The 57,671-nt window shown below is 33.7% G+C and carries 56 protein-coding genes and 1 riboswitch (2 of these 57 running past the window's edge); of the genes, 17 read left to right on the top strand and 39 right to left on the bottom strand.

Annotation, left to right across the window (positions count from 1 at the left end):
- Together R2Q59_RS06215 and R2Q59_RS06210 are read right to left on the bottom strand one after the other, a co-directional pair.
- Positions 1-397 carry the 5' portion of a glycosyltransferase family 2 protein gene (locus R2Q59_RS06215; RefSeq protein WP_316784459.1) on the bottom strand. The gene continues 620 nt to the left of window position 1, outside the view, so the window shows 397 of its 1,017 coding nt (coding positions 1-397); its start codon is at positions 395-397; its stop codon lies beyond the left edge, outside the window.
- Positions 398-401: 4 nt separating this feature from the next.
- Positions 402-1,271: a lysophospholipid acyltransferase family protein gene (locus R2Q59_RS06210; protein WP_316784457.1), complete on the bottom strand. Its 870-nt coding sequence runs from the start codon at positions 1,269-1,271 to the stop codon at positions 402-404.
- Between the two features lie 37 nt (positions 1,272-1,308).
- On the opposite strand from R2Q59_RS06210, the gene R2Q59_RS06205 reads away from it, so the two are divergent.
- The 5 genes from R2Q59_RS06205 (at position 1,309) to bioB (ending at position 6,783) form a co-directional block, all read left to right on the top strand.
- Positions 1,309-1,914 carry a WbqC family protein gene (locus R2Q59_RS06205; RefSeq protein ID WP_316784455.1) on the top strand — a complete coding sequence of 202 codons (606 nt, stop codon included), beginning with the start codon at positions 1,309-1,311 and terminating at the stop codon, positions 1,912-1,914.
- Positions 1,915-1,917: 3 nt separating this feature from the next.
- On the top strand, positions 1,918-3,033 hold the full coding sequence (corA, locus tag R2Q59_RS06200; protein WP_316784453.1) for a magnesium/cobalt transporter CorA: 1,116 nt from the start codon (positions 1,918-1,920) through the stop codon (positions 3,031-3,033).
- Positions 3,034-3,317: 284 nt separating this feature from the next.
- On the top strand, positions 3,318-3,803 hold the full coding sequence (locus R2Q59_RS06195; protein WP_316784451.1) for a hypothetical protein: 486 nt from the start codon (positions 3,318-3,320) through the stop codon (positions 3,801-3,803).
- A gap of 584 nt (positions 3,804-4,387) precedes the next feature.
- Positions 4,388-5,737, top strand: coding sequence for a magnesium transporter (gene mgtE / locus R2Q59_RS06190; RefSeq protein WP_316784450.1), 1,350 nt, complete (start codon positions 4,388-4,390; stop codon positions 5,735-5,737).
- A 44-nt stretch (positions 5,738-5,781) separates the two neighbouring features.
- Positions 5,782-6,783 (top strand): biotin synthase BioB, encoded by a 1,002-nt coding sequence (gene bioB, locus R2Q59_RS06185; protein WP_316766968.1) that lies wholly within the window; start codon positions 5,782-5,784, stop codon positions 6,781-6,783.
- 86 nt (positions 6,784-6,869) lie between these two features.
- Here bioB and R2Q59_RS06180 read toward each other — a convergent pair whose 3' ends face one another.
- Positions 6,870-7,280: an organic hydroperoxide resistance protein gene (locus R2Q59_RS06180; protein ID WP_316766965.1), complete on the bottom strand. Its 411-nt coding sequence runs from the start codon at positions 7,278-7,280 to the stop codon at positions 6,870-6,872.
- A gap of 64 nt (positions 7,281-7,344) precedes the next feature.
- Positions 7,345-9,501 carry an FUSC family protein gene (locus tag R2Q59_RS06175; protein ID WP_316766962.1) on the bottom strand — a complete coding sequence of 719 codons (2,157 nt, stop codon included), beginning with the start codon at positions 9,499-9,501 and terminating at the stop codon, positions 7,345-7,347.
- A 1,000-nt stretch (positions 9,502-10,501) separates the two neighbouring features.
- Here R2Q59_RS06175 and R2Q59_RS06170 point away from each other — a divergent pair.
- Positions 10,502-11,854 (top strand): PhoH family protein, encoded by a 1,353-nt coding sequence (locus R2Q59_RS06170; protein ID WP_316784448.1) that lies wholly within the window; start codon positions 10,502-10,504, stop codon positions 11,852-11,854.
- Here R2Q59_RS06170 and R2Q59_RS06165 read toward each other — a convergent pair.
- The 12 genes from R2Q59_RS06165 to R2Q59_RS06110 all read right to left on the bottom strand — a co-directional run bounded on the left by R2Q59_RS06165 (position 11,851) and on the right by R2Q59_RS06110 (position 28,633).
- Positions 11,851-13,059 (bottom strand): TCR/Tet family MFS transporter, encoded by a 1,209-nt coding sequence (locus R2Q59_RS06165; RefSeq protein ID WP_316766955.1) that lies wholly within the window; start codon positions 13,057-13,059, stop codon positions 11,851-11,853. The genes R2Q59_RS06170 and R2Q59_RS06165 overlap by 4 nt on opposite strands.
- A 113-nt stretch (positions 13,060-13,172) precedes the next feature.
- Positions 13,173-14,375: a DUF763 domain-containing protein gene (locus R2Q59_RS06160; RefSeq protein WP_316784446.1), complete on the bottom strand. Its 1,203-nt coding sequence runs from the start codon at positions 14,373-14,375 to the stop codon at positions 13,173-13,175.
- 37 nt (positions 14,376-14,412) lie between these two features.
- Entirely contained in the window at positions 14,413-14,823 is a 411-nt protein-coding gene (locus R2Q59_RS06155; protein ID WP_316784444.1) for a hypothetical protein, read from the bottom strand.
- A 109-nt stretch (positions 14,824-14,932) separates the two neighbouring features.
- Positions 14,933-16,066, bottom strand: coding sequence for a hypothetical protein (locus tag R2Q59_RS06150; protein WP_316784442.1), 1,134 nt, complete (start codon positions 16,064-16,066; stop codon positions 14,933-14,935).
- Between the two features lie 78 nt (positions 16,067-16,144).
- Positions 16,145-17,233, bottom strand: coding sequence for a tetratricopeptide repeat protein (locus tag R2Q59_RS06145; RefSeq protein WP_316784440.1), 1,089 nt, complete (start codon positions 17,231-17,233; stop codon positions 16,145-16,147).
- Between the two features lie 102 nt (positions 17,234-17,335).
- Positions 17,336-19,930, bottom strand: a complete 2,595-nt coding sequence (gyrA, locus tag R2Q59_RS06140) for a DNA gyrase subunit A (RefSeq protein ID WP_316766944.1) — start codon at positions 19,928-19,930, stop codon at positions 17,336-17,338.
- 205 nt (positions 19,931-20,135) lie between these two features.
- Positions 20,136-23,165, bottom strand: coding sequence for a DNA polymerase III subunit alpha (gene dnaE, locus R2Q59_RS06135; protein WP_316784438.1), 3,030 nt, complete (start codon positions 23,163-23,165; stop codon positions 20,136-20,138).
- A 100-nt stretch (positions 23,166-23,265) separates the two neighbouring features.
- Positions 23,266-24,453, bottom strand: a complete 1,188-nt coding sequence (gene dinB / locus R2Q59_RS06130; protein ID WP_316766941.1) for a DNA polymerase IV — start codon at positions 24,451-24,453, stop codon at positions 23,266-23,268.
- 485 nt (positions 24,454-24,938) lie between these two features.
- Complete coding sequence (hemF, locus tag R2Q59_RS06125) at positions 24,939-25,832, bottom strand: oxygen-dependent coproporphyrinogen oxidase (RefSeq protein ID WP_316784436.1); 894 nt, start codon at positions 25,830-25,832, stop codon at positions 24,939-24,941.
- A gap of 145 nt (positions 25,833-25,977) precedes the next feature.
- On the bottom strand, positions 25,978-27,198 hold the full coding sequence (locus R2Q59_RS06120; RefSeq protein WP_316784434.1) for an MFS transporter: 1,221 nt from the start codon (positions 27,196-27,198) through the stop codon (positions 25,978-25,980).
- 111 nt (positions 27,199-27,309) lie between these two features.
- On the bottom strand, positions 27,310-27,900 hold the full coding sequence (locus R2Q59_RS06115) for a fasciclin domain-containing protein (RefSeq protein WP_316784431.1): 591 nt from the start codon (positions 27,898-27,900) through the stop codon (positions 27,310-27,312).
- Positions 27,901-28,006: 106 nt separating this feature from the next.
- Positions 28,007-28,633 carry a hypothetical protein gene (locus tag R2Q59_RS06110; protein ID WP_316784429.1) on the bottom strand — a complete coding sequence of 209 codons (627 nt, stop codon included), beginning with the start codon at positions 28,631-28,633 and terminating at the stop codon, positions 28,007-28,009.
- Positions 28,634-28,755: 122 nt separating this feature from the next.
- On the opposite strand from R2Q59_RS06110, the gene R2Q59_RS06105 reads away from it, so the two are divergent.
- Positions 28,756-30,225 (top strand): HAMP domain-containing sensor histidine kinase, encoded by a 1,470-nt coding sequence (locus R2Q59_RS06105; RefSeq protein ID WP_316784427.1) that lies wholly within the window; start codon positions 28,756-28,758, stop codon positions 30,223-30,225.
- Complete coding sequence (locus R2Q59_RS06100) at positions 30,218-30,901, top strand: response regulator transcription factor (protein WP_316784425.1); 684 nt, start codon at positions 30,218-30,220, stop codon at positions 30,899-30,901. Before R2Q59_RS06105 ends, R2Q59_RS06100 begins: the two co-directional genes overlap by 8 nt.
- Before the next feature lie 101 nt (positions 30,902-31,002).
- Here R2Q59_RS06100 and R2Q59_RS06095 read toward each other — a convergent pair whose 3' ends face one another.
- On the bottom strand, positions 31,003-31,314 hold the full coding sequence (locus R2Q59_RS06095) for a phosphoribosylpyrophosphate synthetase (protein WP_131553863.1): 312 nt from the start codon (positions 31,312-31,314) through the stop codon (positions 31,003-31,005).
- 88 nt (positions 31,315-31,402) lie between these two features.
- Between R2Q59_RS06095 and R2Q59_RS06090 the strand changes: the two genes are divergently transcribed.
- From R2Q59_RS06090 to R2Q59_RS06070, 5 genes are all read left to right on the top strand, one after another.
- Positions 31,403-31,888: a DUF4442 domain-containing protein gene (locus tag R2Q59_RS06090; RefSeq protein WP_316766924.1), complete on the top strand. Its 486-nt coding sequence runs from the start codon at positions 31,403-31,405 to the stop codon at positions 31,886-31,888.
- A gap of 11 nt (positions 31,889-31,899) precedes the next feature.
- Complete coding sequence (locus R2Q59_RS06085) at positions 31,900-32,532, top strand: ATP-binding protein (RefSeq protein WP_316784423.1); 633 nt, start codon at positions 31,900-31,902, stop codon at positions 32,530-32,532.
- Between the two features lie 50 nt (positions 32,533-32,582).
- A complete protein-coding gene (locus R2Q59_RS06080) occupies positions 32,583-33,938 on the top strand; it encodes an MATE family efflux transporter (RefSeq protein WP_316784421.1) in 1,356 nt (451 codons plus the stop codon).
- Positions 33,939-33,998: 60 nt separating this feature from the next.
- Positions 33,999-34,364 (top strand): response regulator, encoded by a 366-nt coding sequence (locus R2Q59_RS06075; RefSeq protein WP_316766916.1) that lies wholly within the window; start codon positions 33,999-34,001, stop codon positions 34,362-34,364.
- Between the two features lie 80 nt (positions 34,365-34,444).
- Positions 34,445-35,062 (top strand): RNA polymerase sigma factor, encoded by a 618-nt coding sequence (locus R2Q59_RS06070; RefSeq protein WP_316784419.1) that lies wholly within the window; start codon positions 34,445-34,447, stop codon positions 35,060-35,062.
- Between the two features lie 8 nt (positions 35,063-35,070).
- Here the strand turns inward: R2Q59_RS06070 and R2Q59_RS06065 are convergent, their stop codons facing one another.
- The 15 genes from R2Q59_RS06065 to R2Q59_RS05995 all read right to left on the bottom strand — a co-directional run bounded on the left by R2Q59_RS06065 (position 35,071) and on the right by R2Q59_RS05995 (position 46,074).
- On the bottom strand, positions 35,071-35,229 hold the full coding sequence (locus tag R2Q59_RS06065; protein WP_316766912.1) for a hypothetical protein: 159 nt from the start codon (positions 35,227-35,229) through the stop codon (positions 35,071-35,073).
- Positions 35,230-35,303: 74 nt separating this feature from the next.
- Positions 35,304-36,413 (bottom strand): DNA polymerase IV, encoded by a 1,110-nt coding sequence (gene dinB / locus R2Q59_RS06060; RefSeq protein WP_316766910.1) that lies wholly within the window; start codon positions 36,411-36,413, stop codon positions 35,304-35,306.
- The gene (locus tag R2Q59_RS06055) at positions 36,414-37,370 is read right to left on the bottom strand and encodes a hypothetical protein (protein ID WP_316784417.1); all 957 of its coding nucleotides are present in this window, start codon (positions 37,368-37,370) and stop codon (positions 36,414-36,416) included.
- A 21-nt stretch (positions 37,371-37,391) separates the two neighbouring features.
- On the bottom strand, positions 37,392-38,141 hold the full coding sequence (locus R2Q59_RS06050; RefSeq protein ID WP_316784415.1) for a hypothetical protein: 750 nt from the start codon (positions 38,139-38,141) through the stop codon (positions 37,392-37,394).
- A 37-nt stretch (positions 38,142-38,178) separates the two neighbouring features.
- A complete protein-coding gene (locus R2Q59_RS06045) occupies positions 38,179-38,862 on the bottom strand; it encodes a pseudouridine synthase (RefSeq protein WP_316785468.1) in 684 nt (227 codons plus the stop codon).
- A 461-nt stretch (positions 38,863-39,323) separates the two neighbouring features.
- A complete protein-coding gene (locus R2Q59_RS06040) occupies positions 39,324-39,734 on the bottom strand; it encodes a hypothetical protein (RefSeq protein WP_316784413.1) in 411 nt (136 codons plus the stop codon).
- A gap of 87 nt (positions 39,735-39,821) precedes the next feature.
- On the bottom strand, positions 39,822-40,358 hold the full coding sequence (locus tag R2Q59_RS06035; protein WP_316784411.1) for a hypothetical protein: 537 nt from the start codon (positions 40,356-40,358) through the stop codon (positions 39,822-39,824).
- Between the two features lie 2 nt (positions 40,359-40,360).
- The gene (locus R2Q59_RS06030) at positions 40,361-41,263 is read right to left on the bottom strand and encodes a histone deacetylase (protein ID WP_316784409.1); all 903 of its coding nucleotides are present in this window, start codon (positions 41,261-41,263) and stop codon (positions 40,361-40,363) included.
- A gap of 162 nt (positions 41,264-41,425) precedes the next feature.
- On the bottom strand, positions 41,426-42,286 hold the full coding sequence (locus R2Q59_RS06025; protein ID WP_316766895.1) for a bestrophin family protein: 861 nt from the start codon (positions 42,284-42,286) through the stop codon (positions 41,426-41,428).
- 17 nt (positions 42,287-42,303) lie between these two features.
- The gene (locus tag R2Q59_RS06020; RefSeq protein ID WP_316784407.1) at positions 42,304-42,528 is read right to left on the bottom strand and encodes a hypothetical protein; all 225 of its coding nucleotides are present in this window, start codon (positions 42,526-42,528) and stop codon (positions 42,304-42,306) included.
- 265 nt (positions 42,529-42,793) lie between these two features.
- The gene (gene kynU, locus R2Q59_RS06015) at positions 42,794-44,080 is read right to left on the bottom strand and encodes a kynureninase (protein ID WP_316784405.1); all 1,287 of its coding nucleotides are present in this window, start codon (positions 44,078-44,080) and stop codon (positions 42,794-42,796) included.
- Positions 44,081-44,143: 63 nt separating this feature from the next.
- The gene (locus R2Q59_RS06010; protein WP_316784403.1) at positions 44,144-44,632 is read right to left on the bottom strand and encodes a pyridoxamine 5'-phosphate oxidase family protein; all 489 of its coding nucleotides are present in this window, start codon (positions 44,630-44,632) and stop codon (positions 44,144-44,146) included.
- Positions 44,633-44,715: 83 nt separating this feature from the next.
- Positions 44,716-45,321: a DNA-3-methyladenine glycosylase gene (locus R2Q59_RS06005; protein ID WP_316784401.1), complete on the bottom strand. Its 606-nt coding sequence runs from the start codon at positions 45,319-45,321 to the stop codon at positions 44,716-44,718.
- The gene (locus tag R2Q59_RS06000) at positions 45,314-45,790 is read right to left on the bottom strand and encodes a GAF domain-containing protein (protein WP_316784399.1); all 477 of its coding nucleotides are present in this window, start codon (positions 45,788-45,790) and stop codon (positions 45,314-45,316) included. The genes R2Q59_RS06005 and R2Q59_RS06000 overlap by 8 nt, the downstream gene beginning before the upstream one ends.
- Before the next feature lie 83 nt (positions 45,791-45,873).
- Entirely contained in the window at positions 45,874-46,074 is a 201-nt protein-coding gene (locus R2Q59_RS05995; protein ID WP_316784397.1) for a PLDc N-terminal domain-containing protein, read from the bottom strand.
- 107 nt (positions 46,075-46,181) lie between these two features.
- Between R2Q59_RS05995 and R2Q59_RS05990 the strand changes: the two genes are divergently transcribed.
- Positions 46,182-46,430 (top strand): hypothetical protein, encoded by a 249-nt coding sequence (locus R2Q59_RS05990; protein WP_316766883.1) that lies wholly within the window; start codon positions 46,182-46,184, stop codon positions 46,428-46,430.
- A gap of 275 nt (positions 46,431-46,705) precedes the next feature.
- Here R2Q59_RS05990 and R2Q59_RS05985 read toward each other — a convergent pair whose 3' ends face one another.
- The 3 genes from R2Q59_RS05985 to R2Q59_RS05975 form a co-directional block, all read right to left on the bottom strand.
- Complete coding sequence (locus R2Q59_RS05985; protein WP_316784395.1) at positions 46,706-47,401, bottom strand: diphthine--ammonia ligase; 696 nt, start codon at positions 47,399-47,401, stop codon at positions 46,706-46,708.
- Positions 47,394-48,086 (bottom strand): SIR2 family NAD-dependent protein deacylase, encoded by a 693-nt coding sequence (locus R2Q59_RS05980; protein WP_316784394.1) that lies wholly within the window; start codon positions 48,084-48,086, stop codon positions 47,394-47,396. Before R2Q59_RS05980 ends, R2Q59_RS05985 begins: the two co-directional genes overlap by 8 nt.
- Positions 48,087-48,154: 68 nt before the next feature.
- Positions 48,155-48,742: a DUF6580 family putative transport protein gene (locus tag R2Q59_RS05975; RefSeq protein WP_316784392.1), complete on the bottom strand. Its 588-nt coding sequence runs from the start codon at positions 48,740-48,742 to the stop codon at positions 48,155-48,157.
- Positions 48,743-48,829: 87 nt separating this feature from the next.
- Here R2Q59_RS05975 and R2Q59_RS05970 point away from each other — a divergent pair, with 87 nt between their 5' ends.
- The gene (locus R2Q59_RS05970) at positions 48,830-50,080 is read left to right on the top strand and encodes a serine hydrolase (protein ID WP_316784390.1); all 1,251 of its coding nucleotides are present in this window, start codon (positions 48,830-48,832) and stop codon (positions 50,078-50,080) included.
- Here R2Q59_RS05970 and R2Q59_RS05965 read toward each other — a convergent pair.
- The 4 genes from R2Q59_RS05965 to R2Q59_RS05950 form a co-directional block, all read right to left on the bottom strand.
- A complete protein-coding gene (locus tag R2Q59_RS05965; protein ID WP_316784388.1) occupies positions 50,058-50,567 on the bottom strand; it encodes a hypothetical protein in 510 nt (169 codons plus the stop codon). The two genes, R2Q59_RS05970 and R2Q59_RS05965, sit on opposite strands and share 23 nt — an antisense overlap.
- Positions 50,568-50,748: 181 nt before the next feature.
- On the bottom strand, positions 50,749-52,623 hold the full coding sequence (locus tag R2Q59_RS05960; RefSeq protein WP_316784386.1) for a TonB-dependent receptor plug domain-containing protein: 1,875 nt from the start codon (positions 52,621-52,623) through the stop codon (positions 50,749-50,751).
- 89 nt (positions 52,624-52,712) lie between these two features.
- A riboswitch (cobalamin riboswitch) is annotated at positions 52,713-52,905 on the bottom strand.
- A 33-nt stretch (positions 52,906-52,938) separates the two neighbouring features.
- The gene (locus R2Q59_RS05955; protein WP_316784384.1) at positions 52,939-53,361 is read right to left on the bottom strand and encodes a hypothetical protein; all 423 of its coding nucleotides are present in this window, start codon (positions 53,359-53,361) and stop codon (positions 52,939-52,941) included.
- Between the two features lie 260 nt (positions 53,362-53,621).
- The gene (locus tag R2Q59_RS05950; RefSeq protein ID WP_316784382.1) at positions 53,622-54,503 is read right to left on the bottom strand and encodes a polyphosphate kinase 2 family protein; all 882 of its coding nucleotides are present in this window, start codon (positions 54,501-54,503) and stop codon (positions 53,622-53,624) included.
- Between the two features lie 123 nt (positions 54,504-54,626).
- On the opposite strand from R2Q59_RS05950, the gene R2Q59_RS05945 reads away from it, so the two are divergent.
- Both R2Q59_RS05945 and R2Q59_RS05940 read left to right on the top strand, forming a co-directional pair.
- Entirely contained in the window at positions 54,627-57,080 is a 2,454-nt protein-coding gene (locus R2Q59_RS05945) for a transglycosylase domain-containing protein (RefSeq protein ID WP_316784379.1), read from the top strand.
- A 67-nt stretch (positions 57,081-57,147) separates the two neighbouring features.
- Positions 57,148-57,671: the beginning of a DPP IV N-terminal domain-containing protein gene (locus tag R2Q59_RS05940; protein WP_316784377.1), read on the top strand. 2,650 nt of this gene lie beyond the right edge of the window; the window shows 524 of its 3,174 coding nt (coding positions 1-524); the start codon lies at positions 57,148-57,150; the stop codon falls past the right edge of the window.

Here is a 57,671-nt window from a genome sequence, read left to right as displayed (position 1 = left end):
CCGCACCAGCATATTCAAATTGGTCTTTTTCAACTTGATATTTTATTTTTGGTTGAGCAACAGCAATCTTTTCATCGCTCTGCATTAAGTCTATAACTGGTTTAATCCAATTTTCTGGAACTTCAACATCAGAGTTTAGTAGCACAAAATAATCAGCATTTACTCTTTCTAAAATGTGATTATATCCACCAGCAAAACCGTAGTTTTTATCGTTAGTTAGAACAGTTATTTGAGGATAATTTGTTTTGATAAATTCAACGGAATCATCAGTAGAAGCATTATCACCTACTATTATTTGTAAGTTCTGATACTTAGATTGCATAACACTTGGTAAAAATTTTTCTAACAAATTTTTACCATTCCAATTTAAAATTACAACTGCTACACTTGGTGCCATATCTCTAAACTACAAATTTCCATCGCCTATGGCTCCAAAGCCAAAAAGGGGGCTCACGCTGAATGGTTTTATTTAAAAACTCATATAATAAATCGGTTATTTCGTGGCCTTCAGTCGCTTTTGGTTCTTCGCATAATAACAAACAATCAACCTCATAATAACCTCGTTTAACTTTAATTACATCAAAATAAAATATTGGCCTATTAGTCTGTAGTGCTATTTTCTCTAAACCTAACAAAACTGCAGTAGGCTGATTTAACCATTGTAAAGTATACTGTGTTTCTTCCTTAACAGGTGTTTGGTCGGCAGCAAAACAAAACATAGTTGGCTGGTCTTTTGTGGCGATTACCTTTCTTAAAGTTTGGCGCATTGGCACAAATTCATTTCCAAAACGAGTTCTTAGCTTTTGAAACCATTTTTCAAAAACTTCACTGGCCAAAGGCTTATAAATCACATATTCAGTGGCACTAAGGTTTAATCCTAAAGCTAACATACATAATTCCCAATTTCCATAATGACCAGTGCAGGCCAACACACTTTCTCCTTTGCTAAAATAGGCCTCAATTTGGCTTAGACCATTAAATTTAACTCGTTTACGTAGTTCGCTTTCTGAAATTGTATTTAACTTTATGATTTCGAAAATCAAATCTGCCAAATATTTATAAAAGCTTTTTTCTATGCGAATGATTTCTTCAAAACTCTTTTCTGGAAAAGATTTTTGCACATTTTCTCTCACTACTTTTCTTCTATAGCCTATAATATGATAGAGTGGGTAATAAAGTAATCTTGCAAAAAAATGTAGCACAGCTAATGGCAAAAGAGATAACAGATACAAAAAAAATAACCCGATATGCAAAAAGCCTTTTTTAATCATTAATTTCGATGCCTAGATTGCAAACATAAAATAACAGATGCAAAGTTCAGCTATATTTCCACTTTTTTATCTTCCGCCAGTTAGTTACTTCACTGCATTAAAAGAGAATGATTTAAATTTTTTAATAGAAAAACATGAGCATTTCCCAAAGCAAACATTTCGTAATCGAGTAAGTATTGCTTCGCCGGATGGTATATTAGATTTATTTATTCCAGTAATAAAAGGTTCAAAAGTCCGTACACCATTTAAAGATGTTAAAATTAGTTACGATTCAAAATGGCAGCGTTTACATTGGTTAAGCTTACAAACTTGTTATAGAAGTTCTGCTTATTTTGAATATTACGAAGATGGATTAGCTCCATTCTATGAAAAAAAATATGATTTCCTTTTTGATTATAACTTAGAACTATTGAGTTGGCTTTTAAAGCAAATGAAATTTAATTCAACCCTTAATTTTACAGAAGAATATTTTAAGGAAATTGATGGCTTAGATTTGAGAGATAGCTTTAACAAAAAAACAATTCATTCGGTTGAAACGAAAAGCTATTTCCAAGTGTTTAGCGATAGAAATGAATTTATCTCAAACTTAAGTATTGTAGATTTATTGTTTAATCAAGGTCCACAGACAAAATCATATCTTTAATAGATGGCTAGAAGCAAACACAAACATCATAAACATCGCTATGCTCTACCAAGTCCTGGTTCTAGTCCAGGTATGGTTTATATTGATGAAAATTCTTTAGCTCCTCATATCAATTTATATAGTTATAATGAGAGTTATTATAATGTAGAGAAGCTTGAAAACATTGAAGGTTTAAAACAACGATTAACTGATACAATCCATAATTATTGGGTTGAAATAAAGGGCTTTAACTCTATTCAACTATTCGAAACCTTAACCAAGGATTGGAATATCAACAAGCTTATTTTAGAAGATATTACGAGGACTTACCAACGCCCTAAATATGAGGAATATGGTGCCTACGATTTTGCCATAAGTAGGATGTTATTTCTAGATGAAGAAAATAGTTTAGAGAACGAACAATTATCTTTCATTTTAACCAGCAACGTATTATTCACTTTTCAAGATAAGTATGAAGACTGTTTAGACCCAATTCGTAATCGTTTAGAAATAGGAAAAGGTAATATTCGCATTGGCGGAAGCAGTTACTTGATGTACGCCTTAATGGATATGATTGTTGATGAATATTTTGCCGTTTTAGGTTCTTGGAGCGAGCAACTAGACTTGATAGAAGATAGATTATTTGAAAAACCAGATAAAACTATCATGTACGACACTCAATTAATTAAGCGTAACCTAATTACCTTGAGAAGAGTTGCTTGGCCAGAACGTGATAAGATGAATGACATTTTAAGAACTGATAGTCCGCTGATTGGTGAAGCCACTAAAGTTTACCTTCGTGACGCTTACGACCATTGCATACAGATCATTGATATGGTTGAATCTTTAAAGGAGATTTCGGCAAGTAATATAGATATGTATTTATCTATCATTAGCAATAGGATGAATGAAATTATGAAGGTGTTAACTATCATTTCATCTATCTTTATTCCGCTAACATTTATTGCAGGTATTTACGGTATGAACTTTAGTAGGGAAGACCCAGTTACTGGAAAAATATTACCTCAAAATATGCCAGAACTCTATCAAGAACATGGTTATTTATACACTATGATAGTGATGGGAATAATTGCGGTTGTACAAGTAATTTACTTTTGGAGGAAGGGCTGGTTTAAGTAGTTCATTGGTTCATTGGGCGAAGTTTATTAGAATAAGAATAAGTCGTCATTGCGAGAGCCTGCTCCGACTTTTCGGAGGTCGATTCTTCATCGCCCGAAACAATCTCCTCTTGATAAATATTAATTTGAAAAGCAAAACCTGTATTCCAATTAAGGGTTCTGTCCCGCTATTGTTACTGCCATAAAGAATGGCATCCACGACTATCGGGTTTAGTTAACAAAAGTTTGATTTTTATAGGTAATAGAGCCAACAAAAAGATTAGTAATTTGAGACAAATATTATCAATGAAGTTTATTAGAATTATAAAAGATAATTTAATCGTTGCAATAATAATCATTATTGCTATTCCATTAATTATACTTATTTCACCAATAATATTTATTTCCAACATTAATAATCATTTTACAAATAAGGCACGTTTTAAAGCTTATCAGGAATATTTATTAATGATTAATGGATGTAATTTCTTTTGTTACAATAATAAACAGTCAGTACAAAATTTAATTGAGCAACAAGTCTTACCCTTTCTTGACACCAATATAAATGTCATTTTTTTGGATGGTAGAATTCCTGTTTCAGATTTTAATAAATCTTACATTTCAACTGCATTATATGGCATTAAGGATAAGAAAGGCTTCCCTTATTTATTAAAAATTAGAGATGGGGTTGTGGTAGATAAATCAATTAATGCAGAGTTACATTATGCAATTAATCATAATGAAACTATGAAATCTTTAGTCGATAAAATAGATTTGTTTTTTAAGGTTTAAAATGCTTCAAGTGGGTTGCCCGATATCACTAATCACATGCGGAGCCTACGTTTCAATTATCCCAGAGGGATAATATATGTATAGTAATTACAATGCATACATTCGACCCCAGCTGGGGTCGCACATAATAATTATGTTTTAGCTATAAACATTAGACCCCGTTGAGGTCTAAAAACAAGTTTTATAAATTTTTATTAGCATTTATAATCCGTACTGCCATCAATCCTCTAAAAATTTAATTGTTTATATTAGAGCCTCTAATAATCCTCTGGTTAAGCCCTAGAGTTTCATAAGCATGAACGATTACTATCTCGATATTCAGGATTGCTTAGTCTTTCCTCCTTGTAATGACGGAACTGCTCAAAAGAACCACTACCTCAGTTCTATAAACCTTTCCCGATAGCTATCGGGAGAAGTGTATGCCGTTTTTCTCGGCAGCAACGAAAAGAAGGAATGCTCCCGATAGTTATCGGGATGCCAAGAAATTCTGCCACTGTTTTTCTAATGTTAAAAAACCTTTTATATCTATTCTAAATGGCTTTTTGTGGCATTTTGAAAATAAATTATTTCTATCTTAGTAGCTTATGCAATCATTTGATTTAGATAAAACAGACGTTTCTAAACTGAAGCAAGCAATAAGTGGTGATAATGAACTACTTAAAGCTACGCTAGCGGAATATCACGCCTCTGAAATTGCTATTTTATTTGAAAGCATAAGTAGTGAAGACCAGCAAAGAATCATCAATTTGTTGGATGTTGAAATTGCTTCTGAGGTAATTTCTGAGATGCATGAAGAAGCGCATCCTGAAGAATTGCTTTTGCAGTTACATCCAGACAAACGTACCGAAATTGTTGAAGAGCTTGATTATGATGATGCGACGGATATTATTTCGCAATTAGAGGAGCACGAACAAAAGGAAATTCTTGAAGACCTGAGTGAGGACGATGCATCGAGCATCAGGAACTTGATGAGTTACGATGAGGAAACTGCTGGTGGTTTAATGAATACCGAAGTTATCCGAATTAACCTAAACCTCACTAAAAAAGATGCAATCGACGAAATCATTCGACAGAGTGAAGAGATTGAAGAATTTTATACCGTAAACGTTGTTGATGACGACAATATATTTAAAGGAATTGTTTCTTTAAAAGACATCATTAAAGCTAAAGGCAATGCCAAAATAACCGATATGGTTAATGCAGATGTGGTTTATGTTAAAGCAGAAACTGACCAAGAAGAGGTAGCAAAGCTAATTTCCCAATATAATTTAACCAGTATTCCTGTTGTTGATGATGAAATGCATTTACTAGGACGTGTTACATTTGATGATGTGATTGACGTTTTAGAAGATGAGAATACAGAAGATTTCCTGAAAATATCTGGGGTATCTGAAGACGAAGAATTAAGTGGTAACTGGATTGAAGCGGTAAAATCTCGCCTACCTTGGTTAATTATCAATTTAGGTACAGCTTTTCTGGCATCGGCGGTTGTTCGTCATTATGAAAGTACTTTAAGTCAGTTAGCTGTACTTTCTGCTTATATGGTAATCATTGCAGGAATGGGAGGGAACGCAGCCACGCAAGCCTTGGCCGTAACGGTTAGGCGTATTTCATTATATGATTTAACAGACAATCAAGCTTATAGAACTGTTTTAAAAGAGTTTACAGTAGGTTTAATTAATGGTGCTGTAACAGGCTTAATCGTATTTATTTTTGCTTACTTTTTTGATGGACAACCAATGTTAGGCTTAGTTATTTTTATGGCTATGACTGGTAACTTAGTTATTGCAGGGATTACTGGTTCGAGTATTCCTTTGGTGCTAAAACGAGTTGGCATTGACCCAGCTATTGCATCATCTATAATTATTACGACATTTACAGACGTTTTCGGATTTTTACTTTTACTAGGATTAGCTAGTAAACTACTTTTATAAAACGAGATTAAATAGAACATATTAATAAAACGAATAAATAAAATATGCAAACATTAAGACACGATTGGACAAAGGAAGAAATTTCAGCAATTTATCATAAGCCATTTTTAGATTTGGTTTACGAAGCTGCAAGTATTCATCGTGAGCAAAAAGATTACAATGAGGTTCAAATTAGTTCATTGATATCTATAAAAACAGGTGGCTGTGCAGAAGATTGTTCTTACTGTCCGCAAGCTGCCCGTTACCATACTGACTTAGAGGTACAGCCCTTAATGCAAATTGGTCAGGTTGTTAGTGCTGCCGTAAAAGCAAAAGAGGGTGGAGCATCTCGTTTATGTATGGGTGCTGCTTGGCGTGAAGTGAGAGATAATCGTGATTTTGATCGTGTTATTGAAATGGTTAAGGCAGTTAACGATATGGACATGGAGGTTTGCTGTACCTTGGGGATGTTAACTGAAAATCAGGCACAACGTTTAGCTGATGCAGGTTTATATGCCTATAACCATAACATAGATACTTCTGAAGATGATTATAAAAGAATTATCTCTACCCGTACTTATGACGACCGTTTAAATACAATTAAGAATGTACGTAAAGCAAAATTAACAGTTTGTAGTGGTGGTATTATTGGTTTAGGCGAAACGCCAGAAGATAGAATTGCAATGATACAAACATTAGCCAATATGGAAAAACACCCAGAATCGGTTCCTGTTAATGCATTGGTGCCTGTAAAAGGAACACCTCTGGAAGACCAACCACGTGTACCAATTTGGGATATGGTAAGAATGATTGCAACGGCAAGAATTGTAATGCCTAATTCTGTTGTCCGTTTAAGTGCTGGAAGAATGGAAATGAGCACTTTAGAACAAGCTTTCTGTTTCATGGCTGGTGCGAGCTCTATTTTTGCAGGAGATAAATTATTAACTACTCCGAACCCATCTTTTGTAGATGATATGGCGATGTTTGAATTGTTAGGCTTAAAAACCAGGGAAGCCTTTAAAAATGGCAGACCAGAAAATACAATTAAAGAAGCGGTTACAGTATAATATTTTTAATTATTAGGCTAAAGTTTAAGCCGCAGATTCGCAGATTAATAATCTGCGAATCTGCGGCTTTCTCCATTGTTTTTATTTTAAACTGCGGTAACCCTAACTTCTATATTACCTTTGGTAGCTTTAGAATACGGACAAACTTTATGTGCCATATCTGCTAATCTTTGAGTTTCGTCGTGTGAAATGTTTGGAATATGCACATCCAAGTCTGCAGAAAGTGCAAATTCCTTACCATCTTCATTAAAAGATACTTGAACATTAACTGTTGCTTCGCTTGTATCAACGCCTTCACGTTCTGCAACACTACCTAAGGCACCTAAATAACAACCACCCCAAGCTGCAGCAAACAACTGCTCTGGGTTTGTAGCACCACCTTGTCCACCTAATTCTTTTGGTTTTTTTAGTTCGAAATCTATAATTCCATCACTAGATTTAACGTGCCCATCTCTACCACCTTTTGCTTCAACAGCACCTGTATATAACTTATTCATAATAACATCCTTTATTCTCTAAACAAATTATTAGCTAATAAGGTTTTGTTTTAAGCTGACAACTTTAAATTTTAAGTTTCTCTGCTAATTTAAAAATATCATAAGCTACTTTTTGAATTGAATCAAACTGTTCTGCAATAATCATATTTTCATCCTCAATATTTGGTTCTGCAATATTTTTTCTACGAATTAAAGGAACGTTACTAATATTTTCTTGATGAATTAATAAATTTTCAGAAGATAGATTTAACAAATACAACGTATTTTCAGAAACTGGTTTTAATTCTTCAAAATTACTATGAACAAATTGATGCTCTTTTTTATACAATGACAATGTTGCTATATAAGATGATAGCAGATGATTTAACACTGTAAACTGATGTAATTCTTTAATGTGCATTTGTTTACTCTTAGGTTCAGAGAACATCCGTTGAAATAAAGAAGCAAGATTTGATGTGCTCACATAAACAGATTTTCTAGCTAATTTGTAATTAGTTAAGTTATGTGTTTGCTCAAAATAAAGTAAAGTTACTTCCTTAAAATAATTGGAATTTGCTTTAATGATATCCATCATTGCTTGTTTTAGCTTTTCGTGTTCCCAATTAGGGAATAAAGAATAACTTGCCAGCAATGCAATTCCTGAACCAATCAACGTGTCATAAATCCTTTCTCTAGCAATAGACATGCTTCCCATTCCCAAGAAATCAAAAAGCACCAAAATGTAAGGTGTCATGAACAGCACGCTGACAACATAATTTTTACGCTGAAAACTATAACTGCCAATCATGCAGATTAACAGGATTACAAATAGTGTATTTTTATCATTAATGTACATTAAAATGCCCATTCCAATAAATGCACCAACAATAGTCCCTATTAAACGTTGGATATTTCGTTCTTTTGTTAAACTAAATCCAGGCTTAGAAATAACCAGAATAGTTAAGAGTATCCAATAGCTATGTTCAAAATTTAAACTTTTGGCAACTACAAAACCAATCAACATTACTATTGCTACACGAAGTGAGTGTCTAAATGTAGAAGAGCTAAAGGTTAAGTTATCAAGCAGTAATTTAACATCTGTGCTTTGCCTGGTTACAAATTTATCTACATCAATGTCTCTGCTCTTTAAATTCTTCTTTTCCTTTTTGTTGAAATAACCATTAATAGTTTTTACTCTCGAAACGATATTCTCAATATTTACCTCAATGTTCTTTAAAGCTATTAAGCCAAGTGTAGTATATTTTTCATCACTATTAACTTCTAGCTTAGTAATTTCTTCCTTTAGCTTTGCTACATCATCTACCAAGTTATGAGCTAATGTTGGTGTTCCACCACTTTTCAATGCAAATGAAATTTCATCCAGCGACGTTGCAATTTTATTAATTACATCTTCATACTGGGGTAAAATACCAATGGAATCGAACTGCTCGTGTAGTTGTTTGTAATTGTAATAGGTAGACATTACTTGTTCAAATAAATCGACCATGTCTACAAATACAAGCAACAAAAATCTTCCTTCTGGTGTAGATTCTCTTACTATTTCCCTTGTCCTAAATAAAACCTCTCTAACTTCATCCTGCTTTTCATGAACATGTACCTGCAATTGTAATAGCTCTGCGTAATTCTTTTCATAATCAGCATTTTCATGATAGAACTTTGCTTTTGCTCTCAAAAACTCACTAACTTGTAAAATAGAATCACTTAATATTTGCTGTACTAACCTGTATGGACGAAGCCTGTAAACGAAATAACTTAGTAGCGTATACCAAATACTGCCAACAAAAATCAATAAGGCATAAAATAAAACTTCTCTCCATGGCCTAATGTCATCAATGCTCAAAACCATGATGAGTAAAACAGAAATACCTATGGAAGCAGCTCTATCTCCATAAATAGAGAGCATTGAAAATATGAAACTGCAAATAACCAATAGCGTTCCAGTTACAATGATGCTCTTGTTTGTTAAACCTACAATAATTGAGATGACAGAAATTAACACAGTTGTAATTAACATTGCATTTCTGCGATGCACAATAGGGCCTGGAGAATCTACCACACTAATACATAACGCACCTAAGGAAAGTGTCATTCCGTATTGCAACATACCAAATTGGGCTAAAAGCAAAGAGGGGCAAAGTACACCAATTGTAATACGTAAGCCATCTGCAAAATAGGTACTCAGCAAAAAGTCTTGTATATTTCTAATTGGTTGATTGAACATGACACAAATTTACATTATTTAGGTCTTAAAAAGCTTCGAAAATCATACTTTAAAAACAAACATTCTTGCATAAAAGAGAAAATCAAGCAGAATATCATTTTCTATTTTACTCTTTTTTTAGCTAAAATGTGAACAAGACAATTTGAAGCAATTGTTAATAACATCAAAAAATATAATGGTAAAACAATACATTCTCGCTAATAGTTATGTTTTTTGATTATTTAATATGTTGATAACCTAATTATTAAGGTTCATAACTTGTTAAAAAGAAAAATCGATTTTACTTGACAAGTATTGCTTTAGACACTAATTTAGATGATATCAATAACGAAGTACTTTGACAGTCTGATAGAATAATCCAAAACAAAAATGAAGTCGCAAGGCTAAACTTTTTGGGAGTATTCAAAGCTTTAACATCAAATTCGAGAAACATTGCAAAATGTTAATCGGTTTACATTAAGAAGTCGCAAGACGGATAGCATGTAAAAGATTAAAGTAATTTAAAACTCAATCACCCGAAAGGGAAAGATAAGTTTCTAATAACTACCAGGTTTAAGACCTATAATTAATTTGATACAAATTCGACAAGCGTTGCAAAATGCAAAATCGTTTTACATTAAGAAGTCGCAAGACGGTTAGCATGTAAAAAATTAAGTTATCAAATAATCACTCGCAAGAACGGATAATTGAAAGACTTAACGGTTGTAAAACCAGTAATTAGTTTGAAAAGCAATATCGGGCACTATTATTAATTGCCGCATTTTACGGAGTAAAGCAATATAAATAATAGGTTATAAACGAGTTCAGGAATTCGCAAGATGAACAGAACCACGAATTAGGTTAAGTATATTCAATTGATGCCATATTTTTGACTACGGTTAAGGATAAGGTTAAAACGGAGAACCAAATCGAAAGAAGAGGGTCTCCGTTTTTCTTTTTACAGCTTTTTTATTCTAAATAACTATAATCTTTAAATGGTAAATACTAAATTTAAGGTATTATGTCAAAGGCTGCACTTCAAGATAAAAATTCCTCGAAAAAGATATTTGTTTTAGATACATCAGTTATTCTCTATGACCATGATGCTGTAAATAATTTCCAAGAACATGATGTTGCTGTTCCGATATTAGTACTAGAAGAATTAGATAATTTTAAAAGTGGTAACGATACAAGAAATTTTGAAGCTAGGAATTTCATAAGATTGATAGATAAGGCATCTAAAAATCATTTGATTAACAAGTGGTTTAACCTAAAGAAAAATAGTCTGGGAAAATTTAAGGTTGTTTTAGATGAACATCCAAAAAAAATTAATGCAGAAAAGCTATTTGGTGATGGGAAATTTGATAACCGCATTTTAAATGCTGCGCTAGCTTTAAAAGAAGAAAATCCAAAACGTAAGGTTATATTGGTTTCAAAAGATATTTGTTTGCGTTTAAAAGCTAAAGCTTTAGACTTGTATGCAGAGGATTATGAAACTGGTAAAATTAAAAATGCTGATGAACTTTATACTGGTAAGACGGAAATATCAGATTTTTCTAACGAAATAATTGATGAGCTAAAAAATAGCGGAATTGTTGATGCTTCGTCCTTAATGTTACCCTATACAGATTCGAATCATTTTTATGTCTTAAAAAACAAGAAGAAAAGTGCAATTGCATTTTATGATAAGGTTGCTAAAAACTTAAGATTTATTTTTCAAGAATCTGCCTTTAATATTTATCCTCGCAATGCGGAACAATCTTTTGCCATTGATGCCTTACTAAACCCCGATATTAAATTAGTTAGTATACAAGGAAATGCTGGCACTGGTAAAACTTTATTGGCCTTAGCAACAGCTTTAGAGCAAAGAAAAGATTTCAGGCAAATCTACATAACCAGACCAATTGTTCCGCTAAGTAACAAGGATATCGGTTTTTTACCAGGTGATGTTAAGGCCAAGATAGACCCTTATATGGCACCAATATGGGATAATTTAAAGTTTATAAGAGAACAATTTGCTGGGGATGAGAAAATGCTTTTCAAGATTGATGAATTAATCCGTACAGAAAAAATTCAAATTGCCCCACTTGCTTTTATCCGTGGAAGAACAATTACTAAAATTTTCTTCATTGTTGATGAGGCGCAAAATTTAACACCACATGAGGTTAAAACCATTATCTCAAGAGCTGGTGAACATACAAAAATTGTATTTACTGGAGATATTTATCAAATTGATACACCATATTTAGATTCTGAGAGTAACGGATTATCCTATTTAATAGAAAATGCAAAAAAACATCCGCTATATGCGCACATAACCCTACAAAAAGGGGAGAGGAGTGAGCTAGCAAACTTGGCAATAGAATTACTTTAATGGTGCTTTCTTAAGGCCCTTGCTGCTATTAGTAAGGCAATTAGTGTTATTATCGCACTAAAGATAAATGGTGCTCCTGGAAAATAAATACTATTATTTTTATTGATAAAATAAGCGAATATAAAAGCCATAGTTATGGGCCCAAATATAGCCCCTAAACTTTGCATACTTGTAATAATCCCCTGTATTTCTCCTTGCGCATTATCCGGTACTTGATTTGATATAATGGTTTGCATGGCAGGATTTCCAATACCAGCTAAACAATATGGAAGGATAAAAATCATCATCATTACGCCATTTGGAGCAAATGCAAAGCAAAGAAATCCGATAATGTATAAGCTAAATCCTAGCATTATAGCATTTTTCGCTCCAATTTTTGGAATTACAATCCTTATAAGTCCACCTTGTACTATTGCTACAAATAGACCAACTATACTTAATGAATAACCTATCATTGCAGGATCCCATTTAAATTTTTCCATAACATAGAAACCCCAGTTTGATTGTACGGAATGACTGGCAATATAAAGTAAAAGTAAAGCAGTTATAAGCCCGATAATTGCTGGATATTTTGATGCACTAATTAATGAGCCAATTGGGTTTGCTCTTTTCCATGAAAATTCTCTACGTTTTTCTTTAGCCAATGATTCAGGAAGAATGAAATAACCGTATAACCAATTGATTAAAGATAAAGCAGCCGCCACCATAAATGGTGCTCTAATACCAAAATGGCTTGCGAATGACCCAATTAACGGCCCAATAATAAAACCAATACCAAAGGCAACTCCAACTAATCCAAAATTTTGAGCTTTCTTTTCTGGTGTACTAATATCGGCAATGTAAGCCATCGCCGTGGTAAAACTTGCACCTGTAATTCCAGCAATAATTCTTCCCAGAAATAATAAACCAATCGTTTGTGCGAACGAGAGAAAAATGTAATCAACACCTAAACCAAATAATGAGATTAGTAAAATAATTCGCCTTCCATATTTATCACTTAAACCACCAACGACAGGCGAGAAAAGATATTGAGAAATTGCATAAGCCAATAAGAGCAAACCGCCAATCTCAGATGCTTGAGCTAGAGATTTACCCGAAAGTTCTTTAATTAAATTAGGTAATACCGGAATTATGATTCCAAAACCAATACAATCAATTAATATGGTAATAAATATAAAGCCTAGGGCTGATTTTCTTGTGGTCATTGTAAAGGTTTGATGTAAAAATATAGTTTTTAAACTTAAATAATTCTAATGATGGCTTAACTTCATAATATCCAGTTTGTAATTTACCAATTCTAAATTCATTAACAATATCATCAAAATAAGTTTAATTGCTCATTAACAGGAGGTTTAGCTTTCCCAAAAACAGTTCTTCCTCCAAATTTCCAAGATTCATTTCTTTCTTTCTCAATTAGTTCATCAAAATTTTCATTGGGGATAAAATCTTTTTCAACTCGTTGAGAAATTTGAGATAATGATTTGATGGCCTGTGTCTTATCAGAGTTGCCCAATTTAGATTTATCAATTGCACGTTGTAAAGTTTTTATGGTTTCATCATAAACATTCACAGGAACAGGGAAGGGGTAGCCGTCTTTTCCGCCATTGGCAAAAGAGAAACGAGCTGGATCCTTAAATCTTGATGGATTTCCATAAATTATTTCACTAACTAAAGCTAAAGATTGCAAAGTTCTAGGACCAAGCCCTTCCAACAATAAAAGTTCATCAAAATTCGAAATGTTTTTGTCTTGAGCTAACCATAAAATAGCACCTAATCTTTTTATATCAATATCTTTTGCTTTCACATCGTGATGATTTGGCATAACCAGTTTATTAATTTCAGCTATCATTCTATTTGGAGACTCTGAAGTTATACTAAGCATTGATTGTTTTAGTGGAGTAGCTCTTTTATCGGTTAGATTTAAAATCTCTCCTTGATTTTTCCCATAAATAAAGGTATGAGGCTCTTCAGTAAAAGAATTTATAGCTGATGAATGCCAATGATATCTACGTGCTGTAGAACTTTTATCATTCATTCCTTGCTGAATAACCGTCCAATTTCCTTCATTACTTATAATGAAATTGTGTTGATATAATTGAAAGCCATCTTGAATTGCAGTATTATCAACTTTTGCACTTAGTTTACTGCATCTAACCAAATCCTTTGTATTTAATCCATTCGAGTCTGAAAACTTCGCTAACTCCATTGGTGTCTGACGAGATAATTTTCCTTTTCCACCACAAATATAAATCCCAAATTCTTTAGCAAGTGGATTTATACTTCTTTTTAACGCCCTCATAACTGAAGTTGTTATTCCAGATGAGTGCCAATCCATTCCCATTACCGCTCCTAAGCTTTGAAACCAAAATGGGTTACTCATTCTAGCTAAAAAATCATCCTTTCCTTTATTTGCTATAATTTCTTCTGTAATTGCTAAACCTAACTTACCCATTCTTTCGGCAAGCCATAACGGAACGTGACCGTAATGTAAAGGCAAATCTGCAGTTCCAGCTCTCTTCATAATACTAACAAATTTAGTAAAATGAAATTAAAATTTCTTATTTTGTCTTGATAAATTTCTTAGCATCTTTTTTCATAATTAATTTGTCGGCCGGTAAGCTGTTGGTAAATGGTGGATTATCGCCTCTAAAAAAAGGAAAATAATTTCCATTTTCGTAAATAATGGCAAAAAGAAATTCTCCTGCTTTAGGATTCAAAATATTTCTGCCATCGAGTAATTTAACCATATAGCAACCTAGCGTATTTTGGTTAAGTATTTTACAGTTGCATTCATACCTGTAATTGTTAACCACAGTAAAGACTGCATTATTCTCTTTATCCACTTTAACGAAGGCATCACCCAAGGTAATAGATTTTGCTTTGTATGTGCCAGAGAAATCAATTTTATTTTGTGAATAAATATTGCTGAAAGTGATTAGAAAAATTAGATTAAAAAATAGAAGTTTCATATTATTTTTAAAATAAATTTAATAAAAATACACGAATTTTAATTGTCCTATAATTAATATTATGTTAAGTAATATTTTACAACATATCATATACACACTGACAACTAAATTAAAACTCGTTAAGTTTTCTTCTTAATTCTTGAACTTTATCCAATCTGTTCTTCCTTGTGTAGATTTGAATTAAAAGTTGAATTGTATTTCTATCATTTGGATTAATCTCATGAGCTCTTAATAAAGTTATTTCCGCACGATTAATAAAGGAGCCCATCTTTTGTTTGTTTTTTTCCTTTAAGCTCTCATTAGAATTATTTATATAAACTAATCCTAATTGATATAATGCATCAAAATAATTTTGGTCGATATCTAAAGCTTTTTTAAAAGCTAGCTCTGCGGTTGATTTATTATTTGATTCTGATTGCTGTAGATAGCCATAAAGATAAAGTAACAATTTATTTCTTTTTTCGGTAGATATTGATCCTTCGATAATTTTAACTGCTTTATCATACTTATCATTATCTAGCAATAGATTAATGTAATCGTTGGTTAAATACGGATGATATGGGTTAATTATTAATCCATCCTCTAAAGTTTTTATGGCAAGTTCACTCTCAAATTTTGAGCTATACATATTGGCAAGATATTGAAATACAATTGGATTCTTGATGCCATTTTCTTTAGCTCTTTTATAATAGGTTAAAGCTTCGTTGTAATATTGAATATTCTGTGCACAAATTGCTGTATTTACTGCTAAAGTTGTATCTGTAGGAAAGAAATCGCTTACTTGTTTTAATAGTTTGTATGCAGTAATAAAATCATTTTGCTGGTAAGCTTTATTACCATCTTTTTGCTTTTTGATATTGATGTTGTGATTTGCAGCTGTAACTAAGGCGCCATTAGATTGATATTTATCTAATGTTTTTGCTTTCTCATAGGCTTCAACTGCTAAACCATAGTATTTATCTGCATTGGTTTCATTATCATCAATAATTGCTACATAAGAGCTTAAATATGCTTTGATAGCCCAAGTTTCTGGCCAATTTTTGGTCTTTTTATCTACTTGAGCTAATTCCAGAGCCTTCATCCCCTCACCTATTATAGTCAGTTGCTTTTTAAAATCTTCTTTATTTGCAATGCTTGCCTGAAGTTTTCCTACGCTATTTTGTGCAATTTGAACTTGAGATGTTTGAGCAACAGCTTGGAAACTAATTAAGAGAAATAGCGAGATTAAATACTTATTTATCATTTCACGGGTATTGATATCACAAAAATAACAAAAAAAAAGAGGGATGATTAATCCCTCTTTTAAAAACATTTTTACATTCTAGTTTTTTGCAGGAATGGCGTCTAATCTTTTCTTAACATCATTAAAATTAGTCACATCATTTTTAAAGCCGTAGATCTGTTTCAACGACTCTAAAGAAGGTACATAATTTGTATCTAATTCAGTTGCTTTTTTATAAAAAGGCAAAGCTTGATCAATAAGTTTGGTCATTTTTACTGTCAAAGCATCAAGCTCTTTAATTTTCTTCTGATCTAGTTTGTTTTTTTGTGCTTGAATTTCTAAGGCTTGCTTGTAATAAGTATCTCCCATTAGATGATGATAAATTGGTTTACTAGGGTCTTTAGCTATTAATTTATTTAACATCTCTTGAGATTTAACAATATCCCCTCTTGTAATGTATATATCAGTTTCAACACCAATAAAAGCAGCATCATCAGGAAATTTAATAGATGCTTCCTTAAGTAAGGCTAAAGCAGCAGTAGTATCTTTTACAAATTCTAGGGTAGTGTTAATTGCATCAGAATAAAAATCCTTAGCATTAGGTACATTAAGACTAATTACTTTTTTATACTTTTCAATTGCTTGAGGATAGTCTTTTGCTAATTTAGCTGTTACCGCTGCATTAACAATCATAGAAGTATCATTTGGATTCAATGCAATTAATTGATTAAACCCAACTAAAGCAGCAGCATAATCTTTTTTATAATATGCTCTAACCGCTCTTCCGCTTATTGCATTTATAATGTTAGTTTGCGCTAAAGCAATGTTGTCTTTTTCCGAAGATTTAGCGTCAAGGCTTTTCGCTTTTTCAATTGCTTCTTCTGCTATTTTTTGCTTCGCAACAGAGTTCTCAATATTTACAGAATCTGTCAATGCAATTGAGGATGCAAATAATGCTCTATAAGACCATGCATCAGGCATTACTTTAGACTTTTCATTTGCTATTGCAAGATCTGTATGACCTAAGCCTTTATTTAAGCTCGCCATTGTTTTATCGAAAGGCTGTTTGCCCCCACTTACTAATGTGAATAAATCCCATGCTTTTTTTGCTTCAGCAACTTCACTCTTTTGAGCATTAGCAAGTGTAGCCACACCTACAAATAACATACTTAAAAGTAATTTTTTCATATTGTATTTAGTTGTTTTTTAATGTAATGAAACTATAAAGATTTGCTTTTTTGATTTGTCAAATCTTGATAGTTCCATTTTTTATTTTTTTTCGAAATTATATTAATTCTCTTCTGTTTCTTCTTCGGTATCAGGATTGTTATCTTCCGTAGGTTTTTCTCCTGTTGTTTCTACCGAATCTGTGGCAGTTTCTTCTGTTGAGCCCTCTACAACCACACCTTCTTCTACTTCTTCAATCTCATCTTCGTGTTCAATTTTAGCTACAGATGCAATTTCATCATTACCTTTTAAAGTAATTAATCTAACACCCTGTGTTGCTCTACCCATAACCCTTAACTCGCTCACTACTATCCTAATAACTATACCAGATTTATTGATAATCATTAAGTCATCAGCATCTGTTACATTTTTAATAGCAACTAATGCGCCAGTTTTTTCAGTAACGTTAATTGTTTTAACTCCTTTACCTCCTCTGTTTGTAACGCGATAATCGTCAATATCAGTACGCTTGCCGTAACCTTTCTCAGAAACTACTAATACAGTTGCAGAAGGGTCATCAATGGCAATCATACCTACAACCTCATCCTTATCATGTGCTAAAGTAACGCCTCTTACTCCTGTTGCAGTTCTTCCCATTGGTCTAACCGTACTTTCGTTAAAGCGGATTGCTCTTCCAGAACGTAAAGCCATTACAATTTCACTGCTTCCAGTTGTTAAGCTTGCTTCTAACAATTGGTCGCCTTCGTTAATGTTAATAGCATTAATACCATTAACACGTGGACGAGAATAAGCTTCTAGAGAAGTTTTCTTAATGGTACCTTTTTTAGTACACATGATGATGAAGTTATTCTCTAGATAATCTTGGTCTTTTAAATTTTTAACCTTGATATAAGCCTTAACCTTTTCTTCTTTAGGGATATTGATGATATTTTGTAATGCTCTTCCTTTACTTAATCTACTTCCCTCTGGAATTTCATAAACTCTTAACCAGAAACAACGTCCCGCTTCGGTAAAGAATAACATATAATTATGGTTCGAAGCAATTAATAAATGTTCGATGAAATCTTCATTTCTAGAATCACTTCCTTTTGAACCTTTTCCGCCTCTACCTTGCGTGCGGTATTCTGAAGCTGGTGTACGTTTAATATAACCTTCGTGAGAAATGGTAATTACAACTTCTTCATCTTCGATGAAATCTTCCATACTCATGTCTTCTGCCGAGTGAACGATAGTTGTTCTACGTTCATCGCCATATTTCTCAAGCATTTCAGCTAATTCATCCTTAATAATTTGCATTCTTAAAGTTTCGCTATCCAAAATTGATTTTAAATACTCGATGGTTTTCATCAATTCTGCGTACTCATCTTTAATCTTATCACGTTCCAGACCTGTTAACCTACGTAAGGTCATGTCTAAAATTGCTCTTGCTTGGATATCGCTCAAGCCGAATTGCTCCATTAAGCCAACTCTTGCTTCTTCTGGCGTATTTGATGCACGAATTAATTTAATTACTTCTTCAATATGGTCTAAAGCAATTAATAAACCTTCTAAAATATGTGCACGTTTTTCAGCTTCTGCTAATTCAAACTTCGTTCTACGAACAACAACATCATGTCTGTGGTCAACAAAGTGACGAATTAAGTCTTTCAAGTTTAACATTTGCGGACGGCCATGAACCAAGGCAATGTTATTTACACTGAAAGATGTTTGTAAAGCAGTTTGTTTGTATAAGTTGTTTAAAACGATACTTGCATTGGCATCACGTTTAATTTCGTAAACGATACGGATACCATCCTTGTTCGACTCATCTTTAATGTTAGATATACCTTCCAGTTTTTTCTCGCCAACCAATTCAGCGGTACGCTCAATCATCATTGCCTTATTTACTTGATAAGGAATTTCGGTTACGATAATTGTTTCGCGGTCTTTTACGGTTTCAATCTCAGCTTTAGCACGCATTACGATACGGCCTCTACCAGTTTCGAAAGCATCCTGAACACCTGAATAACCATAAATAATAGCTCCTGTCGGGAAATCAGGGCCTTTTACAAATTTCATTAACTCAGGAATGGTAATTTCGTTGTTTTCGATGTAAGCAACAGTTGCATTGATAACCTCAGTAATATTGTGTGGCGCCATATTGGTTGCCATACCTACTGCAATACCAGATGAACCATTGATCAACAAGTTTGGAACCTTTGCAGGTAATACTGTCGGCTCTTGTAACGAATCATCAAAGTTTAACTGAAAATCAACAGTATCTTTATTGATATCTGCCAACATTTCTTCAGCCATTTTCTGGAAACGTGCCTCTGTATAACGCATCGCTGCAGGCGAATCTCCATCAATAGAACCGTAGTTACCTTGTCCATCAACCATTAAATAACGTAAACTCCACTCTTGAGCCATACGTACCATTGTCATATAAACTGATGAATCTCCGTGAGGGTGATATTTACCCAATACCTCTCCTACAATACGTGCAGATTTCTTATAAGGTTTTCCTGCACCTAAACCTAAGTCTAACATACCGTATAAAACACGGCGGTGTACTGGTTTTAACCCGTCACGTACATCAGGCAAAGCCCTACTTACAATAACAGACATCGAATAATCGATGTAAGCAGACTTCATCTGCTCGTCTATGTTTATTGAAATGATTTTGTCGTTCTCTTGATTTTCTAAATCTTCTGCCATAAATAATATTGTTCGCTAAAAACGAATTTAAATTAGGTTTTACTATAACCTTGCGAATTTAACAAAATAACGCTCAATATGCACCTTAATGTGGAAAAGTTTTGCCCTTGGGGATAATGTTTTTTTGAGGTGAATTTTAATGTAAAATACATTGAATTGTTAGCCACAGATTAACAGATTATATATGTAATTTTCTTCAAATCTGCTAATCTGTGGCTTTAAATTTCTGTTTCAGCGGCTTACTATCCGTTACCAATACGGGGTTATTCATAATTGGTAATTTTGCAAACTTAATCACTTCGATACTAGGCACTCCAAAATCTAGCACAACTTTGCCGAGAATCAAATAGCATCCTTTACCTCTAAAAGGATAAATGGGAGAACTATTTGGAAAATGTGTGGTATCAAAGAAATTTCCTTCAATATCTATAAAGGTACCGAACCACATTTTGGTGTTTTTAATGGTGTGAACAGTTTTGTCACATACAAAGTTGCCTAACATTTTTACAGTTTTACCTTCATGTTCCTCTAAATTTTTAGCTAAAATATCACCGCGGTAATCTGTTTTGAGTAAATCGAACATATTCAAAGTAACGGGAAATCCCAGTAATTCTAGTTCCTGATAAGCATCTTCAATTAAATGATTATCTAAATTTGGTAAAACATATTCCTTACTGGGCAGGTGAAATAATTCTCTGTCTGCAACTATTTTGGTCTTATTTCCTAAGTAGTTATGAACTTCCCATAATAATTCTTTTTTGCTTTTGCCTGTAAAACGCAAAGCACCAATTCTAATTAATATAAGTGACTGTTCTAAAGTTAGATGGGCTCGTTTAATTAAATCTTCTAAATCGATATAATTACCATTTTGTTTCCGTTCCTGCGGGATAATTTCAATTAGTTTACTTTCCAACCCTTGGATACCAATCAAACCCAAATAAACTTCATCACCTTTGATATTAACAACAGCATCGCTATGGTTTACACAAGGTAAATTAACTTTTGCACCTGTTTGTTGCAAGGCATGCACATATACCCAGCGCTGATAAAATCCTCCGTAGTTGTTTAAAACAGCCACCATGAACTCCATCGGATGATAAGTTTTAAGATAAAGGCTTTGGTAGCTTTCCACGGCGAAACTAGCTGAATGTGCTTTAGAAAAACTATAACCTGCAAAACTTGAAACCTGTCGCCATACCTCTTTTGTAACAGTTTCATCTCTTCCTAGCTCTTTTGCCTTATCGAAAAAACGTTGAACCAGCTTATCAAATTCTATTTTGGCTCTATATTTACCGCTCATTCCACGCCTAAGAATATCAGCGTCTGCCATATCTAAACCTGCATAATGGTGACAAATTTTAATTACATCTTCTTGGTAAACCATTACCCCAAAAGTTTCTTGTAATTGTTCTTTCATTACTGGGTGTAAGTAAGTTACTTCTTGTGGCTTATGGTAACTCTGAATGTACATTTTCATCATCCCTGAACTGGCAACCCCAGGTCTAATGATAGAACTTGCAGCTACCAAAGTCAGGTAATCTTCGCACTCCAATTTTTTGAGCAATTGCCTCATGGCTGGAGATTCTATGTAAAAACAGCCAATTGGCGTACCAGCTCTTAACTGTGCATTTAAATTTGGGTCGTATCTAAAGGATTTAAAATCATGAATATCCACACGTTCCTTTTTATTCTTTAAAACCAACTGAACGGCTTCTCTAATGTGCCCAATACCACGCTGACTTAAAATATCATATTTATCTAATCCTATTAATTCCGCCTCATACATATCCCATTGCACGGTTGGCATTCCTTTAGGTGGCAAGTCTAAAGCCGTATAATAAGTTAAAGGTTCTTCGCTAATTAATATACCACCAGCATGTATGGAGCGCTGATTTGGCATATTTTGCATCATTGCATTAATAGCTAAAATTTTGTTAAACGTTGGATTGTGGCGATGGATATGGCCTTGCGAAGGGTCTGTAAAATTATCAATCTCACTCTTTGGTAAACCCATCACTTTGCCAATCTCTCTAATTATTGCCCTATCTTTAAAAGTACTCATCGTACCTAGAAGTGCTGTGTGTTCACTTTGATACCTTTTAAAAATATAATCTTGTACATCTTCCCTTTCATCCCAACTAAAATCTATATCAAAATCTGGTGGAGAAGTTCTTTTATGATTTAAAAATCGTTCAAAGTAAAGGTCTAAAGCAATTGGGTCAACATCAGTTATTTTAAGACAATAAGCTACTATACTGTTTGCGCCAGAACCCCTACCTACATGGTAATATCCTCTTTTCATTGCATAAGAAACAACATCCCAAGTAATTAAAAAATAAGCACAAAAATCAAGCTCGGCAATTACTTTTAGCTCTTTTTTAACTCTAGCTATTGCTTCCTTATTATTTTTCCCATATCGATAAGTCGCTCCCTCCATTGCTAATTTGGTTAACAATGATAAATCGTCTTTTATGTTTCCCGTAAAGCTTTTTTTATTTTTACGACCGAATGTATAATCATCCATACAGCAACTATCCAAAAGCCTCTGAGTGTTTTCTAAAATGAACTCGTAGTTTTCAAATTTTTGTTTCAGCTCATTCTCAGTAATTAACATTTCATCTTCTTGGCAGAAATCGTTTTCCATTAACTTTCCAAAAACCGTACTTAAACCAATAGCTCTTAAGTATTTATGTAACCTATGCTCAAGTTTATTTTTAACTGTTACTGGATGAAAAACAACCAACTTCTCTTTAATATTCGCTAATGATTTACCTGCAATTTTATTAAGTTCATTAGCTCTAACTCCTAAGTATTCGTTTTCTTTTAAATCAGTTTTACTGCCATAAGGATAAAGCACAAATGCATTTTTAAACTCAAAAGGTTCATTGGGTAAAGGCAGTTGATTCAAGTTATGATGAGTTAAAAAATCATTTAACTCTTTCATTCCTTCCTTATTTTTGGCAATGCCGATGTATAAAAGTTGGTTATCTCGTCTAAATTCTATTCCGATAATTGGCTTAATGCGATAGGCTTGTTTAATGATATTTCCATCTTCATCTTTCTCATCCAATCCTTCTTTTCGGCAAAGCCGAATAAACTCCATACAACCCGTAGAATTGTTGATATCCGTTAACACCATTTGATGTACATTCTTTCGTCTAGCTTCAGCAATTAACTCTTTAATGTCAATTGTACCGTATCGAAGGCTGTATTGAGAATGGACGTTGAGGAACATTTTTGAATAAGTTAATAGCTGATCGTTAATGGCCTATAGGCTAATCGCAATGCAAGGCTAAACATCTTGACTATTAACTATTAAGCCATTGACTCTCAACCTAATGTCGTCTGTATAATTTTTTAGTTTCTCCTTTACTAGGCAAAACCGTTGCCAGCTTAATCGTATCTACACCATAACGAGAGCGCATTCTATCCATACTTTGGTATAGGTTATAGATTTTTTCAGAAGGTCCATATAAACCAATTTGCTCATTTCCGCTTACCAGATGAGATAATTTTACACCAACCAACCTCAACAACATTCTTTTAGTGTAAAGTTTATCAAAGAGTTCTTTTGCCTTAGCTATTAGCGTGGTATCTAATGAGGTATAAGGAATTTTTGCCTGATGTGTAACCGTTTCAAAATTGGCGTAACGAATGGTTACCGTAATACAAGCGGTTAACTTCTGTTTTTGCCGAAGCTCAAAAGCCAACTTGGTAATCATATCCATTAAAATGATTTTCATACCCGCTATGTCCATGCTATCGCTATCAAACGTAGTTTGTTTACCTATGGATTTTTGTTCTCTGTAAGGCACAACAGGCGAATTATCTATTCCGTTTGCCTTTTGCCATAGGCTTAAGCCATTCTGACCTAATATCTTAAACATTAAATCTTGCGGAATTTGAGTTAATGTATGAATTTTCCTAACTCCCATTTCGCTGAGCTTCAAAAAAGTAGAATCGCCTAAGCCTGGTATCTTTTTAATGGAAAGCGGATTTAAAAATGATTGTACAGCTAACTTTTCAACTTGCAATTCCCCATCTGGTTTACACTCGTTGGTTGCCATTTTAGATACCGTTTTATTAACAGACAATCCAAAGGAAATTGGCAAACCAATTTGGTCCATTACCGATTGGCGCAGTTCGTGGGCAAACTTCATACAACCAAAAAACTTATCCATTCCGGTCATGTCTATATAATGCTCATCAATGCTGGCCTTTTCTAACAAAGGTACTTTCTCTTGTAAAAGCTCCGTAATTTGATGCGAATACTTACTGTACTCGTCCATGCTGCCTTTAACAAAAATAGCGTGTGGGCAAAGCTGACGAGCCATCCTACTTGGCATTGCCGAATGCACACCAAACTTACGAGCTTCATAACTACAAGATGCCACCACGCCCCTATCAGACATGCCACCAATAATAACGGGGTGTCCAGCCAAACTGCTATTTTTCTTTATTTCTACAGAAACAAAAAAAGCATCTTGGTCCATGTGTATGATATGTTTATCGGCGAATTCCATAATTACTAAACAAATATAATACTAATTATTTTAGTAATTAGAAATTATTTATCAAGATTTTAAACTAAAAATGTTAGTAAGTTTGGTTTGATAAAATTAGAAGAATTTGAAAAGCAGAAACAGAAGAGGATAGCAATGTTAGTCCTGCTGTACGTTTTACTTCGGGTAACCGCAAGGGTTACTCCTACGTGTTCACTTCCATCAGGTTTAGGAAACAAAAACTGTACAAGAAACAGCAGTTGCCTAGTTTAAGAGATTTGTAAATTTCATTGCCGTTGGTTTAAACCAACGGAAGAAGGAAAAATATGATTGAATATTGCAGGAACTATCTAATCCTAAGAACCAGAAGCTTTGTTAACTAAACCCGATAGACGTGAATGCCATTTTTTCTATGGCGGCAACAAATAGCGGGACTGCAATCGCCAAGAATTACTGACGTTGTTTTTCAAATAAGATTCTTCGCTGCGCTCTGAATGACAAAGACATTAAACCCAATCAATTCCTTTTTTAAGGAAATTTAATGTCTTTTCTTCTTCGCTTTCTGGTAAAACCTGCGGATTGTAATTCCATTTTGCAGTTGGCGGCAAACTCATTAAAATACTTTCTATACGGCCATTAGTTTCTAAACCGAACTTGGTACCGGCATCATAAACTAGATTAAACTCTGCATAACGACTGCGACGCAAATACTGCCACTCTTTATGCGCTTCGGTATATTCTTGGTCGCGGTTACGGTCTATTAGCTCTGTATAAACTGGCAAAAATGTATTGCCAACAGCTTTAGAAAACTCTAAAATCCGACTAAAATCTAGATTTGCGGTTTCTGGTTTTAGACGGTCGTAAAAGATACCACCCACTCCTCTTGTCTCTTCACGATGTTTAATGAAGAAATAATCATCGGCAGTTGCCTTAAATTTCGGATAAAAAGAAGTGTCAAAACTATCGCAGGTTTGCTTTAAACGATGATGAAAAAAGCGGGCATCAGTGGGGATTACATAATGTGGCGTTAAATCGATACCACCACCAAACCAACGAGTTTGCTCGTCCATTTCGAAATAGCGAATGTTCATGTGAATAATGGGTACGAAAGGATTTTCTGGATGCATGACAATAGAAACACCAGTTGCAAAAAAATCATCGCTATCTACTTTAAATGCCTTTTTTACAGCTTCAGGAAGTTTACCATGAACAGCAGAAAAATTAACGCCGCCCTTCTCTATCACATTTCCATTTTGCATGACACGAGTTCGGCCGCCACCCCCACCATCACGTTCCCAAAGCTCTTCTTGGAATTTTGCCTTTCCATCTGCCTGAACCAATCCCTCACAAATGCTATCCTGTATTTCTTGATATGCTAACGCTACTTCGTCCCTAAACATCGTCTATAAATTATATATCAAAGGTAAGGCTAATGAAATGCTTATGATTAACTAATAATTAGAATTACGTTTTTTTGACATAATAATAGATATGAGTATTGAGATATGAGATTTGAGACAAATGAACCAATGAACTACTGAACCGCTAAACTTCTACGTAATCTAAGTCTTTGTTAAAAGTTTCTTTAAGTTGGCTTAAGGCTATTAAGGCGATAACTAGACACACAAAACCAACTATCATTGCGCCTTGTAAAATACCGTACTGACCTTTTAAAAACTGGAATGAAAGTGTTACCGCCACAACAGAGCCACGAACAAAATTAGGAACAGTGGTAGTAACGGTTGCTCTTAAATTGGTTCCAAATTGTTCTGAAGCGATTGTTACAAATGTTGCCCAATAACCCGATGCGAAACCTAAGAACAAACTTAACCATATAAAGGTATCTGGCGTTAAGCCAGTTGAATATAAATAAACTACAATTGCAACGGCGGTAAGCAATAAGAAAATTAGCATTACCTTTTTGCGTGATTTTAGCATTTGACATAAAAATCCTGCAACCACATCGCCCACAGCAATACCTATGTAACAATACATGATTCCTTTACCCGCATTTATAACCCCTGTTGCACCTAAAGCTTTACCAAACTCTGGTGAAAACGTAATTAATACGCCTACCACAAACCAAAGTGGCAAACCGATTAAAATACAGCATAAATATTTCTTAAACCTACTTCCATTATTAAACAACATCCACATGTTACCACGTTGTATATTGGCTTCTTTAGCTTCCTTAAATAATCCAGACTCAGCTAAACCAACACGTAAAAACAATAATAACAATCCCATTCCGCCACCTATAAAATAGCTAGTTTGCCAAGCATAATGACCACCAATTAAGGCTGCTGCAACCGCACCGAATAAACCAACGCCGGCAACAATCATCGTTCCGTAACCCCTGTTTTCTTTACTCATACTTTCGGTTACAAGTGTTATTCCTGCCCCTAGCTCCCCTGCCAAACCTACACCTGCAATAAAGCGGATAACAATGTATGCAGGAACCGTAGTAACAAATCCATTGGCAATATTTGCTAAGGAATAAACGATAATAGAACCGAACAAGACGCTCAGCCTCCCTTTCTTATCTCCTAAAATGCCCCAAAGAATTCCTCCAACTAACATCCCAAACATTTGACTATTGATGATACTGGCCCCAACACTCAGCATATCATCTGCAGAAACACCCAAACTTTTTAAGCTAGCAACTCTAACTACAGAAAAAAGTATTAAATCATAAATATCTACAAAATAGCCTAATGCAGCTACAATAATGATGAGGGTTACGTTGCGCTTATTAGATGGGTTCATATGAGGTTAAAGTTTGAAGGCTTTAAACTACAAAAAAATAGATAGAAACAAAAAAGCCAACCCACAATGTGAATTGGCTTCTAAAATTAATCAACTATTTAAACATATATTTTATTTCGGCATTAAAACACCATCAATAACGTGTGTAACTCCATTACTAGAAACAACATCGGCAATGGATATATTAGCATTGTTTACCATCACTTTACCATTCTTAACAGATACCTTTAATTTACCTCCCTGTACAGTAATTAATTCCTGGCCATCTTTCAAATCCCCCGCTTTTAATGTTCCTAAAACAATGTGATATGTTAACACTTTGGTTAAGTCTGCTTTAGCCTCTGACTTCATTAAACTATCTAATGTGGCTTTATTTATAGTCGAAAAAGCTTGGTTTGTTGGTGCAAATACAGTGAACAAATCGTCGCTACTTAAAATCTCTACTAATCCAGCTTGTTTAACCGCAGCTATGAACGTTGTGTGATCTTTGGAATTGGATATATTGTCAAAAATGTTCTTAGAGGGAACCATCATTGTTCCTCCTACTTCAACACTAGTTTCAGCAACTGCTACATCACTAACTGCTTTATCTGATTCTTTAACTAAATTTTCTGGTACAGAATCTGCCTTAGACAAATTACAAGATGAGATTAAAGCTAAACACACTACGCCTATAGCTGAGCATAAAAATACCTTTTTCATAATTTGTTTACAATTGTTTGTTTTCTGTATATACGATGTAAATGAGAAAAAGGTTTTCTTGAAATGGAAAAAATTAGTTAAGCTCAGCTTTCTAATTTTAGAAACATTATTCAAACTTCATTTCAAAAAGCAAATAGTGTTTAATACCAAATTTTTTACCCCAATTTTCTATGTCCTTTCCATTACTTCCTACTTCACACCAAGACTTTGATCCATCTGCTCTTTTATAAGGTAAAATGTAAGCTAAAAAATGAAATGACTCATTATATCCTATTTCAAGTTTACTTTCTTCTGCTAAATTCCTTAAACTATATTCATTACTTTCAATAGCTTCATATTCTTTTGTTGTAGAAAACCTCGAAAACTGAAATGATATTTTAAGTTTATTTTTTGACGTTGATTTCGACAGGACTTTTATGTTTAAAGTTGTATCATTTACCTTATCCATTCCAATCCCAACCATTTCCTTACTATTAAAGACAGTACTTTCTGATTTAATTTTTCCATTCCAAATCTCTTTAACCGTAATGGTGTATGTCTTACTTTTTAATTCTTTGCCATTAAAATTTATTTTGTAGCAATCAATGTTCTCAAATCTAAAGAGGTCGAGTAACTCTTTATTCTCTGAGCCATAAACGGAAATCATTTTTAAATCCTCCTTTTTTTGTTGCCCATAAGATGGAGCAACCATCATTACTGAAACCAGTAAATTTAAAATTAAATGCTTTTTCATAATTTGTTTTTTTTTCAAAAATGAGCTGAAAAAACATCTATTATCGTTAACCTCAGTTAAGGTTCAGTTAATTAGTGTTAACTCAGTTCTGTTTTTGATTTCTGAGACTTATGTTTGTACCGATGCAGAAAAAAATAGTTGTGATATTGGTTTTAATGAGCTGCTGCGTAATTGGCATTACGGGTCTACAGCTCTATTGGAATTATAAAAACTATCAAACTGTTGTTGCAAACTTTAAAAAGGATGCCAATAATGCACTTGATATAGCTGTAGATAGAGAAATGGCTCAAAGAAGAGCTGCTCTAGTATTAATAGTAAAAAAATGGTTAGCCGATTCTACCATTGTAAGGATTACTTGCGACACGCTTAATAAAGATCACAGTACTGCATTTACAATGGAAGATGTTATTCCTTATTATGCAGACGAAAAAGCCGATAAAATCACTTTAGGTATAAGTGATTTTAAAGATAAAGTAGGGAAAATTACTCCAAAAGCGAAAACAGCATTTATAAATCATTTTGGAGAAATTGTAAAAAATGACCTTAATCAATCCACGGTACACTATTATACTCAAGGTTTAGGGCATAGGATTGAAAATGCATTTAAAAGCAGTAAAATTAATCGAAGCAATTTCAATAAAATTTATACAGAGGAACTAGCTAAAAGACAAATATCAACTTCGTTTAAACTTAATACAAATAGTGCAGAGCAAAAGAATCAGTTCGTTACACATAAGGCAAATACTGCATTTAGAAGACCATATGTTAATACAACAATTTGGGCAAGTTTAGAAAATCCAAATAGCTATTATTTAAGAGAAATGAAATGGTTAATGATTTCTTCACTCCTACTTATTACAATTACACTTTTATGTTTTTATTACACCATTAAAACGTTGCTAAATCAGCATAAATTGGTTGCCATAAAGAATGAGTTTATAAGTAACATGACGCACGAAATTCATACACCCTTATCCTCAATTCAAATTACAACTGAGGCTTTGCAAAGATTTAATCTTGATAAAGAAACTAAGGAAAAGTACCTTGATATTATCCTATATCAAACCAAAAAATTAAATCTACTTTCTGAAGAGATTTTGGCTAGTGCGAAACTAGAAAATGTAGAGTTTACAATGAATGAAGATATTGATTTAAATAAGCTAATCCTAAATGTAATAAAAGCTACAGTATTACCAGAAAATATCCAGTTAGAACATAAGTCTACAGAAGAGAGCTTATTTATCAAGGGAAACACAGTGCATTTATCACGTTCTATTACTAACATTTTAGAAAATGCAATTAAATATAATTCAACAGCCAACCCTACAATTGAATTTAAAATAGTAAAAAGTAAAAAAGGAATTAACCTAAGCATAATAGATAATGGCCCTGGCATCGCTGATGAATTTAAACAAAAAATATTTGAACAATTTTATCGTATTCCTACAGGAAATGTTCATGATATAAAAGGATATGGCTTGGGTTTGAGCTATGTTAAAAAGGTAATATCTAGGCACAAAGGCTCAATTATTATAGCTGACAACAAACCATTTGGAAGTATATTTTCAATTAATCTGCCAATTAATGGGTAACGCAAAGCTACTTCTTGTTGAAGATGAGCCTTTCTTAGCAAAGGTAGTTGAGGACAGCCTCAAGCAAAAAGGATATACTGTTAGTTATGCAGCTGATGGTAAAAAAGGCTATAACCTCTTCCTGAACAACAAATTTGATCTTTTAATTCTAGATGTTATGCTACCGTATACGGATGGATTTACTTTAGCTAAACAGATTAGAAAAAACGATGACAACACCCCTATATTATTTCTTACCGCGAAAACAGAAACTGCCGATTTAATTGAAGGATACAAAAGTGGAGGTAACGATTACTTAAAAAAACCATTTAGCCTTGAAGAACTATTTCTTCGAGTTGATGAATTATTAAAAAGAAATCAAAAGCAAACCCCAATAAATCTATCCGAAATAAGTATTGGCAAATATAATTTCAGCTACCACAAACAAGAATTATGTATAGGCGATGATATAATTAAATTATCAAATCGTGAAGCAGGATTATTATTACTATTATATAAAAACAAAAATACTTTAACATATAGAAAAACGGCATTAATTACCCTTTGGGGTGATGATAGTTTTTTCAATACGAGAACAATGGATGTTTTTATCACGCGGTTGCGGAAACATCTTAAAAAAGATAGTGAAGTAGAAATTTTAAACGCTAGAGGAATTGGTTATAAATTGATTTGTTAATTCGTTTTCATCCTACTTTGAAGAATCTGTAATAGTGAATTAACTCATTAGATTCTTCGCTTCACTACCGATATGAAATCGGTACAAGTTTGAATGCCAAATCAACTATCATGATGCATTTTTAACTTATCCAATAATTCCGCAGAGATATTATCAGCATAAGCACCATAAGCATCAATTATAACTCCTTTTAAGTTGCCCACTGGCGATGAAATGGCGTAAATAACTGAACTATCTCCAGGGTCTGTCATTCCTTCAAAACGATAAAATTCATCTATCTCAAATTCTTCGGGCATGAGTTGAAGGTCTAAAGATTTACACTCAATACAATCTTGAGCTAAATTAAAATCGTATTCGTAACCTCTTTTTTCTAGATCGGCTACTGCAGCAGTTAGTGTATCGTATATATGCATACAGCAATTTACTAATTTTACTTTATTGTGCATAAATCTACTTTGTAAAACTTTTAAACTCCAATTCTAATTCTGATATTTAAGCATCATGATAGTTTCAGAAAGAACCCTTAAGTGGGCGATGTGTTTTTATCCACCACTATTATTTCAACGCATTTGGGTTAAAAGGTTTCATCCTGGCTTTTTGGGCGTAGATGTAAAAATCAGCAATAGCTTTTTAAACAGAAACTATAATGGCTCTATTTTTGGAGGCTCTATTTACGCTGCCACAGATCCATTTTATGCTATTTTGTTTGATCAATTAATGCAACGTAGAGGGTTCAAAGTTCGTGTTTGGTTAAAGAGTGCATCTATCCAATATCTTAAGCCTGGTTTAACAGATCTCCATTTTACTTTAAAAATTACTGATGAAATGATAATTGAGGCTGAAGATGCCTTAACCGAAAAAGGAAAATTTGTAATGGCTTACCCAATGGAATTATTTAATAAAGAAGGCGAATTATGTGCTACGGTGATGAACGAAATTTACTTGCGCACAAAATTCCCTGGAGAGAAACAGAAAGTTGCTATTTAAAATGCTGAGCCATGAATATCAAGAGACTAATTTTAGAAGGCGAAAACGTAAGCTTAGATTTTAAAAAGACCATTAGCAATACTGAAAAAATAGCAAAAACCTTAGTGGCCTTTGCTAATAATCGGGGTGGTAAACTTTTAATTGGCGTGGCTGATGATGGCGCAATAAAAGGTGTTAAATCAGAAGATGAAGAAAGATACATGATTACAAAAGCTGCTCATGTCTTTTGTAAACCTGCAATAGAACCAAAATTTGAAGAAGTTTATGTAGATGATAAAATTGTTTTGGTAGTTGATATCCCTAAAAGCGATTTGAAACCACATTATGCCTTAGATGAGAACAAGAAATGGTGGGTTTACTTTCGAGTTAAGGATAAAAGTGTGCTAGCTAGTAAAATAATTGTTGATGTACTAAAGGAAGGTAATAACGATAATGGTCAACTTATATTGTATACCGAATACGAAAAGAAATTGTTAACCTACCTCGGAGAACATGGCAGAATCACTTTAAAAGAATATAGCAAATTGATTAAAAGTGCTCATAAAAAGGCTCAAAAGATTATTGTCGGATTGATTTTAACAGGAGTTCTTTTACCGCACCTTTCAGAAAAGGAAGAGTATTTTACTGCTGCAGATGTAAAATAATCAGTTTTTATTTTCCGCTTTGCGGGATTAAAACAGCACCTTTGTAGTGTATGCAACAATCGCTATTTACCAAATATAAATCTTACTATAAAGAAAATTTAATTCTTGCCCTACCAATTGTTGGCTCTCAAATTGGACACATGGCTGTGCACATGGCCGACAGTATTATTGTTGGTCAATTTGCAGGAACAACACAATTGGCAGCTGTTTCTTTGGTTAATAGTTTATTTATGTTGGTTTTAGTTGTAGGCTTGGGTATTTCTTATGGCCTAACTCCTTTAATTGCACAAGCCAATGGCAGGCAAGACAATAACGAATGTGGCAGATTATTATCAAATAGCTTAATCATAAACATAATAACTGGTCTGTTTCTTTATGTACTTATCCATTTTGGCACGTTAGCTTTAATAGATAATATTGGCCAATCTCCAGATGTTGTTTTTTACGCAAAACCATACCTTGGTTACTTATCTTTTTCTATAGTTCCATTAATGATTTTTCAAACCTTTAAGCAGTTTGCTGAAGGTTTAGGTTTTACTTTACAAGCAATGCTGATTTCTATTTTTGGTAACATCATCAACATTATTATTGGAGTAATTTTGGTTAGGGGAATGTTCGGCTTTGAGGCCATGGGCGTTAAAGGAGTTGGAATAAGTACATTAATTGATAGGTCTTTAATGGCGCTAGTAATGGCGATGTATGTTCTAAGGTCAAGAAACTTTAAGATTTTCTTAAAGGAGTTTAAAATTTACGCAATTGATAAAATTAGAAGTACCCAAATCATAAGAATTGGTGCTCCTGTAGCCATGCAATACATTTTCGAAATCAGTGCATTTAGTGGTGCGGCTATTATTATTGGAACAATTGGCACTGCGCCACAAGCAGCTCACCAAATTGCAATTAACTTAGCAGCTTTTACCTATATGATAGCTAGTGGTGTAGCTTCCTCAGCTACTATTAAAACTGGGAATTATTTGGGCCAAAAAAGCTTTACAGACCTACGTCGTTCTGCTATAGCGAGTTACCATGTTGTTATTGCTTTCATGTCTTTTACAGCTGTATTATTTGTTCTGGCTAATACGCTCCTGCCATATATTTATACTAAAGATTTAGAAGTAATCGGCATTGCAGCTCAATTACTAATTATCGCTGGCTTTTTTCAATTATTTGATGGAACTCAAGTGGTTGGTTTAGGTATTTTGCGAGGTATTGGAGATGTAAATATTCCTACATTTATTACCTTTCTTTCTTATTGGATTATTGGTATTCCCTTTGGCTATTTTTTAGGCTTTCATTTAGATTTTGGTGTAAAAGGAATATGGTACGGATTAACTTTTGGTTTATTAACCGCCTCTGTTTTATTGTTTTTAAGGTTTCAATTCAAAACAAGGTCTTTAATAAAATAATTAAGCCAATACTATTTATTGGCATTTATTTTAATATTATATTTAACCTTTATATTTTTTATGAAAAAGAGAATTTTGGTTGTTGAGAGCAATCCTGATATTTTAGAATTGATATCATTTGTTTTAAATGATGCAGGATATGAGGTAGATTTATTTTCTAATGAGAAGAAAATCTTTGATCATATTGTGAAATTTCAGCCAGACGCTATTTTATTAGACATTGTTCAGCCTACCGTACAAGGAACTGAACTTTGCCGACAGATAAAAGAAGCCGAAGGTACTAGTCATATACCAGTTATCGTACTATCTACGCATCCACACATAAAAAAAGTTAAAGAAGTGTGTGCTGATGAAGTTATTCCAAAACCATTTGATATTGACGGTTTAGTTGAGATTATAAGCGAACAGTTGAAAAGTGTTTCTTAACATTTTAAATTCACATAGCATTCAGGAATACACTGAACAATAGGTAATCATTGTTGTTTATAGCCTAATAAACAATAAGGATGATTGCTTTAGTACTACCTTTTAATAAATTAATCCATAAGGAACTACATATTAGTACAGCCCCATCTGCAGAAGAAATTTTAGTGGCTGGCTTAAAAAATGGCGACACAAAATCCATAGAAAGTCTTTATAGAATGTATGCAGGCTCATTAATGGGCATTATATCTAGAATTGTAAAGTTTGATGAGATTGCCGAAGATGTACTTCAAGATACTTTCTTAAAAATATGGAAATCGATTGGACAATATGATGCCTCTAAAGGTAGATTATTTACATGGATGGCTAATTTGGCTAAAAATAAAGCGATTGACCAAGTTAGGAGCAAACACTACTCAAAAGCAACAATTACTGATGACATAGATGAATCACTGACTGTATTGGACCAACAAACACATGTCTTATTTAACCCTGATAATATTGGTTTAAAACACATTATATTAAAACTTAAACAGGATCAGATGGAGGTTGTTCGATTGTTCTATTTTGAGGGTTACACCCAATCTGAAGTTGCCAAAGAGCTATATATCCCTTTGGGCACTGTAAAAACAAAACTCAGACAATCGATATTAGCCTTAAGGCAGTATTTTAATGAAACAAATACCAACTTAAATCTCTGATTGCTTAATCAGATTTTATCTTCAGTATGTTTCTCTGGGTTAAGTTCTTTACTATTTAACTCATTTTCCAATTCCTTTTGATCTTTTTTGTTTCGCTTAATCACGAAAAGAAAAAATGCCAAAATTGCAATCACAACTATAGCAATAACTACGATATTGATCTTCATGGTATTAAGATTTATAATCTAATAACTAAAAATAACATCATTATGTTTCTTTAATTTTAACTCTGTGTTAAATCTTAATCATTAGGGAATAGCACTTGCTGATGCCCATCGTATCTTTCTCTAATTTTAACTTCGCCGAAATTTGAAAAGCCTACACCCAAAAGCCTTATTTTCTTTTCTCCTAAATCAACATTGTTTAATAATTGTTTTGCTGTGTCAATAACTTGATCTAACTCATTGATGGGAGTTGGAAAAGATAAACTTCTGGTAATCTGCTTAAAATCGCCGAATTTAACCTTCAAGGTAATTGTTCTTCCATATATTTTATAATTCTGCAGCCTCCTAAAAGCAGATTTTGAGATAACTTCAATCCAATCATCTAACTCTTCTCCCCTGCCTAAATCATAAGAAAAGGTATCTTCTGCACTAATGGATTTAATTTCTTGATGTGGCTGAACTTGGCGGTTATCTATCCCTCTAACAATGTTATAAAAGAACTTACCCGTTTTGCCGAAAAGCTGGATTAGCCTTGCCTCGGTCTGTTTTTTCAGGTCTAGACCAGTATGTAAACCTTGTCTTTTCATTTTTTCGGCAGTTACTTTTCCAACACCAAAAAACTTTTCAACCGGCAACTTCTCCATGAATTTTTCCATTTTCGAAGGACCAATAAAAGTCAATCCATCTGGCTTGTTCATGTCTGATGCAATCTTAGCTGCAAATTTGTTTATAGAAACTCCAGCAGATGCTGTTAGGTTTAATTCGTCTTTTATGGCTTGTTTAATCTGCTCCGCAATGGTGATGGCAGAACCAATGCCTAACTTATCTTCACTAACATCTAAGTAAGCTTCATCCAAGGAAAGTGGTTCTATTAAATCTGTATAACGACTAAATATTTCCCTAATCTTTCTAGAGACGTCTTTATAGGCATCAAATCGAGGTCGCACAAAAATTGCATACGGACAAAGTTGTTGTGCTTTTTTAGATGTCATTGCAGATTTAATTCCGAATTTACGAGCTTCATAACTCGCAGTGGCCACAACGCCACCTCTCCCTTCTGGCGAACCCCCAACAACTAATGGCTTTCCTCTATATTCTGGAAAATCCCTTTGCTCTACCGAAGCGTAAAAGGCATCCATATCTATGTGGATAATTTTACGAACGATGCTTTTACTTTCATTTTCCATTTACTGCAAAATGAATTTAGTGTAAGCTCTATCTTCCCAAAACTTATAGCCCTTATCTTGGAGATCTGTGCCATCAAAAATCAAATCTACAAAACCATTCTTTTCTACTAACACAGTGTGATAAATTTTCCCCTCTGGATTCTTAATTAATTTAAAATCTATTGAATGTCTTTTATCAAACCACGTTAATCTATCAGCCAAGTCAAACGACTTTAACTTAAAATCAGCCTGTAAATTTTTTGCAATTAATTTGCTCCTAAACCAAGTTCCACCGGTTGGTGATACTAAAGGCTTACCGTTGTAAACCACCACACTATCATTGTAAGCAATAACTTGTAATGATTTGTTTTTAGCTTTTAACCAGGTTTTAAGCTTTGCTGGATGCTTTTCTGTTTCATAACCATAAGTTGCATCTAAAAAGCCAATACGTTCAATATAAGCAGGTATTTGAGCTTGAGAATTGATATACCCAAAAATGAAGCTTCCACCACCACTGTGCCCGCTTAATATAATTTGAGGATTAAAATTTTTATATCGTTGTAACAAGCTAGAAACAATTTCTCCTATTTGCGTATCGCTATTTGTATATTTTCTTCTCCAAGCTGGCCAACTCTTTAAGTAGTTTTCTGCATAAACAACTATGTAGTTTGTGTTTTGGTCGGCATTCCTAATAAATTCGGTTTGTGCACCAATATGCTGAATATCAAAATGCCAATCATCGCCCTGCGCTAGTCTTTTACCAAAAGTTTGCTCGGTCGTATTTCCATTTGGCAAAGCATAAATGATAATTTTAGTAGGTTCTGAAAGCGTGAAAACTGCTGGCTCGTCTATAGATAAAACCACTCCGCTATCAATTTCAATTTTTTTTAAGGAATGGAATTTTGCAGCAAAGGATGATTGAGCTTTTGTTTCAACATTAAAGATGAGTAAGTAAATGATTAATAGCGACCACTTCATACCCAAATTTACAATAATCTCTTATTGTTTTTTAGGTGTCCTACCTAAATTTATAACAGCACCCACGCTAAAAACAGAATTGCCAGCATTTAAAAACTTTCTGCTTTTTAAGCCAAAGTTACTTCCGCTTGTATATTGCAGTTGCACTTCATCACTTAAAATCATTCTTGTATAAAAAACAGGTTCTAAGAAAATATTATCCTCATTGGGCTGCAATACATTATTTCTATAAAAATTGTTGGTGTTGATGAAACTCATCCGCAATGCGGTACCGTAGTTTAAACCAAATTTTGCACCAAAAAGCTTTAAGTTCCTCCTCCTTTTGGAACTATAATTTACTTGGATAAACTTTTTATCATAACCTGCCTCTTGAAAATCTGTACTGATAATATTCTTGTTATCATCAAGTTCTCTAAATGTCCTTTCGCTTTTCCCACTTCCTAAACCTGCATAAATTTCCAAAATCCTGTTCTTATTAGGTCCGAATGTTTTGAAATAACCTCCACCAAACTCTATCATTTTATGTTTTATGTCTTTTTTATCCTTTTCATTCTGTAAAAATGCCCCATTTGCTAAAATTGCGAAATGGTTGCTTAAGGCATAGGCCGAATTAAAATTGAAATTTCCTTTAAGGGACATGTGCGCACCAGCAGCAATTTCGCCCTGCGTAGTTAGCATTGGCGTATTAGGTACACTTGGAATATAAATTGAAGAGCAGCCAGATAAAAATATCACCAAAAATATTGGTGCAAAACGTAAGTTATTAGTCATAGATAAAATAATAACAGCTTTTGCCGTAAATTATTATCTATTTACTGAATTTCATTAGCTCCATTACTCTTTTAAATTCTTCATGAATAGTTGAGTTAATGCTTATTTTTTGTTGTGTAACTGGATGAATAAATGATAATTCTGACGCATGAAGCAACATGGTTGTCATTTCAAATTGCTCCATGAAAAACCTATTTTGTTTATTGCAGCCATGTTTTCTATCTCCAATGATGGGATGGAAGATATGAGCAAAATGCCTCCTCAATTGGTGCATACGGCCAGTTTTTGGTGTAGCCTCTACTAATGAGTACCTAGAGGTTTGGTGTTTTCCAAAAGCTATATCTATTTCTGCCCTTTGCAATGTTTTGAAATATGTAAAGGCGTCTTGCATATTTCCATTTTCCTTTGCCAAGGGATAATCGATACCTAATTCATCTGGCGCATACCCACGCAAAATTGCCAGGTATTTCTTTTCCACCAAACTCTCTTGAAACTGTTTATGCATGGCTATTTCTACCTCTTTCTCAAATGCGAAAAGCAAAATACCACTAGTTTTTCTATCTAAGCGATGTACTGGACTAACGTGTCGACCGATTTGGTCTCTTAGCATTTGTAAGGCAAATTCCGTGGCATCATTAGCCATCTTAGAACGATGAACAAGCAATCCGTGAGGTTTATTGATAGCAATTAAATGCTCGTCTTGGTAAACGATTTCTAACATTTGGCGAAGATAAACAATATTGTCATTCTGAAAGATTTTGTCGTGTAAAGCAACGCGAAGCATCTATACATCGATTTAATTACTTGAAGAAATCTTTAATGAAAAACTTAAATTATTTGGGCGTGCCCCAAGCTACGCAAGGGTCGGGCTCATTCGCTGCAATCTTTTTATGCCACATCAACCTCCTTCCATAAAAAGGATTTTCACTACTATCCCTCACGCAAGCAAGTAGCTTTACCTAACTAACATCTAATACACTACTCGTTATTTTCTATATAAACGAGTAGTATCTATTGCTTTGATTTTTATTAGTTTCATAATATCGTTATCCACTAAAACACCTCCGTTGAACGGGATATAAAAACTCAAATATTGATATGAATAAATATCTTCTGGCATTGTGGCTAATGCACCTTTAGCATATTCTTTAACTTGTTTCGTTATGTTAACATTCCCCTTAATTATTTTTGGATAAAACCTTGGTCAAAGGTTTTTTTATTTATGTAACCAATACCATATTTATTAATAAAAAAATCATTTTCTTCTTCATTGGAAACAAATAGCCTTACTTCCCCTACGTAGCTTTGTGGAATAGTAATAATTTTATTAGGCCTATATTCACTTAAATAAAAAATAGAGCAAAATATTATTACAAAAATGGATGTAAATGTTATAGTCCACCATTTTGAGTTTAACATTTTCTTTGCCAAATAACCTAATATTAAGGATATTAAAAGCGTACAAGGCAAATAGATTAAGACCAAAAACCAAGAAGGAAGTATCATTGTTTCTGTTTGCAACATTTTAAAGCTGCCAAAACCCAATGAAAGAACACCCAAGATTATAATGATAGGCTGTATTTTATATTTCATTATTAATAAAATTTAAAACGGTACTTTTCACAATTAACTATACAAATCCTAAATCATGTGCTGTGTGCCACAGACCACGGATAGAGATTACTTTAATGTAAATGGTATTGATTTTTTAAGGATAAAATAAGTATCTAAATCAATTTCCTTATTATCGTTCTCAAGGATTTTTCCATTGTAATCGATTTGATAAGAAGCAACTTGGGTTGAAATAATATTGCCTGAAAGCGGAACATCATATTCATGTCTTTTCTCTTCTACCATAATTTTATCATTCTCAAAAATATAAGTGTAACCAGACTTTCCACTTTCGCCATAAAATGTAATGGCTATTTTTTTAATCTGATTATCTATGTAAAAAGCTTTCCCATCGTTTCCTTCAGCACTGTAGTCCCCTTCTAATGAGAAACTATGAACAATTTTATCAGAATGATTAGACTTCAAATTATCCTTTAAAATTTTTTGTCTAACAGAATCCAAGTTATAAACTTGTTCTTTTACAACTGGAGGGATATCTGTTCTATCGCCCAAGGTGTCTTCTTCAATTTTTTTCGGTTCGCTAACTGAAGTATTGTTATTGCAAGCTGCTAATAGAAGCATTAAGAAGAGTAAATAATTTTTCATAACTAAATATACAAATCTGCGGCTAACCTAAAAGTATTACAATGCGCATCAACAATTACTTTAATATCTGCAGAATAACCACCTCCCATACTCACCTGAACTGGCACTTGATGTTTAAAGCAAGCCTCAAAAACCATTAAATCACGTTGTTTACATGCATTTTTTGTTAAAGACAATTTACCTAATTTATCGCTTTCTAAAACATCAACTCCTGCTAAATAAAAAACAAAATCTGGTTTGTGTTTCGCAAAAACCACTGTTAATGCATCACTTAATTTATTCAAAAAGGTTTCATCATCGGTTCCATCTTCTAATGGGATATCTAAATCAGATTGCTCTTTTCTGAAAGGAAAATTTTTATCGCCATGCATAGAAAAAGTAAAAACCCTTGGTTCATTTCGAAAGATTTCTGCTGTTCCATTTCCCTGATGTACATCTAAATCTATAATTAAGATATGATTAGCTAAATCATTATTTAATAAATAGTTAGCAGCAATAGCTTGATCGTTTAATAAACAAAATCCTTCTCCCCAATTACTACCAGCATGATGCGTTCCACCGGCAACATTAAAAGCAACACCAAACTGCTGAGCATACCTAGCACCATCAATTGTTCCTTGGGCAATTCTAATTTCTCTTTCTACCAATTGAGCACTTAAAGGAAAGCCTATTCTTCTTTGGTCCTTAGCTGATAAGGTTAAATTTTTAAGCTGTAACCAATAGGCTTTGCCATGAGTTGTGATGATATTTTCCTCATCCAAAGGTTCAGGAGCAAATAAGTTATCCTTTGTAATTGTCCCTTCGTGTAATAGCTGCTCTGGTATCAACTCATATTTAAGCATCGGAAAACGATGACCTTCTGGCAAAGGATGTGCATAAAGGGGATGATAGGCTATTTTTAACATCTATTGTAATGTGGTTTAGATTGTTGCATTGCTAGATTGTTCTATTGTTGTTGACAATTACTGGACAAGACAATCGCAAAACTGTTATTCACGGTTTCCCAACAATTCAGCAATTTAACAATAGAGCAATTAACTTTTATTTCCAACAATAAAGCAATTGAACTAGCTTAAAATCTCTTGGACGTGTTTTTCAATATTATTGCAAATTTGATCTACTGGCAGGTCATTTGCATCCTGATTAAATGGGTTCTCTATTTCTTCAGCTATGAGCTCTAAACTCGCTAATACATAGAGAATAAAGGGTACTATTGGAACAACAAAATAGCCTAAACTAAACACCCATCCAATAGGTAAAGTTATCACATAAATGAATATGAATTTTTTGATGAAAGCACTGTAAGAATATGGGATTGGTGTATTTCTAATTCTTTCACAACCACCACAAATATCTGTGAATTGGTTGGCATCGCCACTTAAGGTAATTAATTGTTCTTGTGAAATCTTCCCATCTCTTTGCAAATCGTATAACCTAGCAATTATACTTGCTGCAACCTGATTCGGAATGTGTTTTCCGCCATCTATTTCAATCAAAAAGCTATCCTTACCAAAATATTGTTTCTCCCTTAAATGCTCCTTTAAAGCAAAACCATATTTCGGAATGGCATACTTGAAGAACTCAACTTCTTCTTCCGATAAGTTTAACGCTTTTATTTTTAGCGCAAGGTTACGACTCACATTGGTTAAAGCGCCAAGTAACTTTCTGCCATCCCACCACCTATCATAAGAGGTATTAGTTCTAAAAACTAATAACATAGACAACACGAAACCTAATAAATTGTGCATCATTCCTACATTTTTGATGTATGTGGTTTCTCCTAGCTTTAAATGATTCAGTTCCAAATAGGCTATTATTGCCGAAAGAATTGCTATACCCAGCATTAAAGGCCATAACTTTCTAAAGGTATCTGATTTATGGACGTGGAAAATAAAGCTCATCCACTCTTTAGGATTGTAATTGATCATGTTTTAAATTCTATTAATTATGGGCATTCATTAATCCCCCACTCTGTTGAACCACCTCTTCCATTTTCGCACTTCCAATTTTTTCTAATTTCCTTAACTTTCCAATGTGCTCCATCAAATTTAGCGAACATCATTATTTTTTCTTTTTGAACTGCATCATCATCTACACGTTCATTTATCAAGGTTATCTGGAAACTATTCTTCTCTATTGTTTTCTTATTTATGTTAATTTGATGAGGCACTTCGTTTGAATCTATGTAATATCGTTTGATTAACTCCTCTGGTGTTTTGATATCATTTCTTAAGCTAATTTTTTGATTAAAAGAGCTTGGGTCAATGTTCTTATAGTTTTCTGAACAAGAACAAATTGCCGTTACGAGTAGAACGATTAAGAAAAGCTAATTTTTTGATTAAAAGAGCTTGGGTCAATGTTCTTATAGTTTTCTGAACAAGAACAAATTGCCGTTACGAGTAGAACGATTAAGAAAAACTTAATCCAGACCTTTATCATTTAAGATTTTGGCTAATGGTTAACAACAACTCACCAGTTTTAAAAACATCTTCAAAACTGTTATACAAAGGCACCGGACTTAGGCGAATTACATTGGGTTCACGCCAATCTCCAAGTACATGATGAGCAACCAACTGGTCGAATATTTTCTTCCCGTCCTCTTTTGCAATGATAGAAACCTGAGCTCCTCTATCTTCTTCTTTTGAAGGAGTGATAATCTTAAATTGCTCTTCCCCTAATTTGCTATTTACTTCATTTATAATGTAAAACAAATAAGAAGTTAAAGTTTTACTTTTAGTTCTTAATGTATCTATAAATCCTGCTTTTTCGAACAATTGGAGTGAAGCGTGGTATAAAGCCATTGGCATTACCTGCGTACAGCTTACTTGCCAACCGTCTGCACCAAGTTCAGGAATAAATCCTTTTTCCATTTTAAATCGCTGCTCTTCTTTATAACCCCACCATCCCGCAAATCGATTTAAAGTAATATCAGTAAAATGTTTTTCGTGTACAAATATTCCGCTTATTCCACCAGGCCCAGCATTTTGGTATTTATACGAACACCAACAAGCAAAATCTATATCCCAATCGTGTAATTGCAATGGTACATTACCTGCGGCATGAGCTAAATCAAAGCCTACAATTGCACCAATCTTATGTCCGGCCTTAGTTATTGCCGACATATCAAACCACTGCCCTGTGAAGTAATTTACACCTCCAAACAGCACTAAAGCTAATTCATCTGCATTATCTTCAATTGCGCTGATAATGTCTTCTGTCCTTAAAATGTATTCTCCATCCCTAGGTTTAACCTCAATAATGGCATCCGCAGGATCAAAACCATGGAATCTAACTTGACTTTCTATAGCATACTGGTCTGATGGAAATGCACCAGCTTCCATTATGATTTTATATTTTTTCGCTTTTGGCTGATAAAAACTAACCATTAACAAATGAAGGTTAACGGTTAAAGTATTCATTGGGCAAACTTCCGAGGGTTTAGCACCAACAATTGGAGCCATTAACTTTTTCAGTTCTTTATGGTAAAACATCCAAGGCGAATCTCCATCAAACCAACCTTCAACTGCAAGGTTTTGCCAGTTATTTAATTGTACTTCCAACACCTCTCTTGCTGCTTTAGGTTGTAAGCCTAAAGAATTACCACACAAGTAGATAAATGGATTACCATTTTGTTGCGGAAACAAAAATTCATTACGCATTTCTCTTAAAACATCTTGTTGATCTAAAGCTTGAGCAAAGTCTAAATTATTCTCGAAATTCATACCGCAATATTACAAAAAAAGCCTAACCGTAAGGCTAGACTTTTCATTAACATATTAAATTGATTAAAATTTAATAGTATCGTGTTTACCCAAATCGGGTGCATCTCCCGTTACAATTGCTTTTAACATCTTAAACGCTACCACCATTTTACTGGCATTCGCATCCCAATATTCTGCTACACTTGGCGTTACTTTAATTAGTATTAAATTCGGGTCATCCGCACCTTCTGGAAACCAAGCTTTAATGGGCGGAGAGAAATATGCTTCCTTCCTAGCTTGGTCATCAACCAATTCAGCTTTTCCATTTACTGAAATGTAAGTATTGCTCGATGGCTCGCTATATGCCAAATTAACTTCATTCTCCTTAGAAATCTCTTTACTTTTTAACGAATACTCGTTGGTAAAGAACCAAATGCTACCATCGTCTTCTATTTTAGCTGTACCCATTGGTCTACTGCTAAACTCATCTTCACTGCTTAAAGTAGTAAGCATACAAATTCTTACCTTTTCTGCCATTTCTTTAAGTATGGCTATATTTTTTTCATTTTTCATAAAAGATGTATTTGATTTATAAACATCAGATATGTGGAAAGGTTTTAAGAAATAATCCTTCTACAGGTCCAGAATGAAATTCACTAAGAATTTGGTTTGCTTACATATTTATTGCCCTTGATGTAAAATCGCCAAGGCAACAACGCATGGTCTTCGGCATAATCTACACCAACTCTGGGAGATGTAATTATATATTCAGGCTTAAAATGAATGCCATTATCCTCAATCCAAATTTCATCACCAAGTAAATCTTTAGCATTTAGATTTTTATCTATGCCTAAGGCTTTTGCAAGTGCACCTGGTCCTGCCGTTATTCTTGGTGCTATACTTTGCATATTTCTACGATCTAACATAGTTGATAAACCTTCAGTAGGTTCTATGCCGCGTATTAAAACAGCATGAGGATTGTTTTTAGTGTTTGTAACCACATTAAATAAGTGGTGGATGCCATAACATAAGTAAACGTACGAAATGCCACCAGCTTCATACATTGTTGCTGTTCTAGGAGTAAATCTGCCATTATAAGCGTGAGACGCCTTATCAATAATCCCATTGTAGGCTTCCGTTTCCACAATTGTTCCGCCTGTCAGTCGACCATCAATTAATGTGAAAAGTTGCTTGCCTAAAAGTTTAACAGCTAAGCTGGTCACATCTTCTTGTTGGTAAAAAGAATAAGGTAATTTAGGCATTTAATAGATTGATAATCTGGTTGAGGTATTTGCCATCAACTTCATCAAAGTGAGCAAGATATTCGCTATCAACATCTAAAACGCCGATAATGTTTTCTCCCTTGTAAAGCGGCAATACGATTTCAGATTTTGATGCAGAAGCACAGGCGATATGACCAGGAAATTCATCAACATCTGAAACAATAATGGTTTCTGCTTTTTGCCAAGAAGTACCACAAACACCTTTTCCCATTTTAATTCTAGTGCAAGCCACGGGACCTTGAAACGGACCTAATACCAATTCATCGTTTTTAACTAAATAAAAGCCTACCCAAAACCAGTTAAATTGCTCTTTTAATGCAGCGCAAACATTAGCCAAATTTGCTATTAAATCAGTTTCGCCATAAAGCAAAGCTTCAATTTGAGGAATAAGAGATTGGTATTGTTCTTCTTTGGTGCCTGTTTTGGCAATAGTTAAATCTTCAGCCATTAGAATAATTTTGATAAACAAAGTTAACCATAACAAAAATTAACTAAGCTAGTTCTAAAGAGATTTACAAATGGGTGATAGAATTAAGCCTCACTAAGGTTTTTTCTACCCATCAAATAATAGACGATTAATCCACCAAAAGGGAAAACCACAACGATGTTTGTCCAAATCAGTTTTTTAATTTTCTTTTTATAAGGATGTTTAGCAATATCATTAACCGCCCAAATGATGGAAGCTAACCATAAGCCAACTAATACATAAATAAAGATGATGCCTGCGTTCATAAAATTCTTTTCTCTAAAATAGCAATAAGAATTAACATTCGCCAACTATTCAACATTGTGCAATGACTATTTACAAATTACTTAGCTTTGAAATTCAAAGAAAAATTATGAGAACAATAGCAGAGTTACCACATCCAGCATGCAAGATTACCTTGTTTAACATGAACCAAAAATACATCGTAAAGTTTGAACAAGGACCGCTTGAACAAAGCTATAAAATATCAGAGCTGGAACTTACAGGAGGAGGAGCGAATGAGATTTTTCAAATGCTTGATGAAGAATTTATAGCTACCGTTGTTGAGAGATTTAAGACAATGAGGAGCGATTTTTCTGCAGCTTACCAAAGACAACAGTAATTATTTAGATAAAATAGATAACTTGCTGTAATATAGTAGTTTCGTATATTAAACAAAATTTTATTTTGATCTTTAGCTACATAAAGACTACAACTACAATTATTAAAATAAGTATTAGTTTAATTAAATAACTATAACTTATTGATAATTAAACTAATAAAATAACAAACAATATAATATTTGGAAGTACAAATTCGCCAAATATTATAGAGGTTTTATCAAAAAATCAATAATTTTAATCAGAATAAATTTTAGAAAAAACATTCAGTAAATTGTTAGTAGGGCACTAAATCTATATACCAATAGCCAATTTCATTACCAGACTGATTTGGGTCTGGGAAAGTTTTACGCAGCTTCTCTCCTAGTGTAAAATCTATAGGTTTGCTAAAAATTGGTCGATCAAAAACAAAGGTATGGAATTCTCCATTTTCACCAGCTGGGTCAATGTTTTGTGGCAAATCATCTAAGAAAGATTCGTCTATTATTCTTCCACAAAAATCTTGTAAACCTTCTTTTGCACAAACAACTATTGTTTTATACCCTAATGCAATAAATTCTTTAACCAACTCTAAACTATCTCTTTTCCATAAAGGAAAAACTGCTTGCATTCCGATTTTACTTAATTGGGTTTCTCTATAGAACTTTAAATCCTCTAAAAAAATATCTCCAAAAATAGAATGATGAATTCCTTCAGATTTTAACTTATTTAAAGCTTGCCTTAATTCTTGTTCGTAAATCTCCATATCAGGCATTTCAGGAAGACGTACTTGAACTAAAGGAATTTTTAAACTACTAACCTGTTCTAACAACAAAGCCTCCCTCACGCCGTGCATAGCGATTCTATTAAAGCCATCATTCACGGTAGTTAGCAAATAGCGAATATAGAAATCATCGTTTTGCAAAACATAATGCAACGCTAAAGTACTGTCCTTGCCGCCGCTCCAATTAAATACCGCTGGTTGTTTAGGCATTTTCGATTAATATTTTAGCTACTTCTTTTACTCCTGCAGTTGCAGACTTTTCAATCTTAATTACATTTTGATAATGATTTACTGCTGGAATTTTTGGGTCGACAATGTATTTTGAAACTTGTTTGGGAACAAAATCAATTAAACCAGCCGCTGGATAAACAGCTAAAGAAGTACCTACCAGCATGAACAGATTTGCTTCCTCACAAATTGCGGCTGCAGATTCTATCATCGGCACTGCCTCACCAAACCAAACTACATGAGGTCGTAGTTGTGAACCAAGCTCACACAACTCTCCCATTTTAATATCATCACCTTGAATTGGGTATAATAACGAAGCATTTTTATCTGATTGCGCAAATGTAATGATACCATGTAAATGCGTAATGTTAGTCGACCCAGCACGTTCATGTAAGTCGTCTATGTTTTGAGTAATGATTTGTACATCAAAATGTTCTTCCAGCTTTGCTAACATTAAATGGGCCTCATTAGGCTTGGCATTTAAAACCTGTTTCCTTCGTTCATTATAGAATTGTTGCACCAATGCAGGATTTCTATCCCAAGCTTCAGGAGTTGCCACATCCATTACATTGTAGCCTTCCCAGAGTCCGTCAGCATCTCTAAATGTTTTTAAGCCGCTTTCTGCACTAATACCCGCCCCAGTTAAAACTACTAATCGTTGTTTCATGTTCTAAATTAAACAAAAAACCCTTCCGAACATTATTCGAAAGGGTTTTAACTTTATTATTTTAATCCTTAAGAATGGATTGCAGTATTTCTATTTAAACTTAAAGCAGGGTATTTTGCTTTTAACATTTCAAATGCGCCAAACATAATAGCCGAATAAACCAAAGTTCCGTATAAGAAATTCAATTCAAAAGGAATGGCATCTACTAAACAAGCCCAAAAACCTGCCAATGTTTGTGGATGGATTGTTTGAGCAAGAAAATAGCCATAATCTGAAACAATCCAATGAACAAATACAGCAGCAATGCTTGCACCTAAAACATTCTGAACGTTTACTTTTTTAATCATCAGTTTTCCTACTGTTACCATTAAAATAAATGCAATATAGGTATAGTACCATCCATCGTAGAAGCCATATTCTTTGCCCATTGTTAAGAAAAGTCCTAAATCACTCAATAACAGCACGGCTACTGGTAATAAAAACGCATTCAAATTATTTTTGAAATATGCACCTCCGAATATGGCAACAGCACCTATTGCTGAAAGATTAGCAAACAATTTAAAGTCAGGAGAAAGTGGAGCAATTACTCTTATGCCAATAATAACCAGCATAAATAATAACAAAACCAATGTTCTAGGGGTGAAAATATTTTTCATTTCTTTTTTTTAGTGTCACAAAATTAGCTTTTTTAATGCTGAATAAAAAATTATAGATATTACCTTTAAATATTAGCTATAAAAATTATGAGAAAATTATCCCTTTGTTTATTACTCTTAATCAACATCAAAGCGATGGCGCAAAAAACAGATACTACATTTTTAAAAATACTAATGGAAAGTAAACCTGAATTATTTTCTGGAATATTAAATCATCCTAATAAAAATGAAGTGCAAATCATGTACACTCAGGTTACAAGAGATAAAAACAATAAACCAAGTTTCAAAAGCTTTAGCTATAACCTTAACACAAAGCGATATTTTTATCCTGCAAGTACGGTTAAACTAGCGGCTGTAATCTTCGCTTTAGAAAAGATAAATGAATTAAAGATTAAAGGACTAACTGCTAACTTAACTATGATTACGGATAGCAGTTTTAAAGGTCAGACGAAAGTTTTGAAGGACGAAAGCGCTGCAAATGGAAAACCATCATTAGCTCATTATATTAAAAAAGTATTGCTAACCAGCGATAATGATGCTTACAATAGATTATTTGAATTTATTGGCAGAGCTGAAATTAACGCCAAGCTGAAAAAATACGGAATGACAGATAGCCGAATCTTAAATCGTTTAGCCATAGGCGATGGCGGTGAATCTGCCAGACATACCAATCCGATTGATTTTTATGAAGGGGATAAATTAGTTTACCATCAAGCTGAACAATATGACGCAAAAGATTATCCACTAGAACTAATCAATTTAACTGTAGGCAAAGGTTATATGGATAGCAATGATAAGCTTGTTAACGAACCTTACAGCTTTGCCAATAAAAATGTTTTTACCATTGCTGACCAACAGTCTTTAATGAAACGTTTAATAATGCCCGAAGCTTATCTTGTTAAAGAAAGGTTCAACTTAAGGGCTGAAGATTATAAACTCATTTACACTTACATGAGTAAACTGCCAACAGAAAGTGATTTCCCAAAATATGACCCGAAAGAATTTTGGCCAACTTATGCGAAGATGCTTTTTTATGGAAGAGAAAAAGAGGCGGTTATAGACCCAAATATTAGAATTTTTAACAAATACGGAGATAGTTATGGCTTCATTATAGACAACTCCTACTTTGTAGATTTTAAAAACAAGGTTGAGTATTTTTTAACCGCAGTTGTACAAAGCAATGAGGATGGAATTTATAATGATAACAAATACGAATATGAAACTGTATGTTATCCTTTTATGAAAAACCTAGGTAAAATGATTTATGAGTTAGAGTTAAGTAGGCAGAAAAGACACTTGCCAGATTTGAGTAAGTTTAAGATGGATTATGGGAATTAGTCTTTTTATCTTGTAAATATTCTTTAGAAGTCGTTATGAGGAGAACTGAAGTTGTTTCTGCCTTACTATAAATGTAAAGGTATTTACCATTTATATAAGTTTTATTTAAAGCTCCATTTTTATTATTAGTTTCAACTAAATTAAATTTCGTAGCTAAAATCTTAGTTTCTAGCTCAATAATCGTTTTCATATTTGCGGTCATAAATAAGATAATTTTCGGCGGGCCTTTCAAATATTCAACCATTCTAATTTTGGTTGGTTGAATATCACCATTCGGACTTTTATATCTGTAATTGCTCAAATAAACTATATTATCATCATTCTTAAGTTCATTAATTTTATTCCATTTATTAATGTTTATCTTTTTTTCCAGTATCTGAATAGGAACATCAAAAAGAAGAGTTAATTCTTTAATATCAACTACTTGTGCATTACATAAGTTAGCCCTTGACAATAAAAACATAACCAAAATTAATTTCTTTATCATAGAAGAATAAATGTTCGATTAATTTATGAAATAAAAATCCAGCTGCAAAATCTTATGAATGCCATATTTCAAAGGGGATTGTCACGGCTGAAGAAAAATCAACTTCTCAATGACGTAAATCTTCAACTAAAAAACCCTCCCGATATACCGAGAAGGCTTTTTCATTTATTAGGGATGAATATTATTTAAAATTAAAGCTTACACCAGCATTCATATTGAAACCCATTGTTCGGTAACCAATAATCTCAATGTACTTTTCGTCAGTTAAGTTTTTCAAATCTGCGAAGATTTTAACACGTTTTTTAGCCAAAGCATATTCCACATAAAAGTTAAATAACTGATAAGAATCCAGCACCTTATTAACTGAAGGAAAAGTACTAAAATCACTATCAGTTCTTTCTCCAGTAAATTTATAGTTAGCACTTAAGTATAAATTTTCAGTCGCTTGAACACCAGCATTAACTCCATAAGTATTTTTTGGTCTACGCAAAAGAATATCCGACACCTTAGTTCCAGTAATTTGTTTTCCTTCAACATAGGCGTAATAACCGTTCAATGAGAATTTACCAAACTTTATACTTGGTTCAATTTCAAAACCTTTATCTTTTTGTTGGTCTTGATTAATATATCCTGTTGCCCCATAAATAATGGCGTCTTCCATATCTCTCTTGAAACCAACAACGCGAAGATTAATTTTCTCATCTAAGAAATTTAAGCTTGCTCCAGCTTCATACGTTAATGCTTTTTCTGGCTTTAAGTTCAAGTTAGCTCCATACATACCAAACAACATATCTAAAGTTGGTGCTCTAAATGCAGAAGAAATTGTACCAAATAACTTTACCTCTTTAACAATATTGATGCTTGGCGTTACAGCATAAGTGTAGTTTTCACCGTATTTATTGTGCTTGTTATAACGGCCACCAACTTCTAAATTGAAAACACTTAAATCGTGTAAAAACACAGATGCATAAGTACTGAATAAATTTGCTGATGGTTCTTTTGTTGCAGCAGCACTAAAATAAGTTACTGAAGTTGCTCTATTATCTAAACCTAAAAGGATGTTTACTTTCTCTCCCAGATTTTGATTGTAGAAAACATCAAGCAAATCCATTTTACCTTGGTATTTGCCACCATATAAACTTTTATATTCACGATTAGTATTCTCGTGACTATAATTTAAACTGATTTTTCCTTTGCCTAATTGATAAACAGCATTTAAACCACCATTAAAATGTTTTGAGATTGAGGTGTTGTTTGCGTCAGTAAAGGCATTATCATCATAATCAAACTTGCCTTCATAATAACGTGCAAAAGGATTGATGCTAAATCTCTTATCAACTTGTATGGAGAAGTTTGCGTTTAATGCATCTTGTTTAACACCATCTTTATCAAAAACTTGAGTATTTCCTGCAGGATTTTCAGCCTCAGAGATTCCATCAGTTTTAAAATGAGAATAACTTAGGTTATAAGTAAAAGCATCAACTTTACTGCTTAATCCAATTTGTCCTTTATAAGTTCCATAGCTTCCAGCAGATGCCACACCATAAACATTATTACCTTTTGTGCCATTCTTTTTAGTGATAATATTGATAACACCAGCAACAGCATCAGAACCATAGATAGTCGACTGACCACCTCTTAAAATTTCAATTCTCTCGATTTGGTCGATGGCCAATAAACGTAAATCGAAAGCACCTCCAGTTCCAGAAGGATCAGTAGCTAGAACACCATCAATTAAAATAACGGCATAAGCACTTGCTGCACCTCTAAAAAACACGCTTCTTTCTTTACTTGCGTTACTTCCAGCACCAACAACTGTAATTCCAGCTTGCTGATTTAACAGTTCGGCCAAGTTTCTTCCGCTACTACGAGCTAATTCTTCGCTTGTAATGATTGTTACTACTTTACCTGTTTGTGATTGTTTTTGTTCATTTTTTGTGGTAGAAATAACCACTTCATTTAATGTTTTGGCATCTTGTGCCACAGCAGATTTACCCAAAAGGGCTAATTGCACAAGTCCTAGACCTGCGACAATCAATTTTGTTTTTTTGTTCATTTGTTGTGAGTTTTTCACGCACAGCAACAGAATCAGAATAGAAATGAGGTATAAAAAGTCCCATTCCTAGCTTCAATCCCCGAAAGCTATGAAATATTAAACTTTTAGGCAGGTCTTCTGACTTACTCTGGTTTTCCTGTCTTCCCATCCGCCAGTTGGCGAAAAGTGACTTTAGATTTGAAAAACTTTAATAGAGCTTACAGCTGCGGGACAGTTACAGATTTACACTGTATTCCCTTTTAATTCCGATGTTAATCGGAAACCAAAAAGCGACGCAAAGGTATATTTTAATTTACTAAGAAAAAAAATGTTCTTTTAATTTAAGAAAGCAAGCACAAACATTAGGGCTAAAACTATGAAAAATGGCACTAACAACATTTTCGCAGCTTTATTTCTAGTGTCTTCTGGGTATGCTAAGAAGTTATCTACGTAATGAGTGAAATTTTCCTGAGTACCAATGGTTTTATTAATGATGAAATAAATTAATCCTCCAAATATGACGGCGAGTAATTTTCCAGTAGCCTTTCCATTGTTACCAAAAGTATTTCTTAACATCCTTCCTAAACCATTACTTATTTGAGGTACAAAATAACATAATGCTAAAATTGCCGTGGTTAAAAACATAATCAAGAATGCGGTCAAAAAAATGTTTCCATTCAACCTTCCTTTGTTGCCATCTTTTCCATTACGTTTTATTTCGTCGTACTGACTACCATACAGAGCTTCTAAATAAGTCATATTGTTCATTTAATTTATCATACAATAATCTTAAATAAAAAATGGATTTTTAATACCTGCTATTGGGTATTTATCTGTTATTTTCCGTCTAAAATTTTTAAGGTCGGTCAAACAATCATAATTGTCCAAATGGGATAAAATATTTATAGAAAAACATTTGACCTCAGCTGGAATTGCACACCTTTAATGTCATTTCCTATAAGTATTTGACCTCGATGAGGTCAAAATATTCTTTTAAATGATAAAGTAAGCAGTATAAGTTATTTCTCGTTTAATAATTGATGTTTAATTGCTTCTAGTTGGTCGGCCTCTTCTTTTGGCAAGGTTGGATATTTTAAATTGAGAGATTCCAATGTTTCTTCAATTATTTGACTGATAGCCAATCTAGCGTACCATTTTTTATCTGCTGGAATTACATACCAAGGAGCATCATCCGTTGAAGTTTCTCGAATTGCATTTTCATAAGCAGCCATGTAATCTTTCCATAATGCTCTCTCTTTCAAGTCTCCAGCGGAAAACTTCCAGTTTTTACTAGGCTCTTCTATCCTATCCAAAAAACGTTGCTTTTGCTCATCCTTAGAAACGTGTAAAAAGAATTTTAAAATTACTGTACCATTTGCTACTAAGTGTTTTTCAAAATTCCTGATACTTTCATAACGCTCTTTCCAAAACTTCTTGTCAATTTTCTTTACATCGTCATAACCAGGAATATTTTCACTAAGAACATATGCTGGGTGAACTTTACAAACCAATACGTTTTCATAGTGTGATCGATTGTGAATTCCAATTTTTCCTCTTTCAGGCAAGGCTTTATAATGTCTCCATAAAAAATCGTGACTATACTCTTCGCTATTTGGTGTTTTAAAACTATAAACTTGGCAACCTTGAGGATTTAAGCCGGACATCACATGCTCAATGGCACTGTCTTTTCCAGCAGCATCCATGGCTTGAAAAATAATCAATAGTGAATGTGAATCTGACGCATACAAAGCCTCTTGATAATCTTTCAATTCTCCTTTCACACGTTCAAGCTCCTCTTTTCCAGCCTCTTTATCTAAGTGACCATCATAAGTAGTGCTATAATCCTTTATAGAAAATTGCATCCCTGCTTTTGCTAAATATTTTTTTGTGTTGGTCTTCATCGGTAAAATGATTTTATTTTAAATATAGACTAAAATTTAAGTAAATTAAATACGTTAATTTGTACTTACAGTTTTAACACATTTTAACACCTAAATATTTCACGTTTTTTCCATCTTTATACCATGTTTAAAGAAATAAAAAATAAGTACGTACGCTATTTCGCACTTTTTGTATTTTTCATCATAATCTTCTTTTGTGCACTACAATTAAACTTTCTTTGGCTATTTGGCTACTCTCCTAGTTACGCAGACATTAAAAAACCGGCCCAACGTGTGGGTTCAGAATTATACACGTCTGATGGGGTATTAATAGGTAGGTATTTCAAGGAAAATAGAACGCCAGTTAATTTTAATGAAATATCCCCAAGTGTAATTAATGCGTTGGTGGCAACGGAGGATATTCGTTTCTATAAACATTCAGGGATTGACATACAAGCAGTTGGTAGAGCTGTAGTTGGAATGGGTAAAGATGGTGGGGCAAGTACCATAACGCAGCAACTTGCAAAGAACTTATATCGTACTCGTTATAGCAAGTCGTCTGGTTTTGTTAAGCACATCCCATTGGTTAGAACATTGGTGTCTAAATTAAAGGAATGGATGACGGCTTTAAAGCTTGAATCTAACTATAGCAAAAACGATATTATCACCATGTACCTAAACACAGTTTCATTTGGAAACAATACTTATGGCATAAAAACCGCTGCAAGGATTTACTTTGATAAAGAAGCTAAGGAACTCTCCACAACTGATGCGGCCCTACTTGTGGGTATGCTTAAAGGTACATCGTTTTATAACCCACTTAAATATCCTGAAAGAACATTAGATCGCAGGAATACGGTTTTAAGTCAGATGAATAAATACAACTATTTAAGTAAGGACAGCTTGACATTACTTTCTAAACAACCGATGCAGTTAAAGGAAGGGAAAATGCAAGATAGTAGTGATGGCGATTCTTATTTAAGAGCAGCAGTTGACAAATACCTGGAAAAATGGTGTGAAGAGAACAATGTTGATTTATATGAAGATGGCTTTAAAATCTACACCACCATCGACTCAAAATTGCAAGGTTACGCAGAAGAAGCTGTAAAAGATCAAATGAGGATTTTACAAAGACGTTTTTATAGTGTTTGGGGCAATGAAGACCCGTGGGAAGATTCTGAACGCAAAAAGGTTGATTATCCCGATAGGGCTAAGAAGAACTTACCTATTTACGCCATGTTGCAGAAGAAATTTAACAACAATGCTGATTCGGTAGACGCTTACTTTAACAAGAAGAAAAAGATGAAAATCTTTACCTATAAAGGTGATAGAGATACTTTATTTTCTACAATGGATTCAATCCGCTATTATGGTAAAATATTAAATACTGGGATGATGACAATGGAACCAAAATCTGGCAAGATTAAGGTTTGGGTTGGTGGTATTGACCATAAGTTCTTCAAGTATGACCACGTTAATCAATCAAAACGTCAAGCTGGCTCTACGTTTAAGCCTTTCGCCTATCTAGCAGCATTAGAAAGCGGAATGAGTCCTTGTGATACTTTTGTAGATAAACCTGTAAAAATTGCTTATCAAAATAAGGGTAAAACAGAATATTGGGAACCGAAAAATGCCGATTGGAGTAACTCTTACCAAGAAATGTCTTTACGTTGGGCAATGGCAAAATCTGTAAATACCGTTACAGCTCAAGTAACGGAAAAAGTTGGATGGGATAATGTGGTTAAATGGGCCCATGCATGTGGCATCGAAAGTCCATTACAATCTGTTCCTTCAGTAAGTTTAGGCCCCAATGATGTAACTGTTTATGAAATGGTTAGAGCCTATGGTACATTTTTAAATGAAGGTGTAAAGGTTGACCCAATTTTAGTTGAAAAAATTACAGACCAAAATGATAATATAATTGAGGAATTTACTGCAAAAACTAAACGTGTACTAACCGAGGAAATAGCTTGGTTAATGTTATATATGTTTAGAGGAGGTATGGAAGAACCAGGAGGTACTTCTCAAGCTTTATGGGAATGGGATTTATTTGGCAAAAACAATCAAATTGGAGGTAAAACTGGTACATCATCAGATTATGTTGATGCTTGGTATATGGGTATTACCAAAGACTTAGTAACGGGTGTTTGGGTGGGGTGTGATGAACGTACAGCGCATTTCCAAAATGGCGAACAAGGTGAAGGTTCTCGTACTGCCCTGCCGATTTTTGCTAAGTTTATGGAAAAAGTTTACCATGATCCAAATAGTGGATATACCTATGGGCAGTTTCCAAAAGCTAAGGTAGAAATTACAAGAAACATCAACTGTGTTACACCTAGGCAACAAGTAGATACAGCAGAAGTTGATAGCACTCAAATTGATTCGTTAGATATGGAAGTTCCAATTATAGAGGAACAACCTCCTGTTTCAAAACCAGAAACAGAAGTTCAGAAGGTTGATGATAAAAAAACTACAGAACCTGTAAAACAAAACCCAGTAACTCCTACAGTACCACTTACTAAAAAAGAAGAGCGAGAATTACGTAGAAAACAAAGACAAGAAGAAAAAGAAAAAAAGAAAAACGGAAATGATAATTAATTGTATTTAAAACCATTAGTTATTCAACATCGTAAATAAAATACATTGTTTAGCAAAATCTAAGATTATGAATAGAACCACTACTTTTAAAAAGTCTTTATTGATTTTAACATTCATCCTAGTATCTGTTCTTTCTGTAAAAGCTCAATATTTTGGGCAAAATAAAGTGAGATATAAAAATGAAGATTTCAAGGTTTTGCAAACACCACACTTTGAAATCTACTATTATATTAAGAATGAAAAACTGTTGAAGAAATTTGCCCAAGATGCAGAAACTTGGTATAAAATGCATCAAGAGGTGTTTCGTGATACATTCTTGAGGAAAAACCCAATCATACTTTATAGTAATCATCCAGATTTTCAGCAGACTACAGCTTTAAATGGAGAAATTGGAGTTGGAACAGGTGGTGTTACTGAGGCCTTAAAAAACAGGGTTATTATGCCTGTTTTAGATATCAGTAGCCAAACAAGGCACGTTTTAGGACACGAGCTGGTTCACGCTTTTCAATACCATGTTTTATTAGAAAAAGATTCTATCAGTTTAGAGAATATCGGAAATACCCCTTTGTGGATGGTGGAAGGTATGGCAGA

The sequence above is a fragment of the Pedobacter frigiditerrae genome (assembly GCF_032678705.1).
In the GTDB taxonomy this organism is placed as follows: Bacteria; Bacteroidota; Bacteroidia; order Sphingobacteriales; family Sphingobacteriaceae; genus Pedobacter; species Pedobacter frigiditerrae_A.
The sequence above is the reverse complement of the archived record's forward strand: the minus strand, read 5'-3'. Positions and strand labels throughout refer to the sequence as shown.

Bases quoted from the DNA above. Each gene is read 5' to 3' on its own strand.
- R2Q59_RS06035 (WP_316784411.1), bottom strand. From the start codon at position 40,358: ATGAAAAATTATTTACTCTTCTTAATGCTTCTATTAGCAGCTTGCAAT.
- kynU (WP_316784405.1), bottom strand. From the start codon at position 44,080: ATGAATTTCGAGAATAATTTAGACTTTGCTCAAGCTTTAGATCAACAA.
- R2Q59_RS06100 (WP_316784425.1), top strand. From the start codon at position 30,218: ATGGGTAACGCAAAGCTACTTCTTGTTGAAGATGAGCCTTTCTTAGCA.
- R2Q59_RS06115 (WP_316784431.1), bottom strand. From the start codon at position 27,900: ATGAAAAAGGTATTTTTATGCTCAGCTATAGGCGTAGTGTGTTTAGCT.
- R2Q59_RS05985 (WP_316784395.1), bottom strand. From the start codon at position 47,401: ATGCCTAAACAACCAGCGGTATTTAATTGGAGCGGCGGCAAGGACAGT.
- R2Q59_RS06090 (WP_316766924.1), top strand. From the start codon at position 31,403: ATGATAGTTTCAGAAAGAACCCTTAAGTGGGCGATGTGTTTTTATCCA.
- R2Q59_RS06170 (WP_316784448.1), top strand. From the start codon at position 10,502: ATGTCAAAGGCTGCACTTCAAGATAAAAATTCCTCGAAAAAGATATTT.
- R2Q59_RS06065 (WP_316766912.1), bottom strand. From the start codon at position 35,229: ATGAAGATCAATATCGTAGTTATTGCTATAGTTGTGATTGCAATTTTG.
- R2Q59_RS05990 (WP_316766883.1), top strand. From the start codon at position 46,182: ATGAGAACAATAGCAGAGTTACCACATCCAGCATGCAAGATTACCTTG.
- R2Q59_RS05975 (WP_316784392.1), bottom strand. From the start codon at position 48,742: ATGAAAAATATTTTCACCCCTAGAACATTGGTTTTGTTATTATTTATG.
- R2Q59_RS05955 (WP_316784384.1), bottom strand. From the start codon at position 53,361: ATGACTTATTTAGAAGCTCTGTATGGTAGTCAGTACGACGAAATAAAA.
- R2Q59_RS06000 (WP_316784399.1), bottom strand. From the start codon at position 45,790: ATGGCTGAAGATTTAACTATTGCCAAAACAGGCACCAAAGAAGAACAA.
- dnaE (WP_316784438.1), bottom strand. From the start codon at position 23,165: ATGTTCCTCAACGTCCATTCTCAATACAGCCTTCGATACGGTACAATT.
- R2Q59_RS06050 (WP_316784415.1), bottom strand. From the start codon at position 38,141: ATGACTAATAACTTACGTTTTGCACCAATATTTTTGGTGATATTTTTA.
- R2Q59_RS06180 (WP_316766965.1), bottom strand. From the start codon at position 7,280: ATGAATAAGTTATATACAGGTGCTGTTGAAGCAAAAGGTGGTAGAGAT.
- mgtE (WP_316784450.1), top strand. From the start codon at position 4,388: ATGCAATCATTTGATTTAGATAAAACAGACGTTTCTAAACTGAAGCAA.
- R2Q59_RS06105 (WP_316784427.1), top strand. From the start codon at position 28,756: ATGCAGAAAAAAATAGTTGTGATATTGGTTTTAATGAGCTGCTGCGTA.
- R2Q59_RS06150 (WP_316784442.1), bottom strand. From the start codon at position 16,066: ATGATAAATAAGTATTTAATCTCGCTATTTCTCTTAATTAGTTTCCAA.
- R2Q59_RS06145 (WP_316784440.1), bottom strand. From the start codon at position 17,233: ATGAAAAAATTACTTTTAAGTATGTTATTTGTAGGTGTGGCTACACTT.
- R2Q59_RS06040 (WP_316784413.1), bottom strand. From the start codon at position 39,734: ATGAAATATAAAATACAGCCTATCATTATAATCTTGGGTGTTCTTTCA.
- R2Q59_RS06075 (WP_316766916.1), top strand. From the start codon at position 33,999: ATGAAAAAGAGAATTTTGGTTGTTGAGAGCAATCCTGATATTTTAGAA.
- R2Q59_RS05950 (WP_316784382.1), bottom strand. From the start codon at position 54,503: ATGAAGACCAACACAAAAAAATATTTAGCAAAAGCAGGGATGCAATTT.
- R2Q59_RS06055 (WP_316784417.1), bottom strand. From the start codon at position 37,370: ATGAAGTGGTCGCTATTAATCATTTACTTACTCATCTTTAATGTTGAA.
- R2Q59_RS06195 (WP_316784451.1), top strand. From the start codon at position 3,318: ATGAAGTTTATTAGAATTATAAAAGATAATTTAATCGTTGCAATAATA.
- R2Q59_RS06165 (WP_316766955.1), bottom strand. From the start codon at position 13,059: ATGACCACAAGAAAATCAGCCCTAGGCTTTATATTTATTACCATATTA.
- R2Q59_RS05960 (WP_316784386.1), bottom strand. From the start codon at position 52,623: ATGAACAAAAAAACAAAATTGATTGTCGCAGGTCTAGGACTTGTGCAA.
- hemF (WP_316784436.1), bottom strand. From the start codon at position 25,832: ATGTTTAGGGACGAAGTAGCGTTAGCATATCAAGAAATACAGGATAGC.
- R2Q59_RS05965 (WP_316784388.1), bottom strand. From the start codon at position 50,567: ATGATAAAGAAATTAATTTTGGTTATGTTTTTATTGTCAAGGGCTAAC.
- R2Q59_RS06080 (WP_316784421.1), top strand. From the start codon at position 32,583: ATGCAACAATCGCTATTTACCAAATATAAATCTTACTATAAAGAAAAT.
- R2Q59_RS06085 (WP_316784423.1), top strand. From the start codon at position 31,900: ATGAATATCAAGAGACTAATTTTAGAAGGCGAAAACGTAAGCTTAGAT.
- R2Q59_RS06155 (WP_316784444.1), bottom strand. From the start codon at position 14,823: ATGAAACTTCTATTTTTTAATCTAATTTTTCTAATCACTTTCAGCAAT.
- bioB (WP_316766968.1), top strand. From the start codon at position 5,782: ATGCAAACATTAAGACACGATTGGACAAAGGAAGAAATTTCAGCAATT.
- R2Q59_RS06005 (WP_316784401.1), bottom strand. From the start codon at position 45,321: ATGCCTAAATTACCTTATTCTTTTTACCAACAAGAAGATGTGACCAGC.
- R2Q59_RS06025 (WP_316766895.1), bottom strand. From the start codon at position 42,286: ATGATCAATTACAATCCTAAAGAGTGGATGAGCTTTATTTTCCACGTC.
- R2Q59_RS06010 (WP_316784403.1), bottom strand. From the start codon at position 44,632: ATGAAAAATGAAAAAAATATAGCCATACTTAAAGAAATGGCAGAAAAG.
- R2Q59_RS05980 (WP_316784394.1), bottom strand. From the start codon at position 48,086: ATGAAACAACGATTAGTAGTTTTAACTGGGGCGGGTATTAGTGCAGAA.
- R2Q59_RS06110 (WP_316784429.1), bottom strand. From the start codon at position 28,633: ATGAAAAAGCATTTAATTTTAAATTTACTGGTTTCAGTAATGATGGTT.
- R2Q59_RS06175 (WP_316766962.1), bottom strand. From the start codon at position 9,501: ATGTTCAATCAACCAATTAGAAATATACAAGACTTTTTGCTGAGTACC.
- R2Q59_RS06045 (WP_316785468.1), bottom strand. From the start codon at position 38,862: ATGTTAGAAATCGTTTACCAAGACGAGCATTTAATTGCTATCAATAAA.
- R2Q59_RS06095 (WP_131553863.1), bottom strand. From the start codon at position 31,314: ATGCATATATACGATACACTAACTGCTGCAGTAGCCGATCTAGAAAAA.
- R2Q59_RS06210 (WP_316784457.1), bottom strand. From the start codon at position 1,271: ATGATTAAAAAAGGCTTTTTGCATATCGGGTTATTTTTTTTGTATCTG.
- R2Q59_RS06120 (WP_316784434.1), bottom strand. From the start codon at position 27,198: ATGAACCCATCTAATAAGCGCAACGTAACCCTCATCATTATTGTAGCT.
- R2Q59_RS06070 (WP_316784419.1), top strand. From the start codon at position 34,445: ATGATTGCTTTAGTACTACCTTTTAATAAATTAATCCATAAGGAACTA.
- dinB (WP_316766941.1), bottom strand. From the start codon at position 24,453: ATGGAATTCGCCGATAAACATATCATACACATGGACCAAGATGCTTTT.
- R2Q59_RS05995 (WP_316784397.1), bottom strand. From the start codon at position 46,074: ATGAACGCAGGCATCATCTTTATTTATGTATTAGTTGGCTTATGGTTA.
- R2Q59_RS05945 (WP_316784379.1), top strand. From the start codon at position 54,627: ATGTTTAAAGAAATAAAAAATAAGTACGTACGCTATTTCGCACTTTTT.
- R2Q59_RS06160 (WP_316784446.1), bottom strand. From the start codon at position 14,375: ATGAAGAGAGCTGGAACTGCAGATTTGCCTTTACATTACGGTCACGTT.
- dinB (WP_316766910.1), bottom strand. From the start codon at position 36,413: ATGGAAAATGAAAGTAAAAGCATCGTTCGTAAAATTATCCACATAGAT.
- R2Q59_RS06030 (WP_316784409.1), bottom strand. From the start codon at position 41,263: ATGTTAAAAATAGCCTATCATCCCCTTTATGCACATCCTTTGCCAGAA.
- gyrA (WP_316766944.1), bottom strand. From the start codon at position 19,930: ATGGCAGAAGATTTAGAAAATCAAGAGAACGACAAAATCATTTCAATA.
- R2Q59_RS06205 (WP_316784455.1), top strand. From the start codon at position 1,309: ATGCAAAGTTCAGCTATATTTCCACTTTTTTATCTTCCGCCAGTTAGT.
- R2Q59_RS05970 (WP_316784390.1), top strand. From the start codon at position 48,830: ATGAGAAAATTATCCCTTTGTTTATTACTCTTAATCAACATCAAAGCG.
- corA (WP_316784453.1), top strand. From the start codon at position 1,918: ATGGCTAGAAGCAAACACAAACATCATAAACATCGCTATGCTCTACCA.